Here is a 41,079-nt window from a genome sequence, read left to right as displayed (position 1 = left end):
TTCTTGACGACCATAGAGCATTGGAACCACCTGATCCCATCCCGAACTCAGCAGTGAAACGATGCATCGCCGATGGTAGTGTGGGGTTTCCCCATGTGAGAGTAGGTCATCGTCAAGATTAAATTCCGAAACCCCATTTGCGAAAGCAGATGGGGTTTTGTTTTGGGCTGTCGAAAAGTACGTAGCGGCTCGCGTCAGTAGTCTCCAGTACTAAAGTCCGGCCTTTCTATGCAATGACCCTGCGCATAGCTATCATGCGTGCCTCATTGTGAGGCGATACTTGCATGCTGACGTTGTTGAAACTTCTGAAAGATGGCCGGTTCCACTCCGGAGAAGCACTTGGTGCTGCCCTTGGCGTCAGTCGTAGTGCTGTCTGGAAGCAGCTCCAGCACCTGGAGGCTGAATTGAACCTGCCCATCCATAAGGTTCGTGGCAAGGGGTATCAGTTGGCATCACCGCTGGTGTTCTTGAGTGCTGAAGATATTGCGTTGAATGCGCCGTCCTTGGCGTGGCCGGTTCATATCACTGACTCCATTGACTCCACGAATGCCGAGGCTTTGCGACTTGTGGGTGCTGAATGCACCGCGCCGTTTCTGGTGCTAGCGGAGCAGCAAACGGCGGGGAGAGGCAGGAGGGGGCGAAAGTGGGTTAGTCCGTTTGCACAAAACGTTTATTACAGTCTTGTATTGCGTATTGAGTCGGGGTTGCGCCAGTTGGAGGGGCTAAGTCTTGTTGTCGGCTTGGCGGTCATGCAGGCCTTGCGTGAGACAGGTGTGCAGGGAGCGGCGCTGAAATGGCCAAACGACGTATTGGTTGGGCAGAAGAAGATTGCCGGGATTTTGCTGGAGTTGGTAGGAGACCCTGCTGATATCTGCCACGTTGTCCTAGGAATAGGCATCAACGTCAATATGCAGAGGGCTGATGAGGTCGATCAGCAATGGACTTCGGTGCAGCTCGAGACAGGTTCGCCTGCTGATCGTAACGTTCTAGTTGCGCAGTTAGGTCTGCAGCTGCAGGGCTACCTTTATCGACATCGGGAGGGCGGTTTTGTCGCTCTTCAGCAGGAGTGGGAGCAGTATCATGCCTGGCAGGGGCGGTCGGTATCCCTCATCGCAGGTGTCAACCAGGTCGATGGAGTTGTGCTGGGGGTAGATCGCCAGGGGGCATTGCGCTTGAGTGTCGATGGTGTCGAGAAAATATACAGTGGTGGTGAGCTAAGCCTGAGGTTGCGTGATGATTCTTGAGCTCGACTGTGGGAATAGCTTTATCAAATGGCGCGTGCTTGGTTCGGATGACGCCAGTGCATCGAACGAGGGGGTTGTCGGTTCGGATCTGGCGTTGATTGAAAGCCTGGTGGCACTTCCTGGATTGTTGCTCACGCGCTGCCGATTAGTGAGCGTTCGCGCCCAAGAAGAAACAAGCAAGCTCGTGTTGGCTCTCCAGGAGGCTTTCGATGTTGCCGTTTCCTGTGCTGCTCCTGCAAGGGAGATGGCTGGGGTACGAAACGGTTACGAAGATTTCGAGCGTCTGGGGCTTGATCGCTGGCTGGCGATGCTGGGTGGGTTCAAGCTCGCTCGCGGCGCTTGTCTGGTGCTTGATTTCGGCACGGCTGCCACAGCAGATTTTATTGCGGCAGATGGTGATCACTTGGGTGGTTTCATTTGTCCAGGTATGCCCCTCATGCGCAACCAGCTACGAACACATACGCGCAAGATACGCTATGACGACGCCGCTGCTGAAAGGGCGTTGGAGCGCCTTTCGCCAGGGCGTACGACTGTAGAGGCGGTAGAGCGCGGGTGCACGCTCATGCTGAGAGGGTTTGTGCTCACTCAATTAGAATTGGCGCGAAGCTATTGGGGTGATGAATTTACCGTGTTCCTGACCGGGGGGGATGCTGATTTGGTGGCAGACGCAGTGCCGCAAGCGCGACTCGTCCCTGATCTGGTGTTTGTCGGTTTGGCGATGGCTTGCCCTTTGTCCTGAGGTGATTATGCGTTGGCTGTTTTTGCTTTTACTTGTTCTCAACGCCTTCTACTACATTTGGCATCAGCAAGAGGCGCCGTTGCGCGCTAAAGATGTCACGCCTTTGAGTCTATACAAGGGCTCGCAGCAGGACATTCGCCTGCTCAGCGAGTCCTCTGATGCTGTGGTGCGAAGGGACCGTGCAAAAGCAACCGATGCGCAGAACACTTGCTTGTACATCGGTGGTTTTGCCGATCAGCGCCAAGCGCAGTCAGTTGAGCAGCGGCTCACGAGCCTGGATATAAAGGTCAAGGTCCAATTGTTGAATACTGCGGATGCTTCTGGCTACTGGCTCCGTGTGGCTCCTGAAAGTCGACGCTTGGCTGATGATCTGCCCTTTGAAAACCTTGCTAAGGAATTCAATGAGTTAAAACATAAAATAATGTTGTGCGAAGGCGTTGCAACTCTCGAATAGTTTGCATAGAATGGCGCCCGCTTCGCAGTGAAGACCTTTAAGGTCAGCGATGTGAAGCAAACGTCAACGCAGCTAACCTCATATTTTTAAATGAGAAAATGCTTGACAGAAGGTCGGCGTAATGTAAAATGCCGGCTCGCTTAGGAGGGGTTCCCGAGCGGCCAAAGGGATCAGACTGTAAATCTGACGTCTACGACTTCGAAGGTTCGAATCCTTCCCCCTCCACCATTTTTAGCGTGAGCTGCAAGCTCCGCGGGTATAGTTTAGTGGTAGAACCTCAGCCTTCCAAGCTGATGATGCGGGTTCGATTCCCGCTACCCGCTCCAAGTTTGCAGGTTGTGCAGGTGTTTTGCTCTTGTAGCTCAGTTGGTAGAGCACACCCTTGGTAAGGGTGAGGTCAGCGGTTCAAATCCGCTCAAGAGCTCCATATAACAAGGCAGATATGAAAATATCTGCCTTTGTTTTAACAGCTATCTCGGCTTGATGGTGTTGGCCTGGTGTTATCAGGTGATTTCAAGTCTCTTGGGGTTGGTTGTTGTAAAGTCTTTTTCAGGCCTGCATAATGGTCGGCCTGATTTTGTTTTAGGTCAGTAGCTCAATTGGCAGAGCGACGGTCTCCAAAACCGTAGGTTGGGGGTTCGATTCCCTCCTGACCTGCCAGATTCACGTGGTGTATCTGGCTTTCTTTTCACAGGATCTTCATAGATGACTCCTAAGGCTGAAGCTCAAAGCTCTCGTTTCGATCTCGTCAAGTGGCTCGCTGTAGTCGCATTGGTGGTCGTAGGCGTTGTTGGCAATCAGTACTATTCTGCTTCGCCGATCCTGTACCGTGTACTCGCTTTGCTTGTCCTTGCTGCTGTAGCTGCCTTTCTAGGCCTGCAGACTGCCAAAGGCAAGTCTTTCGCGGTCCTGGTAAAGGAAGCTCGCACCGAAATTCGTAAAGTCGTTTGGCCGAATCGCCAAGAAACCACGCAGACCACGTTGATTGTTGTGGCTGTTGTTCTGGTTATGGCGTTGCTGTTGTGGGGTCTTGATTCCCTGCTCGGCTGGCTTGTTTCCTTGATTGTTGGCTAAGGGTGTCCCGTGGCTAAGCGTTGGTACGTTGTGCATGCTTACTCGGGTTACGAGAAGCATGTTATGCGCTCTTTGCTGGAGCGCGTAAAGCTGGCAGGCATGGAAGATGGCTTCGGCGAAATTCTGGTTCCCACTGAAGAAGTGGTTGAAATGCGGAATGGTCAGAAGCGCAAAAGCGAACGCAAGTTCTTCCCTGGCTATGTGCTGGTTCAGATGGACATGAATGAAGGTACTTGGCACTTGGTCAAGGACACTCCTCGTGTCATGGGTTTCATTGGCGGTACTGCTGATAAGCCTGCTCCTATCACTGATAAAGAGGCAGAAGCCATTCTGCGTCGTGTTGCTGATGGTAGCGACAAGCCTAAGCCGAAGACGCTTTTCGAGCCAGGTGAGGTTGTTCGTGTCACAGATGGTCCGTTTGCTGATTTCAACGGTACTGTCGAAGAAGTTAACTACGAAAAGAGCCGGATCCAAGTGGCAGTGCTTATTTTCGGTCGCTCTACTCCGGTAGAGTTGGAGTTCAGCCAGGTCGAGAAGGTCTAGCTGAGCAAGCATCCCAACCCCGCAGCCTTAGGCTGTGGGGTTTTGTCGTCACTGGGATAAACGCGCAAGTAACCGGGGAGCCTTTCGAGGCGTTTGAACCCGTAATTGGAGTGCCTCATGGCCAAGAAGATTACCGCTTACATCAAGCTGCAAGTGAAGGCCGCTCAGGCCAACCCTAGCCCACCCGTCGGTCCAGCTTTGGGTCAGCACGGCGTGAACATCATGGAATTCTGCAAGGCCTTCAACGCCCGTACTCAGGGTCTTGAGCCAGGTCTGCCGACTCCAGTGATCATCACTGTATACAGCGACCGTAGCTTCACTTTCGAAACCAAGTCGACTCCGGCTTCGGTTCTGTTGAAGAAAGCTGCTGGTCTGACTAGCGGTTCCGCTCGTCCGAACACCGTTAAGGTTGGCACCGTAACTCGTGCTCAGCTGGAAGAAATCGCGAAAACCAAAAACGCGGATCTGACTGCAGCTGATATGGATGCAGCCGTGCGTACCATCGCCGGTTCTGCTCGTAGCATGGGCCTTAACGTGGAGGGTGTGTAATGGCTAAGCTGACCAAGCGCCAAAAGGCTATCGCCGGCAAAATCGAAGCAGGCAAGGCCTACAACTTTGTAGACGCCGCTGCCCTGCTGACTGAGCTGTCGACTGTCAAGTTCAGCGAGTCCGTTGACGTTGCTGTAAACTTGGGTGTTGACCCACGTAAATCCGATCAGGTCGTTCGTAGCGCAACTGTGCTGCCACACGGTACTGGCAAGACTGTACGTGTAGCTGTCTTCACCCAAGGCCCGGCAGCTGAAGCTGCTCTGGCCGCCGGCGCTGACCGCGTTGGCATGGACGACCTGGCTGCCGAAATGAAAGGCGGCGACCTGAACTACGACGTAGTTATTGCTTCCCCGGATGCAATGCGCGTTGTAGGTCAGTTGGGTCAGATCCTGGGTCCACGTGGCCTGATGCCTAACCCTAAAGTCGGCACCGTAACGCCAGACGTAGCCACCGCGGTTAAAAACGCCAAGGCTGGTCAGGTTCGTTATCGCACCGACAAAAACGGCATCATTCACACCTCCGTTGGCAAAGTCGGCTTCGATGCCGTCAAGCTGAAGGAAAACGTTGAAGCCCTGATCGCTGATCTGAAGCGTATCAAGCCTGCTTCCTCGAAAGGTATCTACGTCAAGCGCGTTACCCTGAGCACCACTATGGGCCCGGGTCTGGTCATCGACCAAGGTTCGCTGGACGTATAAGACACAGATTGGTGTGAGCGATCACGCCAGTTGAAAAAATTGGGGTCCCTGCCTGGCGGGGGCTATCCAAGACCGTAGGCGGCGCAAGTCTTAAACCACAAGCCTACGCAGATGGTGCTCCCGGTTCCTTACCGAATCAGACACCAAAACGACATCCGGCTCCGGCCAGATGAAACGGTAACAAGCAGGAGTTAAACCCGTGGCAATTAATCTCGAAGACAAGAAGGCCATCGTCGCTGAAGTCAACGAGGCTGCCAAAGCTGCTCTGTCCGCTGTCGTGGCTGATGCCCGTGGTGTGACAGTAGGCGCTATGACCGGACTCCGTAAAGAGGCTCGTGAAGCTGGCGTATACGTACGTGTTGTACGTAACACCCTGCTCAAGCGCGCCGTTGCTGACACTGAATACAGTGTCCTTAACGACGTGTTCACCGGCCCGACTCTGATCGCGTTCTCCAAAGAACATCCAGGCGCTGCTGCCCGTTTGTTCAAAGAATTCGCCAAGAGTCAGGAAAAGTTCGAGATCAAGGCAGCTGCGTTCGAGGGCAAGTTCCTCGCAGCTAACCAAATCGACGTACTGGCAACACTGCCGACCCGCGACGAAGCCATTTCGCAGCTGATGAGCGTGATTCAAGGCGCTACCAGCAAGCTGGCTCGTACTCTGGCCGCAGTTCGCGAGCAAAAAGAAGCCGCCGCAGCCTAAGGCTGAGCGACTTATCTCGCGTATTTTTGTTTATTTCGATGGCCGAGTAGGCCGTCCCCCAATTCAGGAAATACAGCAATGTCTATCTCCCAAGACGATATCCTCAACGCCGTAGCTGAAATGTCGGTTCTGCAGGTTGTTGAGCTGATCAAAGCTTTCGAAGAAAAATTCGGCGTTTCCGCTGCCGCTGCTTCCGCTGGCCCAGCTGTTGCTGCTGTTGCTGCTGAAGAGCAAACCGAATTCAACGTCATGCTGGTGGAAGCTGGCGAGAAGAAAGTAAACGTGATCAAGGCAGTACGTGAACTGACCGGTCTGGGCCTGAAAGAAGCCAAGGCTGTAGTTGACGGCGCTCCTGCCCAGGTTCTGGAAGCAGTGTCGAAAGACGCCGCTGACAAAGCCAAAGCTGTTCTGGAAGAAGCAGGCGCTAAAGTCGAGCTGAAGTAAGCATCGACCTTGCGTCTCCAGCCCAAGCGTTAAGCTGAAGGCTGATGGCTGGTGGCTCTTGCCACCGGCCTTTTTCCGTTCTTGGCTGTCGACTCGGTCGCCGCCATTAACGCGCTGTAGCCACCCGATGCGGTGGTGCAAACCATGGGGTTTGCGAGATTTTCTGGCTGCTCCCGTCGGGGGGGCCAAACAAGCAGGTGACCAAGCTGGGGAACGCTGATGGCTTACTCATATACTGAGAAAAAACGTATCCGCAAGGACTTTAGCAAGTTGCCGGACGTCATGGATGTCCCGTACCTTCTGGCTATCCAGCTGGATTCGTATCGTGAATTCTTGCAGGCGGGAGCGACCAAAGATCAGTTCCGCGACGTGGGCCTGCATGCGGCCTTCAAATCCGTTTTCCCGATCATCAGCTACTCCGGCAATGCTGCGCTGGAGTACGTCGGTTATCGCCTGGGCGAACCGGCATTTGATGTCAAAGAATGCGTGTTGCGCGGTGTTACGTACGCCGTACCTTTGCGGGTAAAAGTCCGCCTGATCATTTTCGACAAAGAATCGTCGAACAAAGCGATCAAGGACATCAAAGAGCAAGAAGTCTACATGGGCGAAATCCCACTGATGACTGAGAACGGTACCTTCGTTATCAACGGTACCGAGCGTGTGATCGTTTCCCAGCTGCACCGTTCCCCGGGCGTGTTCTTCGACCACGACCGCGGCAAGACGCACAGCTCCGGTAAGCTCCTGTACTCCGCGCGGATCATTCCGTACCGTGGTTCGTGGTTGGACTTCGAGTTCGACCCGAAAGACTGCGTGTTCGTGCGTATCGACCGTCGTCGCAAGCTGCCGGCCTCGGTACTGCTGCGCGCGCTCGGCTATACCACTGAGCAAGTGCTGGACGCTTTCTACACCACCAACGTATTCAGCCTGAAGGATGAAACCCTCAAGCTGGAGCTGATCGCTTCCCGTCTGCGTGGTGAAATTGCCGTCCTGGACATCCAGGATGAAAAGGGCAAGGTCATTGTTGAGGCGGGTCGTCGTATTACTGCGCGCCACATCAACCAGATCGAAAAAGCCGGTATTACAGAGCTGGAAGTGCCTCTGGACTACGTCCTGGGTCGCACGACCGCCAAGGTTATTGTTCACCCGGCGACAGGCGAAATCCTGGCTGAGTGCAACACCGAGCTGAACACCGAGATCCTGGCCAAAATCGCCAAGGCTCAGGTTGTTCGCATCGAGACCCTGTACACCAACGACATCGACTGCGGTCCGTTCATCTCCGACACGCTGAAGATCGACTCCACCAGCAACCAATTGGAAGCGCTGGTCGAGATCTATCGCATGATGCGTCCTGGTGAGCCACCAACCAAAGACGCTGCCGAGACCCTGTTCAACAACCTGTTCTTCAGTCCTGAGCGCTATGACCTGTCTGCGGTCGGCCGGATGAAGTTCAACCGTCGTATCGGTCGTACCGAGATCGAAGGTTCGGGCGTGCTGTGCAAGGAAGACATCGTCGCGGTGCTGAAGACCCTGGTCGACATCCGTAACGGTAAAGGCATCGTCGATGACATCGACCACCTGGGTAACCGTCGTGTTCGCTGCGTAGGCGAGATGGCCGAGAACCAGTTCCGCGTTGGCCTGGTACGTGTTGAGCGTGCGGTCAAAGAGCGTCTGTCGATGGCTGAAAGCGAAGGCCTGATGCCGCAAGACCTGATCAACGCCAAGCCAGTGGCTGCGGCGGTGAAAGAGTTCTTCGGTTCCAGCCAGCTTTCCCAGTTCATGGACCAGAACAACCCGCTCTCCGAGATCACCCACAAGCGCCGTGTATCTGCACTGGGCCCGGGCGGTCTGACCCGTGAGCGTGCTGGCTTTGAAGTTCGTGACGTACACCCGACGCACTACGGTCGTGTTTGCCCGATCGAAACGCCGGAAGGTCCGAACATCGGTCTGATCAACTCCCTGGCTGCTTATGCGCGCACCAACCAGTACGGCTTCCTCGAAAGCCCGTACCGCGTGGTGAAAGACGCTCTGGTCACCGACGAGATCGTGTTCCTGTCCGCCATCGAAGAAGCCGATCACGTGATCGCTCAGGCTTCGGCCACGATGAACGACAAGAAAGTCCTGATCGACGAGCTGGTAGCTGTTCGTCACTTGAACGAGTTCACCGTCAAGGCGCCAGAAGACGTCACCTTGATGGACGTTTCGCCGAAGCAGGTAGTTTCGGTTGCAGCGTCGCTGATCCCGTTCCTGGAGCACGATGACGCCAACCGTGCGTTGATGGGTTCCAACATGCAGCGTCAAGCTGTACCCACCCTGCGTGCCGACAAGCCGCTGGTAGGTACGGGCATGGAGCGTAACGTAGCCCGTGACTCCGGCGTTTGCGTCGTGGCTCGTCGTGGCGGCGTGATCGACTCTGTTGATGCCAGCCGTATCGTGGTTCGTGTTGCCGATGACGAAGTTGAAACTGGCGAAGCCGGTGTTGACATCTACAACCTGACCAAATACACCCGCTCGAACCAGAACACCTGCATCAACCAGCGTCCGCTGGTGAGCAAGGGTGATCGCGTTCAGCGTAGCGACATCATGGCCGACGGCCCGTCCACCGACATGGGTGAACTGGCACTGGGTCAGAACATGCGCATCGCGTTCATGGCATGGAACGGCTTCAACTTCGAAGACTCCATCTGCCTGTCCGAGCGTGTTGTTCAAGAAGACCGTTTCACCACGATCCACATTCAGGAACTGACCTGTGTGGCCCGTGACACCAAGCTTGGGCCAGAGGAAATCACTGCAGACATCCCGAACGTGGGTGAAGCTGCACTGAACAAACTGGACGAAGCCGGTATCGTTTACGTAGGTGCTGAAGTAGGTGCAGGCGACATCCTGGTCGGTAAGGTCACTCCGAAAGGCGAGACCCAACTGACTCCGGAAGAGAAGCTGTTGCGTGCCATCTTCGGTGAAAAAGCCAGCGACGTTAAAGACACCTCCCTGCGTGTACCTACCGGTACCAAAGGTACTGTCATCGACGTACAGGTCTTCACCCGTGACGGCGTTGAGCGTGATGCTCGTGCACTGTCCATCGAGAAGACCCAACTCGACGAGATCCGCAAGGACCTGAACGAAGAGTTCCGTATCGTTGAAGGCGCGACCTTCGAACGTCTGCGTTCCGCCCTGGTAGGCCACAAGGCCGAAGGCGGTGCAGGTCTGAAGAAAGGTCAGGACATCACCGACGAAGTCCTCGACGGTCTTGAGCACGGCCAGTGGTTCAAACTGCGCATGGCTGAAGATGCTCTGAACGAGCAGCTCGAGAAGGCCCAGGCCTACATCGTTGATCGCCGCCGTCTGCTGGACGACAAGTTCGAAGACAAGAAGCGCAAACTGCAGCAGGGCGATGACCTGGCTCCAGGCGTGCTGAAAATCGTCAAGGTTTACCTGGCAATCCGTCGTCGCATCCAACCGGGCGACAAGATGGCCGGTCGTCACGGTAACAAAGGTGTGGTCTCCGTGATCATGCCGGTTGAAGACATGCCGCACGATGCCAATGGCACCCCGGTCGACGTCGTCCTCAACCCATTGGGCGTACCATCGCGTATGAACGTTGGTCAGATCCTCGAAACTCACCTGGGCCTCGCGGCCAAAGGTCTGGGTGAGAAGATCAACCGTATGATTGAAGAGCAGCGTAAGGTCGCAGACCTGCGTAAGTTCCTGCACGAGATCTACAACGAGATCGGCGGTCGCAACGAAGAGCTGGACACTTTCTCCGACCAGGAAATCCTGGATCTGGCGAAGAACCTGCGCGGCGGTGTTCCAATGGCTACCCCGGTGTTCGACGGTGCCAAGGAAAGCGAAATCAAGGCCATGCTGAAACTGGCAGACCTGCCAGAAAGCGGCCAGATGCAGCTGTTCGACGGCCGTACCGGCAACAAGTTCGAGCGCCCGGTTACTGTTGGCTACATGTACATGCTGAAGCTGAACCACTTGGTAGACGACAAGATGCACGCTCGTTCTACCGGTTCGTACAGCCTGGTTACCCAGCAGCCGCTGGGTGGTAAGGCTCAGTTCGGTGGTCAGCGTTTCGGGGAGATGGAGGTCTGGGCACTGGAAGCATACGGTGCTGCTTACACTCTGCAAGAAATGCTCACAGTGAAGTCGGACGATGTGAACGGTCGGACCAAGATGTACAAAAACATCGTGGACGGCGATCACCGTATGGAGCCGGGCATGCCCGAGTCCTTCAACGTGTTGATCAAAGAAATTCGTTCCCTCGGCATCGATATCGATCTGGAAACCGAATAACACGTGACGCGAATCGAGAGCGGGGCCGTTTAGCCCGCTCTCTGCTCCGCCAGGAGGAAAGGCCTTGAAAGACCTACTGAATTTGCTGAAAAACCAGGGTCAAGTCGAAGAGTTCGACGCCATCCGTATTGGATTGGCATCGCCTGAGATGATCCGTTCGTGGTCGTTCGGTGAAGTTAAAAAGCCGGAAACCATTAACTACCGTACGTTCAAACCTGAACGTGACGGCCTGTTCTGCGCCAAAATCTTTGGCCCGGTAAAGGATTACGAGTGCCTGTGCGGTAAGTACAAGCGCTTGAAGCACCGTGGTGTGATTTGCGAGAAGTGCGGCGTTGAAGTTGCACTGGCCAAGGTTCGTCGTGAGCGCATGGCGCACATCGAACTGGCTTCGCCGGTTGCCCACATCTGGTTCCTGAAATCGCTGCCGTCCCGTATCGGCTTGCTGATGGACATGACCCTGCGTGATATCGAACGCGTTCTCTACTTCGAGAGCTATGTCGTTATCGATCCAGGCATGACTACCCTTGAAAAGGGTCAACTGCTGAACGACGAGCAGTACTTCGAAGCGCTGGAAGAGTTTGGCGACGATTTCGATGCCCGCATGGGTGCCGAAGCTGTCCGCGAACTGCTGCACGCTATCGACCTGGAGCACGAGATTGGCCGCCTGCGTGAAGAAATTCCGCAAACCAACTCCGAAACCAAGATCAAGAAGCTGTCCAAGCGTCTGAAGTTGATGGAAGCCTTCCAGGGTTCCGGCAACTTGCCAGAGTGGATGGTGCTGACTGTTCTGCCGGTTCTGCCGCCAGACCTGCGTCCGCTGGTACCGTTGGATGGCGGTCGTTTCGCGACTTCCGACCTCAACGACCTGTACCGTCGCGTGATCAACCGTAACAACCGCTTGAAGCGCCTGCTTGATCTGTCCGCTCCGGACATCATCGTGCGCAACGAAAAGCGTATGTTGCAAGAAGCTGTCGATGCCTTGCTCGACAACGGTCGTCGTGGCCGCGCTATCACCGGTTCCAACAAGCGTCCTCTGAAATCCTTGGCTGACATGATCAAGGGTAAGCAAGGTCGTTTCCGTCAGAACTTGCTCGGTAAGCGTGTTGACTACTCCGGTCGTTCGGTAATTACCGTAGGCCCGACCCTGCGTCTGCACCAGTGCGGTCTGCCTAAGAAGATGGCACTGGAGCTGTTCAAGCCATTCATCTTCGGCAAGCTCGAAATGCGCGGTCTCGCGACCACCATCAAAGCGGCCAAGAAAATGGTCGAGCGCGAACTGCCAGAGGTTTGGGACGTTCTCGCTGAAGTGATCCGCGAACACCCGGTTCTCCTCAACCGTGCACCGACCCTTCACCGTCTGGGTATCCAGGCGTTTGAACCGGTACTGATCGAAGGTAAGGCTATCCAGCTGCACCCGCTGGTCTGTGCTGCGTACAACGCCGACTTCGACGGCGACCAAATGGCCGTGCACGTACCGCTGACACTGGAAGCCCAGTTGGAAGCGCGCGCGTTGATGATGTCGACCAACAACATTCTGTCGCCAGCCAACGGTGAGCCAATCATCGTTCCGTCGCAGGACGTTGTATTGGGTCTGTACTACATGACGCGTGAAGCGATCAACGCCAAAGGCGAAGGTCGTGTGTTCGCTGACCTGCAAGAAGTTGACCGTGTGTTCCGTGCCGGCGAAGCCGCACTGCACGCCAAGGTCAAAGTGCGGATCAACGAAACCGTCAACGACCGTGACGGCGGCAGCGTGAGCAACACTCGTATCGTCGACACCACTGTCGGCCGTGCGTTGTTGTACCAGGTTGTGCCAAAAGGTCTGTCGTACGATGTCGTCAACCTGCCGATGAAGAAGAAGGCGATCTCCAAGCTGATCAACCAGTGCTACCGCGTGGTTGGTTTGAAAGAGACCGTGATCTTCGCTGACCAGTTGATGTACACCGGTTTTGCTTACTCGACCATTTCCGGCGTTTCCATCGGTGTTAACGACTTCGTTATCCCGGATGAAAAGGCCCGCATCATCAGTGCTGCTACTGATGAAGTGAAAGAGATCGAAAGCCAGTACGCCTCCGGCCTGGTAACCCAGGGCGAGAAGTACAACAAGGTAATCGACCTTTGGTCCAAGGCGAACGACGAAGTTTCCAAGGCGATGATGGCCAACCTCTCGAAAGAGAAAGTCATCGACCGTCACGGCGACGAAGTTGACCAAGAGTCCTTCAACTCGATGTACATGATGGCCGACTCGGGCGCACGGGGTTCTGCTGCGCAGATCCGTCAGCTCGCCGGTATGCGTGGCCTGATGGCCAAGCCGGACGGTTCCATCATCGAAACGCCGATTACTGCGAACTTCCGTGAAGGTTTGAGCGTACTCCAGTACTTCATCTCGACTCACGGTGCTCGTAAAGGTCTGGCGGATACCGCGTTGAAAACCGCGAACTCCGGTTACCTGACTCGTCGTCTCGTAGACGTTGCGCAAGATCTGGTCGTGACCGAGATCGATTGCGGCACCGAGCATGGCTTGCTGATGACTCCGCACATTGAAGGCGGTGACGTTGTAGAGCCGCTGGGTGAGCGCGTATTGGGTCGTGTTATTGCCCGTGACGTATTCAAGCCAGGTACCGAGGAAGTTATCGTTCCTGCCGGCACCCTGGTAGATGAGAAGTGGGTCGAGTTCATCGAACTCAACAGCATCGACGAAGTGATCGTTCGCTCGCCGATCAGCTGCGAAACCCGCTACGGCATTTGCGCCAAGTGCTACGGCCGTGACTTGGCTCGTGGTCACCAGGTGAACATCGGTGAAGCGGTCGGCGTTATCGCTGCCCAGTCCATCGGTGAGCCGGGTACCCAGCTGACCATGCGTACGTTCCACATCGGTGGTGCGGCAAGCCGGACCTCCGCAGCTGACAGCGTTCAGGTGAAGAATGGCGGTACCGTCCGCTTGCACAACCTGAAGCACGTAGAGCGAGTGGATGGCCACCTGGTTGCTGTGTCCCGTTCCGGTGAGCTGGCAATCGCTGATGACTACGGTCGTGAGCGTGAGCGTTACAAGCTGCCGTACGGTGCTGTGATTTCGGTTAAAGAAGGTGACAAGGTCGACGCTGGCGCAATCGTGGCCAAGTGGGATCCGCACACTCACCCAATCGTTACCGAAATGAAAGGTACCGTGACCTACGTGGGCATGGAAGAAGGCATCACGATCAAGCGTCAGACTGACGAATTGACCGGTATGACCAACATTGAAGTACTCGACGCTAAAGATCGCCCAGCTGCCGGTAAAGACATCCGTCCTGCCGTGAAGATGGTCGATGACAACGGCAAGGATCTGTTGCTGCCAGGCACTGACGTAATCGCTCAGTACTTCCTGCCAGCCAACGCCCTGGTCGGTGTAGCGGACGGTGCGAAGATCGCGATCGGTGATGTTATCGCGCGTATCCCGCAAGAAACTTCGAAAACCCGTGACATCACCGGTGGTCTGCCGCGTGTTGCTGACTTGTTCGAAGCTCGTCGTCCGAAAGAAGCGTCGATTCTGGCTGAAGTCAGCGGCACCATCGCGTTCGGTAAAGAGACCAAGGGCAAGCGCCGTCTGGTCATTACTCCGAACGACGGTAGCGATCCGTATGAAGAGCTGATTCCGAAGTGGCGTCACCTGAACGTGTTTGAAGGCGAACAGGTAAACCGCGGTGAAGTTATCTCCGACGGCCCGAGCGATCCACACGACATCCTACGCCTGCTGGGTGTGAGTGCGCTTGCCAAGTACATCGTTAACGAGATCCAGGACGTTTACCGCCTGCAAGGCGTGAAGATCAACGATAAGCACATCGAGACCATCCTGCGTCAGATGCTGCGTAAAGTTGAGATCGCTGAATCCGGCGATTCCAGTTTCATCAAGGGCGACCAGATGGAACTGACTCACGTACTGGTAGAGAACGAGCGTCTGGGCGCGGAAGACAAATTTGTCTCCAAGTTCACTCGCGTACTGCTGGGTATCACCAAGGCGTCGCTGTCCACTGAGTCGTTCATCTCGGCGGCCTCCTTCCAGGAGACCACTCGTGTTCTGACCGAAGCAGCGGTAACCGGCAAGCGCGATTACCTGCGCGGCCTGAAAGAAAACGTGGTTGTGGGTCGTCTGATCCCAGCCGGTACCGGTTTGGCTTACCACAGCGAGCGCAAGCGCCGCCGTGATGCTGACAAGCCGTTGCGCGTAAGCGCCAGTGAAGTGGAAGCTGCACTGACCGAAGCGCTGAACTCAAGCGGTAACTGAGTTCTGCGGTAAATAAGTCTGGGCCCTGGCAGCCCCATTCGTCGGATCGAGGCATTTTTGCCCCGGTTCGATGAGAGGGGAGGTCGGGGCCTTGCCTTGACTGGGGACAAGATCCTCTTTAGACTCTTGTACCCCTAAATTTGGCGGGAATTCGTTCCTGCCATTTTGCTTTTCTTGCAAGACAATAGCGTCGCAAGACAACAGTGGAGCTAGTAGATGGCAACTATCAACCAGCTGGTACGTCAGCCGCGTAAGCGTATCGTCGAGAAGTCCGACGTACCTGCGCTGCAGAACTGCCCGCAACGTCGTGGCGTATGCACTCGCGTGTATACCACTACGCCGAAAAAACCTAACTCGGCACTGCGTAAAGTATGCCGTGTGCGCCTGACCAATGGTTTCGAGGTTTCCTCGTACATCGGTGGTGAAGGTCACAACCTGCAAGAGCACAGCGTGGTACTGATCCGCGGCGGTCGTGTAAAAGACTTGCCAGGTGTTCGTTACCACACCGTACGCGGCTCCTTGGATACTTCCGGCGTTAAAGGTCGTAACCAGGGTCGTTCGAAGTACGGTACCAAGAAGCCTAAGTAGTAGCGGCTTTTTGTAAAACTGAATCATCTTATTTTCTGAGTCGATAAGAGTAAGGTCGGAGGCGTCCCGCAAGGGCACCGATTCCGAACGAACCTGAAGACCGTTTGAGGGCTTATCCATGCCAAGAAGACGCGTAGCAGCCAAGCGCGAAGTGCTTGACGATCCAAAATACGGAAGCCAAATCCTGGCCAAGTTCATGAACCACGTGATGGAAAGCGGTAAGAAAGCCGTTGCCGAGCGTATCGTTTATGGCGCGCTGGAAAAGGTTAAAGAACGCAAGAACAGCGACCCCCTGGAAATCTTCGAGAAAGCTCTCGACGCCATCGCTCCGCTGGTCGAAGTGAAGTCGCGCCGTGTAGGCGGTGCTACTTACCAGGTTCCGGTTGAAGTTCGTCCGTCCCGTCGTAACGCTCTGGCAATGCGCTGGTTGGTAGACTTCGCCCGTAAGCGCGGCGAGAAGTCTATGGCTCTGCGTTTGGCCGGCGAGCTGTTGGACGCTGCTGAAGGTAAAGGTGCTGCTGTTAAGAAGCGTGAAGACGTGCACCGTATGGCTGAAGCTAACAAAGCTTTCTCGCACTACCGCTTCTAATCTTAGCTTCACTAATTTTGCGAGGGCTTTATGGCTCGTACTACTCCGATTAGCCGCTACCGTAACATCGGTATCGTTGCTCACGTGGATGCTGGTAAAACCACCACCACCGAGCGCGTACTGTTTTACACCGGCAAAAGTCACAAAATGGGCGAGGTGCATGACGGCGCCGCGACCACAGACTGGATGGTTCAGGAGCAGGAGCGTGGTATTACCATTACTTCTGCTGCTATTACCGCCTTCTGGAAAGGTTCCGAGAAGCAGTACAAAGACGAGCATCGCTTCAACGTAATCGATACCCCAGGCCACGTAGACTTCACCATTGAAGTTGAACGTTCCCTGCGCGTACTCGACGGCGCTGTCGTTGTGTTCTGCGGTACCTCGGGTGTTGAACCTCAGTCGGAAACCGTATGGCGTCAAGCCAACAAGTACGGCGTTCCACGTCTTGTTTATGTAAACAAGATGGACCGTGCTGGTGCCAACTTCCTGCGCGTGATCGGTCAGATCAAGCAGCGTCTGGGTCACACTCCGGTGCCAATCCAATTGGCTATCGGTTCCGAAGATAACTTCCAGGGTCAGATCGATCTGATCAACATGGAAGCGGTCTACTGGAATGATTCCGACAAAGGCATGGTGCCTGTTCGTAAGCCTATCCCTGCAGAACTGCAGGAGCTGGCTGACGAGTGGCGCAACAACATGGTTGAGGCTGCCGCCGAAGCCAGCGAAGAGCTGATGAACAAGTACCTCGAAGGTGAAGAACTCACCAACGTGGAAATCAAGGCTGCTCTGCGTCAGCGTACTATCGCTGGTGAGATCGTCTTGGCTGTTTGCGGTTCTTCCTTCAAGAACAAGGGTGTTCCCCTGGTTCTCGACGCCGTTATCGACTACCTGCCGGCTCCAACCGACATTCCTGCTATCAAGGGTACCAACCCGGATAACGAGGAAGAAGAGATGGAGCGTCACGCCGATGACAGCGAGCCGTTCTCGGCTCTGGCGTTCAAGATCGCAACCGACCCATTCGTGGGTACTTTGACCTTCGTCCGCGTTTACTCGGGCGTGTTGGCCTCCGGCGACGGCGTGATCAACTCGGTTAAAGGCAAGAAAGAGCGCGTGGGTCGTATGGTGCAAATGCACGCAAACGCCCGTGAAGAGATCAAGGAAGTGCGCGCTGGTGACATCGCGGCCCTGATCGGCATGAAGGACGTCACCACTGGTGAGACTTTGTGCGACGCTGCCAAGCCAATCATCCTGGTTCGCATGGACTTCCCGGAGCCGGTTATTTCGGTTGCCGTAGAGCCTAAGACCAAGGATGACCAGGAAAAAATGGGTATCGCTCTGGGTAAACTTGCTCAGGAAGATCCATCTTTCCGCGTCAAAACTGATGAAGAGACTGGTCAAACGATCATCTCCGGCATGGGCGAGTTGCACCTGGACATCCTGGTTGACCGGATGCGCCGTGAGTTCAACGTCGAAGCCAACATCGGTAAGCCTCAGGTTTCCTATCGTGAGCGCATCACGAAGAACTGTGAAATCGAAGGCAAGTTCGTTCGTCAGTCCGGCGGTCGTGGTCAGTTCGGTCACTGCTGGATCCGTTTTGCTCCTGCTGACGAAGGTCAGGAAGGTCTGCAATTCGTGAACGAAGTAGTTGGTGGTGTGGTTCCTAAGGAATACATCCCGGCTATCCAGAAGGGTATCGAAGAGCAGATGAAGAACGGTGTTGTTGCCGGCTATCCGCTGATCGGCCTGAAAGCAACCGTTTTTGACGGTTCTTACCACGACGTCGACTCCAACGAGATGGCGTTTAAGGTGGCTGCTTCCATGGCAACCAAGCAACTGGCCCAGAAGGGCGGTGGTGAGTTGCTTGAGCCAATCATGGCGGTAGAAGTTGTTACACCTGAAGACTATATGGGTGATGTCATGGGCGACCTTAACCGTCGTCGCGGCATGATTTTGGGTATGGAAGACACGGTTTCCGGCAAAGTGATTCGCGCCGAGGTTCCGTTGGGTGAGATGTTCGGTTATGCGACCGACGTTCGCTCCATGTCCCAGGGTCGCGCAAGCTACTCTATGGAATTCAAAAAATACAACACAGCTCCGGCGCACATCGCTGAAACTGTATCCAAAAAACAAGGCTGATTCAGTCCTTTAGGCAAGGAGTTAATTGTCGTGGCTAAAGAAAAATTTGATCGTTCCCTACCGCACGTAAACGTTGGCACCATCGGCCACGTTGACCACGGTAAAACCACTCTGACCGCTGCTCTGACTCGCGTCTGCTCCGAAGTTTTCGGTTCGGCTCGTGTTGACTTCGACAAGATCGACAGCGCACCAGAAGAAAAAGCTCGTGGTATCACCATCAACACCGCTCACGTTGAGTACAACTCGACTATTCGTCACTACGCTCACGTTGACTGCCCGGGTCACGCTGACTACGTGAAGAACATGATCACTGGTGCTGCCCAGATGGACGGCGCGATCCTGGTTTGCTCGGCCGCTGATGGTCCGATGCCACAAACCCGTGAGCACATCCTGCTGTCCCGTCAGGTAGGCGTTCCGTACATCGTGGTTTTCCTGAACAAGGCTGACCTGGTAGACGACGCTGAGCTGCTGGAACTGGTTGAGATGGAAGTGCGCGATCTGCTGAGCACTTACGACTTCCCAGGTGACGACACTCCGATCATCATCGGTTCTGCTCGTATGGCTCTGGAAGGCAAAGACGACAACGAAATGGGCACTACTGCCGTTCGTAAACTGGTTGAAACTCTGGACAGCTACATCCCAGAGCCAGTTCGTCTGACCGACAAGCCGTTCCTGATGCCAATCGAAGACGTATTCTCGATCTCCGGTCGCGGTACTGTTGTGACTGGTCGTATCGAGCGCGGTATCGTTCGCGTTCAAGATCCACTGGAAATCGTTGGTCTGCGTGATACCACCGTCACCACCTGCACCGGTGTTGAAATGTTCCGTAAGCTGCTCGACGAAGGTCGTGCTGGCGAGAACTGCGGCGTTCTGCTGCGTGGTACCAAGCGTGACGACGTTGAGCGTGGCCAGGTTCTGGTTAAGCCAGGTTCGGTCAAGCCGCACACCAAGTTCACCGCAGAAGTTTACGTTCTGAGCAAGGAAGAAGGCGGTCGTCACACTCCGTTCTTCAAAGGCTACCGTCCGCAGTTCTACTTCCGTACTACTGACGTGACCGGTAACTGCGAACTGCCAGAAGGCGTTGAAATGGTAATGCCAGGCGATAACATTCAAATGACTGTTACCCTGATCAAAACCATCGCAATGGAAGACGGTCTGCGTTTCGCTATTCGCGAAGGCGGCCGTACCGTTGGTGCTGGCGTTGTAGCTAAAATCATCGAGTAATTATCTCTTCTGAGATAGCTCGGTTTTTTTGAGAAGGCCCCCGCTTAGCGGGGGCCTTTTTTATTGGGTTGACACCTATCGGGGGCGTCTATAGAATTGCGCCTCCTTTTAACGGGCGCATTGCGCCCGGTGGGAATAGCAGCCGGAGTCTGAAATCCAATGCAAAATCAGCAAATCCGTATCAGGTTGAAGGCTTTTGACCATCGCCTGATCGACCAATCCACCCAGGAAATCGTGGAAACCGCGAAACGTACTGGTGCTCAAGTGCGTGGTCCAATTCCACTGCCTACCCGTAAAGAGCGGTTCACCGTTCTGGTCTCCCCGCACGTCAACAAAGACGCGCGTGACCAGTACGAGATCCGTACTCATAAGCGCGTACTGGACATCGTCCAGCCAACGGATAAAACCGTTGATGCACTTATGAAGCTCGATCTGGCGGCCGGTGTGGAAGTACAGATCAGCCTCGGCTAAGACTTGGGTCTTAGTCGTGTAACGCTCTGAAATGGGCGGCCATAGCGGGTGAAAGCCCCGTACACTCATGAGGTTTACAACATGACTATTGGTGTAGTCGGTCGTAAATGCGGTATGACCCGTATTTTCACCGAAGAAGGTGTCTCCATTCCGGTCACGGTCATTGAGATCGAGCCGAATCGCGTCACCCAGTTCAAAACTGAAGAAACCGATGGCTATCGTGCAGTGCAAGTCACTGTCGGCGAGCGTCGTGCTTCGCGCGTGACTGCTGCTCAAGCAGGTCACTTCGCTAAAGCAAACGTTGCAGCTGGTCGTACTGTTATGGAGTTCCGTCTTGAAGACGGCGACTACCAGGCTGGCGATCTGATCAACGCTGAAATCTTCGCCGCTGGTCAACTGGTTGATGTAACCGGTCAGTCCAAAGGTAAAGGCTTCCAGGGTACGATCAAGCGTTGGAATTTCCGTGGCCAAGACAACACTCACGGTAACTCCGTTTCCCACCGCGTCCCGGGCTCTATTGGCCAGTGCCAGACTCCTGGTCGTGTATTCAAGGGCAAAAAAATGTCCGGTCATATGGGCGCTGAGCGCGTGACCGTGCAGTCCCTCGAAGTAGTGCGCGTCGACGCTGAACGCAATCTGTTGTTGGTCAAGGGTGCTGTTCCTGGCGCTACTGGCGGCAACCTGGTTGTACGTCCAGCGGCCAAGGCTCGCGGTTAAGGGGAAGCTGACATGCAATTAAATGTAAATGACGCTCAAGCGATCGAAGTTTCCGAACTGACATTTGGCGGCGAATTCAACGAGACGCTGGTTCACCAAGCAGTCGTGGCCTACATGGCCGGCGGCCGTCAAGGTAGCAAGCAGCAAAAGACCCGTTCCGACGTACGTGGTGGCGGTAAGCGCCCTTGGCGTCAGAAAGGCACTGGCCGTGCTCGTGCCGGTACCATCCGTAGCCCAATCTGGCGTGGCGGCGGTACCACTTTCGCAGCTCGTCCTCAGGATCACTCGCAGAAGCTCAACAAGAAGATGTACCGCGCAGCTCTGCGCTCCATCCTTGCTGAACTCGTGCGTACTGACCGTCTGGTCGTGGTTCAGGACTTCGCTGTTGAAAGCCCGAAAACCAAAGATCTGCTGGGCAAACTGAACAACATGAGCCTGACCGATGTTTTGATCGTGTCTGAAGCTGTTGATCAGAACCTGTACCTGGCTGCTCGCAACCTGCCACACGTTGATGTACGTGACGTGCAAGGTTCCGATCCAGTTAGTCTGATCGCATACGACAAGGTGTTGATCACCGTGTCGGCCGTGAAGAAATTCGAGGAGCTGCTGGGATGAACCAGGAACGCGTATTTAAAGTTCTGCTTGGCCCGCACGTTTCCGAAAAGGCTACGGTTCTGGCTGACAAGAAAGGCCAGTTCGTTTTCAAGGTTGCAACTGACGCAACCAAGCTGGAAATCAAGAAGGCCGTCGAAAGCCTGTTCAGCGTGAAAGTAGAGCGTGTTACTACCCTGAATGTTCTGGGTAAGAGCAAGCGCACTGCTCGCGGTCTGGGCAAGCGTAATGACTGGAAGAAGGCAGTTATCTCCCTTCAGCCAGGCCAAGATCTCGATTTCAGCAGCAGTGCTGAGTAAGGAAGGGGTGCATCATGGCAATCGTTAAATGCAAACCGACTTCCCCTGGCCGCCGTTTTGTGGTCAAGGTGGTCAACCAGGAGCTGCATAAAGGCGCTCCTCACGCACCGCTGCTCGAGAAAAAATCGAAGTCTGGTGGTCGTAACAACAATGGTCGCATTACCACTCGTCACATCGGTGGTGGCCATAAGCAGCATTATCGTCTGGTCGACTTCCGTCGCAACGACAAAGATGGCATCGCTGCCACTGTCGAGCGTATCGAATACGATCCAAACCGTACTGCTCACATCGCTCTGCTGCTGTACGCAGATGGCGAGCGTCGCTACATCATCGCCCCTAAAGGCGTGAGCGCTGGCGACCAGCTGATCGCAGGTGCTTTGGCACCGATCAAGCCGGGCAACGCTCTGCAACTGCGCAACATTCCAGTTGGTAGCACCGTACACGGCATCGAATTGAAGCCAGGTAAAGGCGCGCAAATCGCTCGTTCCGCTGGTGCTTCGGCTCAGCTGATCGCTCGTGAAGGTGTCTACGTGACCCTGCGTCTGCGTTCTGGTGAGATGCGTAAAGTGCTGGCTGAATGCCGCGCGACCCTGGGCGAAGTCTCGAACTCCGAGCACAGCCTGCGTTCGCTGGGTAAAGCTGGTGCCAAACGCTGGCGTGGCGTTCGCCCAACCGTTCGTGGTGTTGCCATGAACCCGGTTGACCACCCACACGGTGGTGGTGAAGGTCGTACCTCTGGTGGTCGTCATCCGGTATCTCCATGGGGCTTCCCGACTAAGGGCGCGAAGACTCGTGGTAATAAGCGTACCGACAAAATGATCGTCCGTCGTCGCAAGTAAATAGAGGGATACGACAGTGCCACGTTCTCTGAAAAAAGGTCCTTTTATTGATCTTCACCTACTGAAGAAGATCGAAGTGGCGGCGGAAAAGAACGATCGCAAACCAGTTAAGACCTGGTCGCGTCGTTCGATGATCCTGCCACAAATGGTCGGTCTGACCATCGCTGTACACAACGGTCGCTTGCACGTCCCAGTTCTTGTGAACGAAGACATGGTCGGCCACAAACTAGGCGAGTTTGCCGGTACCCGCACTTATCGTGGGCACGTGGCAGACAAGAAAGCCAAGCGTTAAGGGGTAAGGAAATGGAAGTAGCCGCTAAGTTGTCGGGCGCTCGAATCTCCGCCCAGAAAGCCCGCTTGGTCGCCGACCAGATCCGCGGGAAGAAGGTGGGCGAAGCGCTCAACCTGTTGGCTTTCAGCAGTAAGAAAGCCGCCGAGATCATGAAGAAAGTGCTGGAGTCGGCCGTAGCCAACGCCGAGCATAACGAAGGCGCAGACGTTGATGACCTGAAGGTCAGCACCGTTTTCGTCAACGAAGGGCGTTCGCTGAAGCGCATCATGCCACGTGCCAAAGGCCGTGCTGATCGCATCGTCAAGCGGTCTTGCCATATCACTGTCAAGGTTGCTGACAAGTAACGGAGTCGAAGAGATGGGTCAGAAAGTACATCCCATTGGCATTCGCCTGGGAATCGTCAAGGAGCACACCTCCGTCTGGTACGCAGACGGTCGGACTTATGCGGACTATTTGTTCGCTGATCTGAAGGTGCGTGAGTATCTCCAAGACAAACTAAAAAGCGCGTCCGTAAGCCGTATCGATATCCATCGTCCGGCGCAAACTGCACGTATCACCATCCACACCGCTCGTCCAGGTATCGTTATCGGGAAGAAAGGTGAAGATGTTGAGAAACTGCGTCAGGACCTGACCAAGCAAATGGGTGTGCCTGTGCACATCAATATCGAAGAGATCCGCAAGCCGGAGCTCGACGGTATGCTGGTTGCGCAGAGCGTAGCTCAGCAGCTGGAGCGTCGCGTAATGTTCCGTCGCGCTATGAAGCGCGCCGTACAGAACGCCATGCGCATTGGTGCCAAGGGCATCAAAATCCAAGTGAGCGGTCGTCTCGGCGGTGCTGAAATTGCACGTACTGAATGGTATCGCGAAGGTCGTGTGCCACTGCACACCCTGCGTGCCGACATCGACTATGCCAACTACGAAGCTCACACCACTTACGGTGTGATCGGTGTAAAGGTTTGGATCTTCAAAGGCGAAGTAATTGGTGGTCGCCAAGAAGAACTGAAACCACAAGCACCAGCGCCTCGTAAAAAAGCTGCTAAGTAAGGGGTACGCCAAATGTTGCAACCTAAGCGTACGAAGTTCCGCAAGCAGATGACAGGCCACAACCGTGGTCTGGCTCAGCGCGGTAGCAAAGTCAGCTTCGGCGAGTTCGCGCTGAAGTCTGTAGCTCGTGGTCGTCTCACCGCTCGTCAGATCGAGTCAGCGCGTCGTGCTCTGACCCGTCACGTAAAACGTGGCGGCAAGATCTGGATCCGTGTATTCCCGGACAAGCCGATCTCCAAAAAACCTCTCGAGGTTCGGATGGGTAAAGGTAAGGGTAACGTGGAATACTGGGTAGCCCAGATTCAGCCAGGCAAAGTCCTGTATGAAATCGAGGGTGTTTCTGAAGAGCTGGCGCGTGAGGCTTTCGCCCTGGCTGCTGCAAAGCTGCCGCTCGCCACCTCCTTTGTTAAACGGACGGTGATGTGATGAAAGCGAATGAACTTCGTGAAAAATCCGCACAGCAGCTGAACGAGCAACTGCTCGGCCTGCTGCGCGACCAGTTCAATCTGCGTATGCAGAAAGCAACTGGCCAGTTGGGGCAGTCTCATCTGCTCTCGCAAGTTAAGCGTGACATCGCTCGCGTGAAGACTGTGCTCAACCAGCAGGCAGGTAAGTGATCATGGCTGAAGCCGAAAAGACTGTCCGTACGCTGACTGGCCGTGTTGTCAGCGACAAGATGGACAAAACCATCACCGTTCTGATCGAGCGTCGCGTTAAGCACCCGATCTACGGTAAATATGTTAAGCGTTCGACTAAGCTGCACGCGCACGACGAAACCAATCAGTGCCACATCGGCGACAAAGTCACTATTCGTGAAACTCGTCCGCTGGCCAAGACCAAGTCTTGGGCACTGGTTGATGTTCTCGAACGCGCTGTGGAAGTCTAAGGACTAGGGGTCGGAGAAATTATATGATTCAGACTCAATCCATGCTCGATGTGGCCGATAACAGCGGCGCTCGCCGTGTTATGTGCATCAAGGTGCTGGGTGGCTCCCATCGTCGTTACGCTGGTATCGGTGACATCATCAAAGTTACCGTGAAGGAAGCAATTCCTCGCGGTAAAGTGAAAAAAGGCCAAGTGATGACTGCTGTTGTAGTCCGCACTCGTCACGGCGTACGCCGTGCTGATGGCTCCATTATCCGCTTTGATGGCAACGCTGCTGTTCTTCTGAACAACAAGCAAGAGCCGATCGGCACCCGTATCTTTGGGCCAGTGACCCGTGAACTTCGTACTGAGAAGTTCATGAAGATCGTCTCGCTCGCCCCAGAAGTGCTGTAAGGAGATCCGACATGCAAAAGATTCGTCGTGACGACGAGATCATCGTGATCGCCGGCAAAGACAAAGGTAAGCGCGGTAAGGTGCTGAAGGTTCTCGCTGACGACCGTCTGGTCGTTGGTGGTCTGAACCTGGTCAAGCGTCATACCAAGCCTAACCCGATGTCGGGCGTACAGGGCGGTATCGTCGAGAAAGAAGCGCCATTGCACGCTTCTAACGTCGCCATCTTCAACGGCGAAACCAACAAGGCTGACCGCGTTGGTTTCAAAGTAGAAGACGGTAAGAAAATTCGTGTCTTCAAGTCGACCCAAAAAGCGGTTGATGCTTGAACACTGCTAGGTAGATAAGACCATGGCACGACTACAAGAGATTTACCGGAAGGAAATCGCCCCCAAGCTTAAGGAAGAACTTAAGCTCGGGAACGTGATGGAAGTTCCGCGCGTCACCAAAATCACCCTGAACATGGGTCTGGGCGAAGCGATCGGCGACAAAAAAGTCATCGAGCACGCTGTTGCTGACCTGGAAAAGATCACCGGTCAAAAAGTCGTTGTGACTTACGCTCGGAAATCCATCGCTGGCTTTAAAGTCCGTGAAGGTTGGCCGATCGGCGTCAAAGTGACTCTGCGCCGTGAGCGTATGTACGAATTCCTGGATCGTCTGCTGTCGATCTCCCTGCCTCGGGTTCGCGACTTCCGCGGCCTGAATGCCAAGTCCTTCGATGGTCGTGGTAACTACAGCATGGGCGTGAAAGAGCAGATCATCTTCCCGGAAATCGACTACGACAAGATCGATGCTCTCCGCGGTCTGGACATCACCCTGACCACCACTGCCAAGAACGATGATGAAGGTCGCGCCCTGTTGCGTGCTTTCAAATTCCCGTTCCGCAACTGATTGGAGTAGGACCATGGCCAAGATGAGCATGAAAAACCGCGAGCTGAAGCGTCAGCTCACGGTTGCCAAGTACGCCAAGAAGCGTGCAGCACTGAAAGCAATCATCGTTGATCTGAACGCAAGTCCAGAAGCGCGTTGGGAAGCTACAGTAGCTCTGCAGAAGCAGCCACGTGACGCAAGCGCTTCGCGCATGCGTAACCGCTGCCGCCTGACCGGTCGTCCACACGGCGTTTACCGCAAGTTCGGCCTCGGCCGTAACAAACTGCGTGAAGCGGCAATGCGTGGTGACGTACCAGGTCTGGTTAAAGCCAGCTGGTAAGTACTTTCAGAGTCCAGGTGGTCGGCATCGCAAGATAACGACCACCGGTGACCTTGAATCTGGAACAAGCCCCTTTTGGGGCTTGTTTCATTTCCGGAGTGTGTCTAGAATACCCGGCTCGCCTGAGCCCGTGTTTTCTATGCCCGGAGATTCTCGGCGACATATGTAGCCGCAAGGCTAATTTTTTTGTATTAGGAGCGTCTAGCCCATGAGTATGCAGGACCCGTTAGCGGACATGCTAACTCGTATCCGTAATGCCCAGATGGCTGAAAAGTCCGTCGTAAGCATGCCATCTTCCAAGTTGAAGGTAGCTGTTGCCAAAGTCCTGAAAGACGAAGGCTACATTGCGGGTTATCAGATCAGCAGCGAAACCAAACCACTGCTGTCCATCGAGCTGAAGTACTTCGAAGGCCGTTCGGTCATCGAGGAAGTGAAGCGCGTTAGCCGTCCAGGCCTGCGTCAGTACAAGTCCGCTGAAGATCTGCCGAAAGTTCGTGGCGGTCTGGGCGTGTCTATCGTCTCCACCAACAAAGGTGTGATGACGGATCGTGCTGCGCGCGCTGCCGGTGTCGGCGGCGAAGTTCTTTGCACTGTGTTCTAAGGGGGGATAAGCATGTCTCGCGTCGCTAAGAACCCCGTTAAGCTGCCAGCCGGTGTCGAAGTCAAATTCGCAGGCCAACAGCTTTCGGTGAAGGGTGCCAAGGGTACTCTTGAACTGAACATCCATTCGTCCGTTGAGATCGTTGAAGAAGCTGGTGAGCTGCGTTTCGCTGCTCGCAATGGCGATCAACAAACTCGCGCAATGGCCGGTACCACGCGTGCGTTGGTAAACAACATGGTCCAAGGCGTAAGCCAAGGCTTCGAGCGTAAGCTCCAGCTGGTCGGTGTTGGTTACAAAGCGCAAGCAAAAGGCACGGTTTTGAACCTGGCCCTTGGCTTCTCGCACCCTGTGGATTACGAACTGCCAGCGGGCATCACTGCTGAGACCCCTAGCCAGACCGATATCCTGATCAAGGGCATCGATAAGCAGCTGGTAGGTCAAGTGGCCGCTGAGATCCGCGACTTCCGTCCACCAGAGCCGTACAAAGGCAAAGGTGTGCGCTACGCGGACGAAGTCGTCCGTCGTAAAGAAGCCAAGAAGAAGTAGGGCATAGCAAATGACCGACAAAAAAGTTACTCGACTGCGTCGCGCTCGCAAAGCACGCCTGAAAATGCACGAACTCGAAGTCGTGCGTCTCTGCGTGTTCCGCTCGTCGCAGCACATCTACGCCCAGGTCATCTCGGCCGACGGCAACAAAGTCCTGGCAAGCGCCTCGACTTTGGATAAAGAACTGCGTGATGGTGCCACTGGCAACATCGACGCGGCCACAAAGGTTGGCCAGCTGGTCGCTACGCGTGCTAAGGCCGCTGGCGTCTCGCAAGTGGCTTTCGACCGCTCTGGCTTCAAGTACCACGGTCGCGTGAAAGCGCTGGCTGATGCTGCTCGTGAAGCTGGGCTGGAGTTCTAAGTTATGTCAAATAACGACCAAAAGCGCGACGAAGGCTACATTGAGAAGCTGGTTCAAGTTAACCGCGTAGCCAAAACCGTTAAAGGCGGCCGTATCTTCACTTTCACCGCGTTGACCGTGGTTGGTGATGGTAAAGGGCGCGTTGGCTTCGGCCGTGGCAAGTCACGTGAAGTGCCTGCTGCGATCCAGAAGGCAATGGAAGCTGCTCGTCGCAACATGATCCAAGTTGATCTGAACGGCACCACTCTGCAGTACGCAATGAAGTCCGCCCATGGCGCTTCGAAGGTGTACATGCAGCCTGCTTCTGAAGGTACCGGTATCATCGCTGGCGGCGCTATGCGTGCTGTCCTCGAAGTTGCTGGCGTTCAGAACGTTCTGGCCAAGTGCTATGGCTCGACTAACCCGGTAAACGTGGTTCACGCCACTTTCAAAGGTTTGAAAGCTATGCAATCTCCTGAGTCCATCGCTGCCAAGCGTGGCCTGACTGTCAAGGAGATCTTCTGATCATGGCTACCGTTAAAGTAACGCTGATCAAAAGCATGACCGGCCGCATCCCTAACCACAAACTGTGCGTTAAAGGTCTGGGTCTGCGTCGCATCGGTCACACTGTAGAAGTCCAGGATACTCCCGAGAATCGCGGGATGATCAACAAGGCTTACTACATGCTGCGTGTAGAGGGTTAATCGATGAAACTCAATGATCTGAGTCCAGCGCCGGGTTCCCGTCGCGAAAAGCATCGTCCGGGCCGTGGTATCGGTAGCGGTTTGGGTAAGACTGGTGGCCGTGGCCACAAAGGTCAAACCTCCCGCTCCGGTGGCACCATCGCTCCAGGCTTTGAAGGCGGTCAACAGCCGCTGCATCGTCGCCTGCCTAAGTTCGGTTTCGTATCCCTGAAAGCCATGGACCGCGCAGAAGTGCGTCTGTCCGAGCTGGCTAAAGTGGAAGGCGACATCGTTACTGTGCAGACCCTGAAAGATGCCAACGTGATCAACGTCAACGTACAGCGTGTGAAAATCATGCTGTCCGGTGAAGTGACTCGCGCTGTCACTATCGGCAAGGGAATCGGCGCCACCAAAGGTGCGCGTTCGGCTATCGAAGCAGCTGGCGGCAAGTTCGAGGAATAAATGGCTAAGCAAGGTGCTCTCTCAGCGCTCGGCAAAGGCGGTATGTCTGAACTTTGGGCTCGTCTGCGTTTTCTGTTCCTGGCGATTATCGTCTACCGAATAGGCGCACACATCCCGGTTCCAGGTATCAACCCGGACCGACTCGCAGACCTGTTTCGACAGAATGAGGGGACCATTCTTAGCTTGTTCAACATGTTTTCCGGCGGCGCGCTGGAGCGGATGAGCATCTTTGCACTGGGGATCATGCCGTACATTTCGGCATCGATCATCATGCAACTGATGACCGCCGTCAGCCCGCAGCTGGAGCAGTTGAAGAAGGAAGGTGAAGCTGGCCGTCGCAAGATTAGCCAGTACACCCGCTACGGCACTGTCGTCCTCGCCTTGGTTCAAGCTATCGGCATGTCCGTTGGCCTGGCCGGGCAGGGCGTTGCGTTCACTGGTGACTTTGGCTTCCATTTCGTCGCGGTATCCACGTTTGTGGCTGGTGCGATGTTCATGATGTGGCTGGGTGAGCAGATTACTGAGCGTGGTGTTGGTAACGGTATCTCGATGTTGATTTTCGCAGGTATCGTCGCCGGTCTTCCGAGAGCGATTGGGCAGTCTTTCGAGTCTGCGCGTCAGGGTGATATCAATATTTTCGCCTTGGTTGCCATCGGTTTGCTGGCAGTAGCGATTATCGGTTTTGTGGTGTTCATTGAGCGTGGCCAGCGTCGTATTGCTGTTCACTACGCCAAGCGTCAGCAGGGCCGTAAGGTTTTTGCTGCGCAGACAAGCCACTTGCCGCTGAAAGTGAATATGGCCGGTGTTATTCCGGCAATTTTCGCGAGCAGCATTTTGCTGTTTCCGGCTTCGTTGGGTACCTGGTTTGGTCAGTCTGAAAATATGGGCTGGCTGCAGGACCTCTCTCAGTCGATCGCTCCTGGTCAGCCGTTGAATATTCTGCTGTTTAGTGCAGGGATTATTTTCTTCTGCTTCTTCTATACGGCGTTGATGTTCAATCCGAAAGACGTAGCGGAAAACCTGAAGAAGTCCGGTGCCTTTATTCCGGGCATCCGTCCAGGTGAGCAGTCTGCGCGCTACATTGATGGCGTTCTGACTCGTTTGACCCTGTTCGGTGCTCTATATATGACGGCCGTGTGCTTGTTGCCCCAGTTCCTGGTGGTTGCAGCAAACGTTCCGTTCTACCTTGGCGGGACCTCGTTGCTGATCGTGGTCGTGGTTGTGATGGACTTCATGTCCCAAGTACAATCGCACCTCGTTTCGCACCAGTACGAATCCCTGATGAAGAAAGCCAACCTGAAGGGCTACGGCAGCGGCATGTTGCGCTGAGTACCCCATAAGGTTCGAGGAGTTGGTGATGAAAGTTCGTGCATCGGTGAAAAAGCTGTGCCGTAACTGCAAGATTATTCGCCGCGAAGGTGTTGTTCGAGTAATTTGCAGCGCGGAACCGCGTCACAAACAGCGCCAAGGCTGAGTGTGATCCGCTTGAAGCCCGGCAGCTAGTGCGCTGCCGGGTTGATTATTTGTTATTACAGCGATATTATCTCGCGCCCTATTTCTTGGCTTCCGGGGCGTAGGTAGCTGTCAATTGGAGTCCCACTGAATGGCCCGTATTGCAGGCGTTAACATTCCAGATAACAAGCACACTGTTATCTCGCTGACCTACATCTATGGTGTTGGTCGCACTACTGCGCAGAAAATTTGCGCAGTTGCTGGGGTAAACCCAGCCGCTAAGATCAAGGATCTGAGCGACGAGCAGATTGAATCGCTGCGTGGCGAAGTGGCGAAGTTCACCACTGAAGGTGACCTGCGCCGTGAAATCAACATGAAAATCAAGCGTTTGATGGACCTCGGTTGCTATCGCGGTCTGCGTCATCGTCGTGGTCTTCCAGTACGCGGTCAGCGTACCAAGACTAACGCGCGTACCCGTAAAGGTCCGCGTAAGCCGATCCGCAAGTAATCGCCCCAGCGAATCGACAGGAAAATTATCATGGCAAAACCTGCTGCTCGTCCTCGTAAAAAAGTTAAAAAGACAGTGGTTGATGGCATCGCCCACATCCATGCTTCTTTTAACAACACCATCGTGACCATCACCGACCGTCAAGGTAACGCGCTTTCTTGGGCTACCTCCGGTGGTTCGGGTTTCCGCGGTTCCCGCAAGTCCACCCCGTTTGCTGCTCAAGTAGCTGCTGAACGTGCTGGCCAAGCTGCGCTGGAATATGGCCTGAAAAACCTCGACGTTAACGTCAAAGGTCCAGGTCCAGGTCGTGAGTCTGCTGTCCGTGCTTTGAACGGCTGTGGCTATAAGATCGCCAGCATCACCGACGTGACGCCAATCCCGCACAACGGGTGCCGTCCGCCGAAGAAGCGCCGCGTGTAATCCAGGAGATTGTAAAGAATGGCTCGTTACATTGGTCCAAAATGCAAACTCGCTCGTCGCGAAGGCACCGATCTCTTCCTGAAGAGCGGCGTGCGCGCGATCGAATCGAAGTGCAACATTGAAGCAGCACCTGGTATCCACGGCCAACGCCGCGGTCGCCAGTCCGATTACGGCACCCAACTGCGTGAAAAGCAGAAGGTCCGTCGTATCTACGGCGTTCTCGAGCGTCAGTTCAGTGGCTACTACAAAGAAGCTGCTGGCAAAAAAGGTGCAACCGGTGAAAACCTGCTGCAACTGCTCGAATGCCGTCTGGACAACGTTGTATACCGTATGGGCTTTGGTTCGACTCGTGCCGAATCCCGTCAGCTGGTATCGCACAAGTCGATCAGCGTTAACGGTCAGACCGTAAACGTTCCGTCCTACCAGGTTCGTGCTGGTGACGTGGTCGCAGTTCGCGAGAAAGCAAAAAACCAACTTCGCATTGTCCAAGCTCTCGATCTGTGTGCCCAACGTGGCCGCGTAGAATGGGTAGAAGTAGACACTGAGAAGAAGTCGGGCGTTTTCAAGAACGTTCCTGCTCGCAGTGATCTGTCCGCCGACATCAACGAAAGCCTGATTGTCGAGCTCTACTCCAAGTAAGGGCTAGAAAATAGGTGCATCCATGCAGATTTCGGTAAATGAGTTCCTGACACCCCGCCACATTGATGTGCAGGTTGTCAGTCCAACCCGCGCCAAAATTACTCTCGAGCCTCTCGAGCGTGGTTTTGGCCACACCCTGGGCAACGCGCTGCGCCGCATCCTGTTGTCCTCAATGCCCGGCTGTGCAGTAGTCGAGGCCGAGATTGACGGTGTGCTCCACGAGTACAGCGCCATCGAAGGTGTACAGGAAGACGTAATTGAAATCCTGTTGAACCTTAAAGGTCTGGCTATCAAGCTGCACGGCCGTGACGAAGTTACGCTGACCTTGTCGAAGAAGGGTTCGGGGGTGGTTACCGCTGCCGATATTCAGCTGGATCATGATGTCGAGATCGTTAACCCCGATCACGTAATCGCTAACCTGGCGTCTAACGGCGCCCTGAACATGAAGCTCACCGTAGCTCGTGGTCGTGGTTATGAACCGGCCGACTCGCGTCAGAGCGATGAAGACGAAAGCCGCAGCATTGGTCGCTTGCAGCTTGACTCTTCGTTCAGCCCGGTTCGCCGTATCGCATACGTGGTGGAAAACGCCCGTGTCGAGCAGCGTACTAACCTGGACAAGCTGGTTATTGATCTGGAAACCAACGGTACTCTGGATCCTGAAGAGGCTATTCGCCGCGCTGCAACCATTCTGCAACAGCAGTTGGCTGCGTTCGTCGACCTCAAAGGTGACAGCGAACCAGTGGTAATCGAGCAGGAAGACGAGATCGATCCGATCCTGCTTCGCCCGGTTGACGATCTGGAACTGACTGTACGTTCGGCTAACTGCCTTAAGGCGGAAAACATTTACTACATCGGCGACCTGATTCAGCGTACCGAAGTAGAACTGTTGAAGACTCCGAACCTGGGCAAGAAATCCTTGACTGAAATCAAGGACGTTCTGGCCTCCCGCGGTCTGTCCCTCGGCATGCGCCTCGACAACTGGCCGCCTGCAAGTCTTAAGAAGGACGACAAGGCGACTGCCTGATCGTCGTAATCACCGAACGTGAGTTTGGTAAGGAATGAACCATGCGTCATCGTAAAAGTGGTCGTCACCTGAGCCGTACCAGCTCGCACCGCAAGGCCATGTTCCAAAACATGGCGGTGTCGCTGTTCGAGCACGAGCTGATCAAAACTACACTGCCGAAAGCTAAAGAACTGCGTCGCGTTGCTGAGCCGCTGATCACTTTGGCCAAGACAGACAGCCTGGCTAACCGCCGTCTGGCTTTCGACCGTACTCGTTCGAAAGCTATCGTTGGTAAGCTCTTCAACGACCTGGGCAAGCGTTACGCTACCCGTGAGGGTGGCTACCTGCGCATCCTCAAGTGCGGTTTCCGCACTGGCGACAACGCGCCTATGGCGTACGTCGAGTTGGTTGATCGTGCTACTGCCGGCGAAGCTGTAAGCGCCGAGTAAGACGACAAGCTGTAACGAAGAACCGGGCCTAGTGCCCGGTTTTTTGTGCGCGTAACAAAAGCGCGATTTGTACAAGCGCCCACGGGTTGTTGTCGGCACTATGGAAACTGGGGAGTCTGGTAGTTATTCTCTATCGACGCCTACAATTTAATGAATTTGTAGACGTCATATTGATGATCAATACTTCCTCCAAGCCGATTAGCCGGCAGTTCCAAGTCCGACCTGAGGGAAATTGAGCATGAGTCAGAATAAAATCCTTACCACCGCCAGCGGCGCTCCCGTTGCGGACAACCAGAATTCCCGCTCCGCCGGCCCGCGTGGCCCGCTGCTGCTCGACGATTTTCATCTGATCGAGAAGCTTGCCCACTTCAACCGTGAAAACATTCCTGAGCGCCGTGTACACGCCAAGGGCTCGGGCGCCTATGGCACCTTCACCGTTACCCAAGACATTACGCAGTACACCAGCGCCAAGCTGTTTGAGTCCGTCGGCAAGCAAACCCCGACCTTCCTGCGGTTTTCTACCGTAGGCGGTGAGCGTGGTTCGGCTGACACCGAGCGCGATCCACGTGGCTTTGCCCTGAAGTTCTACACCGAAGAAGGCAACTGGGACATCGTGGGTAACAACACCCCTGTGTTCTTCATTCGCGACCCATTGAAGTTCCCGGACTTTATTCACACTCAGAAGCGCCTGCCGCAAAGCAACCTGAAGAGTGCGCAAATGATGTGGGACTTCTGGTCGCACTCTCCTGAGGCGCTGCACCAGGTCACCATTCTGTTCTCGGACCGTGGCATCCCCGATGGGTACCGTCACATGCACGGCTTCGGCAGCCACACCTACAGCCTGATCAACGCCGCCGGCGAGCGTCATTGGGTCAAGTGGCACTACAAGACCAAGCAGGGCATCAAGAACCTGGCGCCGGCCGAAGCTGCACGCCTGGCCGGTACTGATCCTGATTACGCTCAGCGCGATTTGTTTGGTGCAATCGAGCGCGGTGATTTTCCGAAATGGCGCGTCTGCATTCAGATCATGACCGAGGCCCAGGCCAACGCTCATTACGAGAATCCATTCGACGTGACCAAGACCTGGTCGCAGAAAGAATTCCCGTTGATCGAAGTCGGCGAGTTGGAGCTGAACCGCAACCCGCAAAACTACTTCGCAGAGGTGGAACAGGCTGCGTTCGGTCCTAGCAACATGGTTCCAGGTGTAGGTCTGTCGCCAGACCGTATGCTGCAAGGCCGCGTGTTTGCATATGCCGATGCTCACCGCTACCGTGTTGGCACCAACCACCAGCAACTGCCGGTCAACGCTCCACGTAGCCCGGTGAACAGCTACCAGCGTGATGGTTCGATGGCATTTGGCAGCAATGGCGGTGCGGCGCCTAACTACGAGCCGAACAGCTACGCGGATGCACCGAAACAGGCACCGCAGTACGCTGAGCCTGCTTTGGCCTTGAGCGGTGCGGCTGATCGTTACGATCACCGAGAAGACACTGATTACTACAGCCACGCCGGTGCGCTGTTCCGCCTGATGAACGATGAGCAGAAAGCGTTGCTCACCAGTAACATCGCCGGTGCGATGGGTGGGGTTTCCAGTGATGTCGTCCAGCGTCAGTTGCAGCACTTCTACAAGGCAGATCCTGCTTATGGAGAAGCAATCGCAAAGGCACTGGGTGTATCGCTTAACTAACTCTAAACGATAAGCAGAACCGCCCTCATTTGGGCGGTTTTTGCGTTATTTCAGCTACTTTTCTCCGGAAATCTTCACTTTTCTGCCGTTGGTCCCGTGACCTTCGAGTCATCATGGTTCAAACTACAGACTTTCAAGCAGGGAGATGTAGGGCGATGCAAGGTCACCCCGACGTAATCGATTACCTCAACACGTTGCTGACGGGCGAACTGGCTGCTCGTGACCAATATTTCATCCACTCGCGCATGTACGAAGACTGGGGCTTTACCGAGCTCTATGAGCGTATCAACCACGAGATGGAAGAAGAGGCACAGCACGCCGACGCACTGATGCGCCGTATCCTCATGCTCGAAGGCACGCCGCGCATGCGTCCCGATGACCTGGATGTGGGCACCACGGTACCTGACATGCTCGCCGCCGACCTGCGTCTTGAGTACAAGGTCCGTGCCGCGCTCTGCAAGGGCATCGAGCTCTGTGAGCAGCACAGCGACTTCGTCACCCGTGAAATCCTGCGGGTGCAGTTGAACGACACCGAAGAAGATCACACCTACTGGCTTGAAAAGCAGTTGGGCCTGATCAAGTTGATCGGCCTGGAGAATTACCTGCAATCGCAGTTCTGATTCCCGGCTACGAAAAAGCCCCTGTCACCGTAAAGTGACAGGGGCTTTTCATTGGGCCTGAATAAGTCAGGCCCGGTCGCGTTCCAGCAAGGGTTTCAAGTAGTAACCGGTGTGCGACTGCGGCATTTCGGAGACCTGCTCCGGCGTGCCAACCGCGATGATCTGGCCGCCCTTGGAGCCGCCTTCCGGCCCCAGGTCGACCAGCCAATCCGCGGTCTTGATCACATCAAGGTTGTGCTCGATCACCACCACCGTGTTGCCGTGGTCGCGCAGGCGGTGCAACACGTCCAGCAGCTGCTGGATATCCGCGAAGTGCAGGCCGGTGGTCGGCTCATCGAGGATATACAGGGTCTTGCCGGTATCGCGCTTGGACAGCTCGCGGGACAGCTTCACCCGCTGCGCCTCACCACCTGACAGCGTGGTCGCCGATTGCCCCAGCTTGATGTACGACAAGCCTACGTCCATCAGCGTCTGCAGCTTGCGCGCCAGCGCCGGGACTGCGTCGAAGAACACCCGCGCTTCCTCGATGGTCATCTCGAGGGTTTCGTGGATGCTCTTGCCCTTGTATTTGATCTCCAAGGTCTCGCGGTTGTAGCGCTTGCTCTTGCACACATCGCACGGCACGTAGATGTCCGGGAGAAAGTGCATCTCCACTTTGATCAGGCCATCGCCTTGGCATGCTTCACAGCGACCACCCTTGACGTTGAACGAGAACCTGCCCGGCCCGTAACCCCGTGAACGGGATTCCGGAACACCCGCAAACAGCTCGCGAATCGGCGTGAACAAACCGGTGTAGGTTGCCGGGTTGGAGCGTGGTGTACGGCCAATCGGGCTCTGGTCGATATCGACCACCTTGTCCAGATGCTCCAGGCCTTTGATGCTGTCATGGGCCGCGGCTTCCAGGGTGGTCGCGCCATTCAGCGCGGTGGCACTCAAGGGGAACAGCGTGTTGTTGATCAGCGTCGATTTGCCCGAGCCGGAAACCCCGGTCACGCAGGTCAGCAAACCTAGCGGAATTTCCAGGTCGACATTGCGCAAGTTGTTGCCACGCGCGCCCTTGAGGTGCAGTGCCAGCTTCTTGTTACGCGGGGTACGTTTGGCCGGTACTTCGATCTTCACACGACCGGACAAGTATTTGCCGGTCAGCGAATCGGGATGAGCCATGACTTCGGCAGGCGTGCCCTCGGCGACGATATGTCCGCCATGCACACCCGCACCTGGGCCAATGTCGACCACGTAGTCCGCCAGGCGGATTGCGTCTTCATCGTGCTCGACCACAATCACCGTGTTGCCGATATCCCGCAGATGTTTCAACGTGCCTAGCAGGCGGTCGTTGTCGCGCTGGTGCAAGCCAATCGACGGTTCATCGAGGATGTACAACACACCCACAAGGCCAGCACCAATCTGGCTGGCCAATCGAATGCGTTGAGCTTCGCCGCCGGACAAGGTGTCGGCACTGCGATCCAGCGACAGGTAATCCAAGCCAACGTTGACCAGGAACTGCAAGCGCTCGCGGATTTCCTTGAGGATCTTGTCAGCGATTTCGCCACGGCGACCGGTCAGCTTGAGTACACCAAAGTACTCACAGGCATCGCCGATCGGCAGGTTGGTCACTGCTGGCAATGTCTTCTCGCCCACCCATACATGCCGCGCCTCACGACGCAGGCGGGTGCCACGGCAATCCGGGCAGGGCTGGGTGCTGAGGAATTTCGCCAACTCTTCGCGCACGCTGGCCGACTCGGTCTCACGGTAGCGACGCTCGAGGTTCGGCACGATGCCTTCGAACGGGTGGGAACGCTTGACGATATCGCCACGGTCGTTCAGGTACTTGAAGTCCACGTTCTGCGAACCGCTGCCGTTGAGGATAACCTTCTGCTGGTCTGCCGGCAGTTGGTTGAACGGCACTTCCAGGCTGAATTTATAGTGCGACGCCAACGACCCCAGCATTTGGAAGTAATAGACGTTGCGCCTGTCCCAGCCGCGTATGGCGCCCTCCGCCAGCGTCAGGTCACCGTTGACCAGGCGCTTGATGTCGAAGAACTGCTTCACCCCCAGGCCATCACAGGTCGGGCAGGCGCCGGCTGGGTTGTTGAAGGAAAACAGCTTGGGTTCCAGCTCGCTGATGGCATGGCCACAGATCGGGCAGGCAAAGCGCGCGGAGAAGATGATCTCTTCGCCCGGCTCGTCATCCATCGGCGCCACCAGGGCAATGCCGTCCGCCAGCTTCAACGCGGTTTCAAAGGATTCCGCCAGGCGCTGCTGCAGATCGGCACGCACTTTGAAACGATCAACGACCACATCAATAGAGTGCTTCTTCTGCTTGTCGAGCTTCGGCGCTTCGTCCAGCTCATACAGCTTGCCGTTGATCCGCGCGCGCACGAAACCTTGGGCGCGCAACTCTTCGAAGACGGAAAGGTGTTCGCCCTTGCGCTCACGGATCACCGGCGCCAGCAGCATCAGCTTGGCGCCTTCCGGCTGGGCCAGCACCAGGTCGACCATCTGGCTGACGGTCTGGGCTTCCAGGGGAATGTCGTGGTCCGGGCAACGCGGAATACCCACGCGTGCATACAGCAGGCGCAGGTAGTCGTAGATTTCGGTAATGGTGCCCACGGTGGAGCGCGGGTTATGGGAGGTCGACTTCTGCTCGATGGAGATCGCCGGCGACAGGCCTTCAATGGTGTCGACGTCGGGCTTCTCCATCATCGACAGGAACTGGCGGGCATAGGCCGACAGCGATTCCACATAACGACGCTGGCCTTCGGCGTACAGCGTGTCGAACGCCAGGGACGACTTGCCGGACCCGGACAAGCCGGTGATGACGATCAGTTTGTCCCGGGGCAGGGTCAGGTCGATGTTCTTCAGGTTGTGGGTTCTAGCCCCACGAATCAGGATCTTGTCCAAGATGGCCTCGCACGGCGGGCGTAAATAATGCCGGAGTATACGGCTATAGACTGGATGAATATACACTGTCAAAAGGCCGCTTGCAGCCTTACATGAAAGCTGCGCGGCAAAGCGCCGCATATACCCTCTCAATCGATGGGACTGGTAGAATCGCCGCCGGTTCACACGAGGTTTTTCCATGCACGATCCCCACAGCGAACGCATGAGTAGCGGCGAGACCCGAGCGGCAAGCGGTCTGGCCCTGGTGTTCGCCTTCCGTATGCTGGGCATGTTTATGGTGTTGCCAGTGCTGGCGACCTATGGGATGGATCTCGCAGGTGCGACCCCGGCATTGATCGGCTTGGCGATTGGCGCCTATGGCCTGACCCAGGCGATTTTCCAGATCCCGTTCGGGATCATTTCCGACCGCATTGGCCGCCGTCCGGTGATCTACCTGGGGCTGATCGTGTTCGCGCTGGGCAGCGTGCTCGCCGCGCAGTCCGATTCGATCTGGGGTGTCATTGCCGGGCGTATCCTGCAAGGCGCCGGTGCGATTTCCGCGGCAGTCATGGCGTTGCTGTCTGACCTTACCCGGGAGCAACACCGCACCAAGGCCATGGCCATGATCGGCATGACCATCGGCCTGTCGTTTGCCGTGGCGATGGTGGTCGGGCCCTTGCTGACCCGCGCGTTCGGCCTGCACGGGCTGTTCCTGGCCACTGGTGGCATGGCGTTGTTCGGTATCGTGATCGTGGCCTTTATGGTGCCGCGCTCTACCGGCACGTTGCAGCACCGCGAGTCCGGCGTCGCCCGCCAGGCATTGCTGCCAACGCTCAAGCACCCGGACCTGCTGCGCCTGGATTTGGGTATCTTCGTGTTGCACGCAATGCTGATGTGCAGCTTCGTCGCCTTGCCCCTGGCGCTGGTGGGAAAAGCCGGCCTGCCCAAGGAGCAGCACTGGTGGGTGTACCTCACCGCCTTGTTGATTTCGTTCTTCGCCATGATCCCGTTCATTATCTATGGCGAGAAAAAACGCAAAATGAAACGAATCCTGCTCGGCGCCGTCGCGACGCTGATGCTCACTGAGCTATTCTTCTGGCAGTTCGGCGACAGCCTGCGGGCGCTGGTAATCGGCACGGTGGTGTTTTTCACCGCGTTCAACCTGCTGGAGGCTTCGTTGCCTTCGCTGATCAGCAAAGTTTCACCGGCCGGCGGCAAAGGGACGGCGATGGGTGTGTATTCCACCAGCCAGTTTCTGGGTTCTGCACTGGGCGGCATCATGGGTGGCTGGATGTTCCAGCATGGCGGTTTGTCGGTTGTATTTCTTGGATGCGCAGGTCTGGCTGCCCTCTGGCTAGCCTTTGCTGTTACCATGCGCGAACCTCCCTATGTGACGAGTCTGCGTTTGCCGTTATCGCCTGAAGCGATCCGCGAAGCCGGTCTGGTCGAGCGCCTTAAGGCCGTTACAGGGGTTACCGATGCCGTGGTTGTCGCTGAAGAAGCCGCCATCTACATCAAATTGGACACCGAATTATTGGATCGCGCGACGCTCGAGCAACTGGTCAACCCAGTGCCGACAGCGCGCCCAGCCTAGGAGAACGTTATGGCCCGTGGGGTTAACAAAGTCATATTGGTCGGTACATGCGGCCAGGATCCCGAAGTTCGCTACTTGCCTAACGGTAACGCCGTGACCAACCTGAGTCTGGCGACCAGCGAACAGTGGACCGACAAGCAGACCGGCCAGAAGGTCGAGAAAACCGAATGGCACCGTGTGTCGATGTTCGGCAAGGTCGCAGAGATCGCCGGTGAGTACCTGCGCAAAGGTTCGCAGGTGTACATCGAAGGCAAGCTGCAGACCCGCGAGTGGGAAAAAGACGGCATCAAGCGTTACACCACCGAAATCGTGGTCGACATGCAAGGCACCATGCAACTGCTGGGCGGCCGTCCACAGGGCGACCAACAGGGCCAGGGCGGCATGTCCAACTCGGCACCGCGTCCACAGCAGTCGCGTCCGCAGCCAAGCCAGCAGCCACAGCGTGAGTCGCGTCCAGCGCCACAGCAGGCCGCGCCGCAGCCAGCGCCGGATTTCGACAGCTTTGATGACGATATCCCGTTCTGAACCGCAGCTTTTTCAGAACCGTAAACATTAGAAGCGAAGCCATTGATTTGGCTTCGCTTTTTTATTGGTTACAGATTTTTGCGGATTAAGAGCTACATTTGTTAAGTGTTTACCTCTCAAGGGTGTAAACAAATGACTCTGAATCCGTATGCGATAAAGATGATTGTCTTGAGCTCTGGGGAGCGCTTGCCTGTGCTGATAGCACTGGCCTCTGGTGCGCCTTTATTTGAGCCCTCCGTTTACGTCCTCTGAATCGCCTCGGGTTTCGTAGACACCTCTTTGCCTTAAACTGAGGCCAATTAGGAGGTGCCATGAGCAACCCACGTTATCCCGAAGAATTCAAAATCCAAGCGGTCAATCAAGTGGCCGAAAAGA

Annotated in this window: 48 protein-coding genes, 4 tRNA genes, 1 rRNA gene and 1 pseudogene; 53 read left to right on the top strand and 1 reads right to left on the bottom strand. The window is 55.5% G+C overall.

Features of this window, described 5'->3' with window-relative positions:
• Window positions 1-2 precede the first annotated feature (2 nt).
• From rrf to bfr, 50 genes are all read left to right on the top strand, one after another.
• Window positions 3-118, top strand: a 5S ribosomal RNA gene (rrf, locus tag KHP07_RS29065).
• A 166-nt stretch (window positions 119-284) separates the two neighbouring features.
• Complete coding sequence (gene birA, locus KHP07_RS29060; protein WP_078050402.1) at window positions 285-1,244, top strand: bifunctional biotin--[acetyl-CoA-carboxylase] ligase/biotin operon repressor BirA; 960 nt, start codon at window positions 285-287, stop codon at window positions 1,242-1,244.
• Entirely contained in the window at window positions 1,234-1,983 is a 750-nt protein-coding gene (locus tag KHP07_RS29055; protein ID WP_214498479.1) for a pantothenate kinase, read from the top strand. The genes birA and KHP07_RS29055 overlap by 11 nt, the downstream gene beginning before the upstream one ends.
• A 7-nt stretch (window positions 1,984-1,990) precedes the next feature.
• Entirely contained in the window at window positions 1,991-2,437 is a 447-nt protein-coding gene (locus KHP07_RS29050) for a hypothetical protein (protein ID WP_078050400.1), read from the top strand.
• Window positions 2,438-2,580: 143 nt separating this feature from the next.
• Window positions 2,581-2,665 (top strand) — tRNA-Tyr (locus KHP07_RS29045).
• A gap of 24 nt (window positions 2,666-2,689) precedes the next feature.
• A tRNA-Gly gene (locus KHP07_RS29040) sits at window positions 2,690-2,763 on the top strand.
• A 25-nt stretch (window positions 2,764-2,788) separates the two neighbouring features.
• Window positions 2,789-2,864, top strand: a tRNA-Thr gene (locus KHP07_RS29035).
• Between the two features lie 157 nt (window positions 2,865-3,021).
• Window positions 3,022-3,097: transfer RNA gene (locus KHP07_RS29030), tRNA-Trp, on the top strand.
• A 45-nt stretch (window positions 3,098-3,142) separates the two neighbouring features.
• Window positions 3,143-3,511 carry a preprotein translocase subunit SecE gene (gene secE / locus KHP07_RS29025; protein WP_214498478.1) on the top strand — a complete coding sequence of 123 codons (369 nt, stop codon included), beginning with the start codon at window positions 3,143-3,145 and terminating at the stop codon, window positions 3,509-3,511.
• 9 nt (window positions 3,512-3,520) lie between these two features.
• Window positions 3,521-4,054: a transcription termination/antitermination protein NusG gene (nusG, locus tag KHP07_RS29020; protein WP_003176436.1), complete on the top strand. Its 534-nt coding sequence runs from the start codon at window positions 3,521-3,523 to the stop codon at window positions 4,052-4,054.
• 117 nt (window positions 4,055-4,171) lie between these two features.
• The gene (rplK, locus tag KHP07_RS29015; RefSeq protein ID WP_003176435.1) at window positions 4,172-4,603 is read left to right on the top strand and encodes a 50S ribosomal protein L11; all 432 of its coding nucleotides are present in this window, start codon (window positions 4,172-4,174) and stop codon (window positions 4,601-4,603) included.
• Window positions 4,603-5,298 carry a 50S ribosomal protein L1 gene (gene rplA, locus KHP07_RS29010; protein ID WP_003232403.1) on the top strand — a complete coding sequence of 232 codons (696 nt, stop codon included), beginning with the start codon at window positions 4,603-4,605 and terminating at the stop codon, window positions 5,296-5,298. The genes rplK and rplA overlap by 1 nt, the downstream gene beginning before the upstream one ends.
• A gap of 199 nt (window positions 5,299-5,497) precedes the next feature.
• Window positions 5,498-5,998, top strand: a complete 501-nt coding sequence (rplJ, locus tag KHP07_RS29005; RefSeq protein ID WP_010206364.1) for a 50S ribosomal protein L10 — start codon at window positions 5,498-5,500, stop codon at window positions 5,996-5,998.
• A 78-nt stretch (window positions 5,999-6,076) separates the two neighbouring features.
• Window positions 6,077-6,442 (top strand): 50S ribosomal protein L7/L12, encoded by a 366-nt coding sequence (rplL, locus tag KHP07_RS29000; RefSeq protein ID WP_071489831.1) that lies wholly within the window; start codon window positions 6,077-6,079, stop codon window positions 6,440-6,442.
• Window positions 6,443-6,661: 219 nt separating this feature from the next.
• Window positions 6,662-10,735 carry a DNA-directed RNA polymerase subunit beta gene (gene rpoB, locus KHP07_RS28995; RefSeq protein ID WP_034101000.1) on the top strand — a complete coding sequence of 1,358 codons (4,074 nt, stop codon included), beginning with the start codon at window positions 6,662-6,664 and terminating at the stop codon, window positions 10,733-10,735.
• A gap of 64 nt (window positions 10,736-10,799) precedes the next feature.
• On the top strand, window positions 10,800-14,999 hold the full coding sequence (gene rpoC, locus KHP07_RS28990) for a DNA-directed RNA polymerase subunit beta' (RefSeq protein ID WP_078050399.1): 4,200 nt from the start codon (window positions 10,800-10,802) through the stop codon (window positions 14,997-14,999).
• A gap of 216 nt (window positions 15,000-15,215) precedes the next feature.
• Window positions 15,216-15,587, top strand: a complete 372-nt coding sequence (rpsL, locus tag KHP07_RS28985) for a 30S ribosomal protein S12 (RefSeq protein ID WP_002555494.1) — start codon at window positions 15,216-15,218, stop codon at window positions 15,585-15,587.
• A gap of 118 nt (window positions 15,588-15,705) precedes the next feature.
• Window positions 15,706-16,176, top strand: coding sequence for a 30S ribosomal protein S7 (gene rpsG, locus KHP07_RS28980; RefSeq protein ID WP_002555493.1), 471 nt, complete (start codon window positions 15,706-15,708; stop codon window positions 16,174-16,176).
• Between the two features lie 30 nt (window positions 16,177-16,206).
• Window positions 16,207-18,312: an elongation factor G gene (gene fusA, locus KHP07_RS28975; RefSeq protein ID WP_010206921.1), complete on the top strand. Its 2,106-nt coding sequence runs from the start codon at window positions 16,207-16,209 to the stop codon at window positions 18,310-18,312.
• 30 nt (window positions 18,313-18,342) lie between these two features.
• A complete protein-coding gene (gene tuf / locus KHP07_RS28970) occupies window positions 18,343-19,536 on the top strand; it encodes an elongation factor Tu (protein ID WP_010206920.1) in 1,194 nt (397 codons plus the stop codon).
• 159 nt (window positions 19,537-19,695) lie between these two features.
• Window positions 19,696-20,007 carry a 30S ribosomal protein S10 gene (gene rpsJ / locus KHP07_RS28965; RefSeq protein ID WP_003186070.1) on the top strand — a complete coding sequence of 104 codons (312 nt, stop codon included), beginning with the start codon at window positions 19,696-19,698 and terminating at the stop codon, window positions 20,005-20,007.
• Between the two features lie 81 nt (window positions 20,008-20,088).
• Window positions 20,089-20,724: a 50S ribosomal protein L3 gene (gene rplC / locus KHP07_RS28960; RefSeq protein ID WP_003194649.1), complete on the top strand. Its 636-nt coding sequence runs from the start codon at window positions 20,089-20,091 to the stop codon at window positions 20,722-20,724.
• 12 nt (window positions 20,725-20,736) lie between these two features.
• Window positions 20,737-21,339, top strand: a complete 603-nt coding sequence (rplD, locus tag KHP07_RS28955; protein WP_003176424.1) for a 50S ribosomal protein L4 — start codon at window positions 20,737-20,739, stop codon at window positions 21,337-21,339.
• The gene (rplW, locus tag KHP07_RS28950; RefSeq protein ID WP_002555488.1) at window positions 21,336-21,635 is read left to right on the top strand and encodes a 50S ribosomal protein L23; all 300 of its coding nucleotides are present in this window, start codon (window positions 21,336-21,338) and stop codon (window positions 21,633-21,635) included. The genes rplD and rplW overlap by 4 nt, the downstream gene beginning before the upstream one ends.
• A 14-nt stretch (window positions 21,636-21,649) precedes the next feature.
• Window positions 21,650-22,474, top strand: a complete 825-nt coding sequence (rplB, locus tag KHP07_RS28945; RefSeq protein ID WP_003186055.1) for a 50S ribosomal protein L2 — start codon at window positions 21,650-21,652, stop codon at window positions 22,472-22,474.
• Window positions 22,475-22,490: 16 nt separating this feature from the next.
• Entirely contained in the window at window positions 22,491-22,766 is a 276-nt protein-coding gene (gene rpsS / locus KHP07_RS28940) for a 30S ribosomal protein S19 (RefSeq protein WP_003232420.1), read from the top strand.
• Window positions 22,767-22,777: 11 nt separating this feature from the next.
• Window positions 22,778-23,110, top strand: a complete 333-nt coding sequence (gene rplV, locus KHP07_RS28935; protein WP_003103908.1) for a 50S ribosomal protein L22 — start codon at window positions 22,778-22,780, stop codon at window positions 23,108-23,110.
• A gap of 13 nt (window positions 23,111-23,123) precedes the next feature.
• The gene (rpsC, locus tag KHP07_RS28930) at window positions 23,124-23,810 is read left to right on the top strand and encodes a 30S ribosomal protein S3 (RefSeq protein WP_003176422.1); all 687 of its coding nucleotides are present in this window, start codon (window positions 23,124-23,126) and stop codon (window positions 23,808-23,810) included.
• A 12-nt stretch (window positions 23,811-23,822) separates the two neighbouring features.
• On the top strand, window positions 23,823-24,236 hold the full coding sequence (gene rplP, locus KHP07_RS28925) for a 50S ribosomal protein L16 (RefSeq protein WP_003176421.1): 414 nt from the start codon (window positions 23,823-23,825) through the stop codon (window positions 24,234-24,236).
• On the top strand, window positions 24,236-24,427 hold the full coding sequence (gene rpmC / locus KHP07_RS28920; protein ID WP_002555481.1) for a 50S ribosomal protein L29: 192 nt from the start codon (window positions 24,236-24,238) through the stop codon (window positions 24,425-24,427). Before rplP ends, rpmC begins: the two co-directional genes overlap by 1 nt.
• 2 nt (window positions 24,428-24,429) lie before the next feature.
• Window positions 24,430-24,696 carry a 30S ribosomal protein S17 gene (gene rpsQ, locus KHP07_RS28915; protein ID WP_003176419.1) on the top strand — a complete coding sequence of 89 codons (267 nt, stop codon included), beginning with the start codon at window positions 24,430-24,432 and terminating at the stop codon, window positions 24,694-24,696.
• 23 nt (window positions 24,697-24,719) lie between these two features.
• Window positions 24,720-25,088, top strand: a complete 369-nt coding sequence (gene rplN, locus KHP07_RS28910) for a 50S ribosomal protein L14 (protein WP_002555479.1) — start codon at window positions 24,720-24,722, stop codon at window positions 25,086-25,088.
• A gap of 11 nt (window positions 25,089-25,099) precedes the next feature.
• Complete coding sequence (rplX, locus tag KHP07_RS28905; RefSeq protein WP_007896770.1) at window positions 25,100-25,414, top strand: 50S ribosomal protein L24; 315 nt, start codon at window positions 25,100-25,102, stop codon at window positions 25,412-25,414.
• Between the two features lie 22 nt (window positions 25,415-25,436).
• Window positions 25,437-25,976, top strand: coding sequence for a 50S ribosomal protein L5 (gene rplE / locus KHP07_RS28900; protein WP_003194642.1), 540 nt, complete (start codon window positions 25,437-25,439; stop codon window positions 25,974-25,976).
• A gap of 13 nt (window positions 25,977-25,989) precedes the next feature.
• Window positions 25,990-26,295: a 30S ribosomal protein S14 gene (gene rpsN / locus KHP07_RS28895; RefSeq protein ID WP_003176414.1), complete on the top strand. Its 306-nt coding sequence runs from the start codon at window positions 25,990-25,992 to the stop codon at window positions 26,293-26,295.
• A gap of 208 nt (window positions 26,296-26,503) precedes the next feature.
• Window positions 26,504-26,896 carry a 30S ribosomal protein S8 gene (rpsH, locus tag KHP07_RS28890; RefSeq protein WP_010566853.1) on the top strand — a complete coding sequence of 131 codons (393 nt, stop codon included), beginning with the start codon at window positions 26,504-26,506 and terminating at the stop codon, window positions 26,894-26,896.
• A 12-nt stretch (window positions 26,897-26,908) separates the two neighbouring features.
• Window positions 26,909-27,442 carry a 50S ribosomal protein L6 gene (gene rplF, locus KHP07_RS28885; protein WP_003194640.1) on the top strand — a complete coding sequence of 178 codons (534 nt, stop codon included), beginning with the start codon at window positions 26,909-26,911 and terminating at the stop codon, window positions 27,440-27,442.
• A gap of 10 nt (window positions 27,443-27,452) precedes the next feature.
• Window positions 27,453-27,803: a 50S ribosomal protein L18 gene (gene rplR / locus KHP07_RS28880; protein WP_003186037.1), complete on the top strand. Its 351-nt coding sequence runs from the start codon at window positions 27,453-27,455 to the stop codon at window positions 27,801-27,803.
• Between the two features lie 3 nt (window positions 27,804-27,806).
• A complete protein-coding gene (rpsE, locus tag KHP07_RS28875) occupies window positions 27,807-28,307 on the top strand; it encodes a 30S ribosomal protein S5 (RefSeq protein ID WP_003176409.1) in 501 nt (166 codons plus the stop codon).
• A gap of 2 nt (window positions 28,308-28,309) precedes the next feature.
• On the top strand, window positions 28,310-28,486 hold the full coding sequence (rpmD, locus tag KHP07_RS28870) for a 50S ribosomal protein L30 (protein ID WP_003176408.1): 177 nt from the start codon (window positions 28,310-28,312) through the stop codon (window positions 28,484-28,486).
• 3 nt (window positions 28,487-28,489) lie between these two features.
• Entirely contained in the window at window positions 28,490-28,927 is a 438-nt protein-coding gene (rplO, locus tag KHP07_RS28865) for a 50S ribosomal protein L15 (RefSeq protein ID WP_003176407.1), read from the top strand.
• The gene (gene secY, locus KHP07_RS28860) at window positions 28,928-30,256 is read left to right on the top strand and encodes a preprotein translocase subunit SecY (RefSeq protein WP_003194637.1); all 1,329 of its coding nucleotides are present in this window, start codon (window positions 28,928-28,930) and stop codon (window positions 30,254-30,256) included.
• Between the two features lie 28 nt (window positions 30,257-30,284).
• The gene (gene rpmJ / locus KHP07_RS28855; RefSeq protein ID WP_002555468.1) at window positions 30,285-30,401 is read left to right on the top strand and encodes a 50S ribosomal protein L36; all 117 of its coding nucleotides are present in this window, start codon (window positions 30,285-30,287) and stop codon (window positions 30,399-30,401) included.
• Window positions 30,402-30,530: 129 nt separating this feature from the next.
• The gene (rpsM, locus tag KHP07_RS28850; RefSeq protein WP_076964124.1) at window positions 30,531-30,887 is read left to right on the top strand and encodes a 30S ribosomal protein S13; all 357 of its coding nucleotides are present in this window, start codon (window positions 30,531-30,533) and stop codon (window positions 30,885-30,887) included.
• 30 nt (window positions 30,888-30,917) lie between these two features.
• Window positions 30,918-31,307, top strand: coding sequence for a 30S ribosomal protein S11 (gene rpsK / locus KHP07_RS28845; RefSeq protein ID WP_002555466.1), 390 nt, complete (start codon window positions 30,918-30,920; stop codon window positions 31,305-31,307).
• 18 nt (window positions 31,308-31,325) lie between these two features.
• On the top strand, window positions 31,326-31,946 hold the full coding sequence (gene rpsD / locus KHP07_RS28840; protein ID WP_003176404.1) for a 30S ribosomal protein S4: 621 nt from the start codon (window positions 31,326-31,328) through the stop codon (window positions 31,944-31,946).
• 22 nt (window positions 31,947-31,968) lie between these two features.
• A complete protein-coding gene (locus tag KHP07_RS28835; RefSeq protein WP_003176403.1) occupies window positions 31,969-32,970 on the top strand; it encodes a DNA-directed RNA polymerase subunit alpha in 1,002 nt (333 codons plus the stop codon).
• A 41-nt stretch (window positions 32,971-33,011) separates the two neighbouring features.
• Window positions 33,012-33,398 carry a 50S ribosomal protein L17 gene (gene rplQ / locus KHP07_RS28830; protein ID WP_007918448.1) on the top strand — a complete coding sequence of 129 codons (387 nt, stop codon included), beginning with the start codon at window positions 33,012-33,014 and terminating at the stop codon, window positions 33,396-33,398.
• Between the two features lie 238 nt (window positions 33,399-33,636).
• The gene (locus KHP07_RS28825) at window positions 33,637-35,085 is read left to right on the top strand and encodes a catalase (protein WP_078050398.1); all 1,449 of its coding nucleotides are present in this window, start codon (window positions 33,637-33,639) and stop codon (window positions 35,083-35,085) included.
• 155 nt (window positions 35,086-35,240) lie between these two features.
• Window positions 35,241-35,705 (top strand): bacterioferritin, encoded by a 465-nt coding sequence (bfr, locus tag KHP07_RS28820; RefSeq protein ID WP_033900044.1) that lies wholly within the window; start codon window positions 35,241-35,243, stop codon window positions 35,703-35,705.
• Window positions 35,706-35,771: 66 nt separating this feature from the next.
• On the opposite strand, the gene uvrA is transcribed toward bfr, so the two are convergent.
• Complete coding sequence (gene uvrA, locus KHP07_RS28815; protein ID WP_025857202.1) at window positions 35,772-38,606, bottom strand: excinuclease ABC subunit UvrA; 2,835 nt, start codon at window positions 38,604-38,606, stop codon at window positions 35,772-35,774.
• A gap of 178 nt (window positions 38,607-38,784) precedes the next feature.
• Here uvrA and KHP07_RS28810 point away from each other — a divergent pair, with 178 nt between their 5' ends.
• The 3 genes and pseudogenes from KHP07_RS28810 to KHP07_RS29645 form a co-directional block, all read left to right on the top strand.
• Window positions 38,785-40,179: an MFS transporter gene (locus KHP07_RS28810; protein WP_214498477.1), complete on the top strand. Its 1,395-nt coding sequence runs from the start codon at window positions 38,785-38,787 to the stop codon at window positions 40,177-40,179.
• A gap of 9 nt (window positions 40,180-40,188) precedes the next feature.
• Window positions 40,189-40,704: a single-stranded DNA-binding protein gene (locus tag KHP07_RS28805; RefSeq protein ID WP_003232445.1), complete on the top strand. Its 516-nt coding sequence runs from the start codon at window positions 40,189-40,191 to the stop codon at window positions 40,702-40,704.
• A gap of 132 nt (window positions 40,705-40,836) precedes the next feature.
• Window positions 40,837-40,953 (top strand): annotated as a pseudogene (locus KHP07_RS29645) (site-specific integrase); the annotation flags it as partial.
• Window positions 40,954-41,079: the final 126 nt, after the last annotated feature.

Origin of the sequence: Pseudomonas sp. VS40 (genome assembly GCF_018587885.1) — a bacterium.
GTDB lineage: Bacteria > Pseudomonadota > Gammaproteobacteria > Pseudomonadales > Pseudomonadaceae > Aquipseudomonas > Aquipseudomonas pergaminensis.
This window is presented reverse-complemented; position numbering and strand designations above follow the sequence as displayed.

Bases quoted from the DNA above. Each gene is read 5' to 3' on its own strand.
- rpmC (WP_002555481.1), top strand. From the start codon at position 24,236: ATGAAAGCGAATGAACTTCGTGAAAAATCCGCACAGCAGCTGAACGAG.
- rplK (WP_003176435.1), top strand. From the start codon at position 4,172: ATGGCCAAGAAGATTACCGCTTACATCAAGCTGCAAGTGAAGGCCGCT.
- secE (WP_214498478.1), top strand. From the start codon at position 3,143: ATGACTCCTAAGGCTGAAGCTCAAAGCTCTCGTTTCGATCTCGTCAAG.
- rplF (WP_003194640.1), top strand. From the start codon at position 26,909: ATGTCTCGCGTCGCTAAGAACCCCGTTAAGCTGCCAGCCGGTGTCGAA.
- rpsN (WP_003176414.1), top strand. From the start codon at position 25,990: ATGGCCAAGATGAGCATGAAAAACCGCGAGCTGAAGCGTCAGCTCACG.
- rpsH (WP_010566853.1), top strand. From the start codon at position 26,504: ATGAGTATGCAGGACCCGTTAGCGGACATGCTAACTCGTATCCGTAAT.
- rpsC (WP_003176422.1), top strand. From the start codon at position 23,124: ATGGGTCAGAAAGTACATCCCATTGGCATTCGCCTGGGAATCGTCAAG.
- rplA (WP_003232403.1), top strand. From the start codon at position 4,603: ATGGCTAAGCTGACCAAGCGCCAAAAGGCTATCGCCGGCAAAATCGAA.
- rplC (WP_003194649.1), top strand. From the start codon at position 20,089: ATGACTATTGGTGTAGTCGGTCGTAAATGCGGTATGACCCGTATTTTC.
- KHP07_RS28825 (WP_078050398.1), top strand. From the start codon at position 33,637: ATGAGTCAGAATAAAATCCTTACCACCGCCAGCGGCGCTCCCGTTGCG.
- rpsG (WP_002555493.1), top strand. From the start codon at position 15,706: ATGCCAAGAAGACGCGTAGCAGCCAAGCGCGAAGTGCTTGACGATCCA.
- rpsD (WP_003176404.1), top strand. From the start codon at position 31,326: ATGGCTCGTTACATTGGTCCAAAATGCAAACTCGCTCGTCGCGAAGGC.
- rpsE (WP_003176409.1), top strand. From the start codon at position 27,807: ATGTCAAATAACGACCAAAAGCGCGACGAAGGCTACATTGAGAAGCTG.
- rpsJ (WP_003186070.1), top strand. From the start codon at position 19,696: ATGCAAAATCAGCAAATCCGTATCAGGTTGAAGGCTTTTGACCATCGC.
- KHP07_RS28835 (WP_003176403.1), top strand. From the start codon at position 31,969: ATGCAGATTTCGGTAAATGAGTTCCTGACACCCCGCCACATTGATGTG.
- rpoB (WP_034101000.1), top strand. From the start codon at position 6,662: ATGGCTTACTCATATACTGAGAAAAAACGTATCCGCAAGGACTTTAGC.
- birA (WP_078050402.1), top strand. From the start codon at position 285: ATGCTGACGTTGTTGAAACTTCTGAAAGATGGCCGGTTCCACTCCGGA.
- rpsL (WP_002555494.1), top strand. From the start codon at position 15,216: ATGGCAACTATCAACCAGCTGGTACGTCAGCCGCGTAAGCGTATCGTC.
- rplN (WP_002555479.1), top strand. From the start codon at position 24,720: ATGATTCAGACTCAATCCATGCTCGATGTGGCCGATAACAGCGGCGCT.
- rplD (WP_003176424.1), top strand. From the start codon at position 20,737: ATGCAATTAAATGTAAATGACGCTCAAGCGATCGAAGTTTCCGAACTG.
- rplB (WP_003186055.1), top strand. From the start codon at position 21,650: ATGGCAATCGTTAAATGCAAACCGACTTCCCCTGGCCGCCGTTTTGTG.
- rplP (WP_003176421.1), top strand. From the start codon at position 23,823: ATGTTGCAACCTAAGCGTACGAAGTTCCGCAAGCAGATGACAGGCCAC.
- rpmD (WP_003176408.1), top strand. From the start codon at position 28,310: ATGGCTACCGTTAAAGTAACGCTGATCAAAAGCATGACCGGCCGCATC.
- rplO (WP_003176407.1), top strand. From the start codon at position 28,490: ATGAAACTCAATGATCTGAGTCCAGCGCCGGGTTCCCGTCGCGAAAAG.
- rpsK (WP_002555466.1), top strand. From the start codon at position 30,918: ATGGCAAAACCTGCTGCTCGTCCTCGTAAAAAAGTTAAAAAGACAGTG.
- rplQ (WP_007918448.1), top strand. From the start codon at position 33,012: ATGCGTCATCGTAAAAGTGGTCGTCACCTGAGCCGTACCAGCTCGCAC.
- rplV (WP_003103908.1), top strand. From the start codon at position 22,778: ATGGAAGTAGCCGCTAAGTTGTCGGGCGCTCGAATCTCCGCCCAGAAA.
- bfr (WP_033900044.1), top strand. From the start codon at position 35,241: ATGCAAGGTCACCCCGACGTAATCGATTACCTCAACACGTTGCTGACG.
- KHP07_RS28810 (WP_214498477.1), top strand. From the start codon at position 38,785: ATGCACGATCCCCACAGCGAACGCATGAGTAGCGGCGAGACCCGAGCG.
- rplW (WP_002555488.1), top strand. From the start codon at position 21,336: ATGAACCAGGAACGCGTATTTAAAGTTCTGCTTGGCCCGCACGTTTCC.
- rplL (WP_071489831.1), top strand. From the start codon at position 6,077: ATGTCTATCTCCCAAGACGATATCCTCAACGCCGTAGCTGAAATGTCG.
- KHP07_RS29050 (WP_078050400.1), top strand. From the start codon at position 1,991: ATGCGTTGGCTGTTTTTGCTTTTACTTGTTCTCAACGCCTTCTACTAC.
- rplE (WP_003194642.1), top strand. From the start codon at position 25,437: ATGGCACGACTACAAGAGATTTACCGGAAGGAAATCGCCCCCAAGCTT.
- KHP07_RS29055 (WP_214498479.1), top strand. From the start codon at position 1,234: ATGATTCTTGAGCTCGACTGTGGGAATAGCTTTATCAAATGGCGCGTG.
- rpsQ (WP_003176419.1), top strand. From the start codon at position 24,430: ATGGCTGAAGCCGAAAAGACTGTCCGTACGCTGACTGGCCGTGTTGTC.
- rplX (WP_007896770.1), top strand. From the start codon at position 25,100: ATGCAAAAGATTCGTCGTGACGACGAGATCATCGTGATCGCCGGCAAA.
- rpmJ (WP_002555468.1), top strand. From the start codon at position 30,285: ATGAAAGTTCGTGCATCGGTGAAAAAGCTGTGCCGTAACTGCAAGATT.
- KHP07_RS28805 (WP_003232445.1), top strand. From the start codon at position 40,189: ATGGCCCGTGGGGTTAACAAAGTCATATTGGTCGGTACATGCGGCCAG.
- rplR (WP_003186037.1), top strand. From the start codon at position 27,453: ATGACCGACAAAAAAGTTACTCGACTGCGTCGCGCTCGCAAAGCACGC.
- fusA (WP_010206921.1), top strand. From the start codon at position 16,207: ATGGCTCGTACTACTCCGATTAGCCGCTACCGTAACATCGGTATCGTT.
- rpsM (WP_076964124.1), top strand. From the start codon at position 30,531: ATGGCCCGTATTGCAGGCGTTAACATTCCAGATAACAAGCACACTGTT.
- secY (WP_003194637.1), top strand. From the start codon at position 28,928: ATGGCTAAGCAAGGTGCTCTCTCAGCGCTCGGCAAAGGCGGTATGTCT.